This window comes from Stenotrophomonas sp. KH_052, from assembly GCF_057838755.1.
Genome location: NZ_CM174475.1, coordinates 2,389,039 through 2,445,364 on the forward strand (window position 1 = coordinate 2,389,039; position 56,326 = coordinate 2,445,364).

Below are 56,326 nucleotides of genomic sequence, written 5' to 3' on the forward strand. Positions count from 1 at the left end.
CTTCCTGGACCGGTACCTTACGCTCTGGATTTTCCTGGCGATGGCCCTGGGCGTCGGCTTGGGCGCGATGTTCGAAGGCGTGCCCAGCGCGCTCCACAGCCTGTCGATTGGATCAACCAACATCCCCATCGCCATTGGCCTGATCCTGATGATGTATCCGCCGCTGGCCAAGGTGAAGTACGAAGAGCTGCCCAAGGTGTTCGCCGACAAGGGCGTGCTGATGCTCTCGCTGGTGCAGAACTGGATCATCGGTCCGTTCCTGATGTTCGGCTTGGCGGTGCTGTTCCTGCGCGACTACCCCGAATACATGACCGGCCTGATCCTGATTGGCCTGGCACGCTGCATTGCCATGGTGCTGGTCTGGAACCAGCTCGCCCGCGGTGATGGGCAGTATGTGGCCGGCTTGGTGGCCTTCAACTCGATCTTCCAGATCGCGCTGTTCAGTGTGTATGCCTGGTTCTTCCTGTCGTGGCTGCCGCCGGTGTTCGGGCTGCAGGGCAGCGTAATTGACGTCAGCTTCTGGACCATTGCCGAGGCGGTGTTGATCTACCTGGGCATTCCCTTCCTCGCCGGGTTCCTCACCAGCCGCTGGCTCAAGGCGCGCAAGGGCGTGCGTTGGTATGAAGAGAAGTTCCTGCCGGCGATCAGTCCGATCACGCTAGCGGCGCTGTTGTTCACGATCGTTGCCATGTTCAGCCTGAAGGGGGGAGATGTGCTGCGCATCCCGATGGATGCAGTGCGCATCGCGATCCCGCTGACGCTCTATTTCATCATTCAGTTCGTGCTGAGCTTCTTCATGGGCAAGTTCATTGCGAAGGACTACCCGCGCACGACCGCAATCGCCTTCACTGCGGCAGGTAACAATTTCGAGCTGGCCATTGCCGTCGCCATCGCCGCCTTTGGTCTGGCCTCGCCGGTCGCCTTCGCTGCGGTCATCGGTCCGTTGGTGGAGGTGCCGGTGCTGATCCTGTTGGTCCACGTCGCCCTGCGGCTGGGCAAGCGCTACTTTCCTGCCGACGCACGGAGTTATTGAATCATGAGCACGACCCGACACATCCCGTTGTTGATCCTCGGTTCCGGCCCGGCCGGCTGGACCGCAGCCGTCTACGCCGCCCGGGCCAACCTGAACCCGGTGGTGATCACCGGCCTGCAGCAGGGCGGCCAGCTGATGACCACCACCGAGGTGGACAACTGGCCGGGTGACGCCCACGGCCTGATGGGCCCGGACTTGATGGCACGCATGCAGGCCCACGCCGAGCGCTTCGAGACCGAAGTGATCTTCGACCACATCCACACCGCCGATGTGACCCAGCGCCCGTTCAAGTTGATCGGCGACAGCGCCGAATACACCTGCGACGCGCTGATCATCGCCACCGGCGCCACCGCCAAGTACCTGGGCATTCCGACCGAAGAGGCCTTCAAGGGCCGCGGCGTGTCGGCCTGCGCCACCTGCGATGGCTTCTTCTATCGTGACCACGACGTGGTCGTGGTCGGCGGCGGCAACACCGCCGTGGAAGAAGCGCTGTACCTGTCCAACATCGCCCGCAAGGTCTACCTGGTCCACCGCCGCGACAGCCTGAAGGCGGAAAAGATCATGCAGGACAAGCTGTTCGCCAAGGTCGCCGCAGGCAAGATCGAAACCGTTTGGCACCACCAGGTGGATGAAGTGCTGGGCAATGAGGCCGGCGTCACCGGCGTGCGCGTGAAGTCCACCCTGGACGGCAGCACCCGCGACATCGACGCCCACGGCTTCTTCGTGGCCATCGGCCACCACCCCAACACCAGCCTGTTCGAGGGCCAGCTGACCATGAACAACGGCTACCTGGACATCCGATCGGGCCTAGGCGGCAATGCCACCCAGACCTCGGTGGAGGGCGTGTTCGCCGCCGGCGACGTGGCCGACCAGCACTACCGCCAGGCCATCACCTCGGCCGGGTTCGGCTGCATGGCCGCACTGGATGCGGAGCGCTACCTGGATGCACTCAAGATCTCCGATCAACAGCAGCGTAAGAGCGCCGCCTGAGTGCGGCGGCGCGAGGGAGCACCGATGGACAGCGTCGATGTGGTGGTTATTGGAGGTGGCCAGTCGGGTCTTTCGGCCGGCTATTTCCTGCGACGCAGCGGGCTGTCCTATGTGATTCTCGATGCGCAAGCGTCGCCCGGCGGCGCATGGCAGCATGCCTGGCAATCGCTGCATCTGTTTTCCCCGGCGGGCTGGAGCTCCATTCCCGGATGGCCCATGCCCGCCAGCCAAGGCCCCTACCCTGCGCGTGCGGAGGTGCTGGCCTACCTGGCGCAGTACGAAAAGAAATATGCGCTGCCGATCATTCGCCCCATCCGCGTGCAACGAATCACTCGCGTCGGCGAACGGCTGCGGGTGGAGGCCAGCGACGGTCGGCAATGGTTGGCGCGGGCGGTGATCAGCGCCACCGGAACATGGGGAGAACCCTACACCCCTGAGTACGAGGGGCTGGACTCCTTTGCCGGGATCCAGCTGCACTCTGCCCACTACAGTATCGCTGCGCCGTTTGCCGGAATGCGGGTGGCCATCATGGGCGGTGGCAATTCAGGTGCGCAGATTCTGGCCGAAGTATCGATGGTGGCTGAAACCACCTGGATCACCCAGCACGACCCGGCGTTCCTGGCCGATGACGTCGATGGCCGCGTGCTGTTCGAACGCGCCACTGAGCGATGGAAGGCGCAACAGGAAGGCAGGGAGCCCGAGCTGCCGTCAGGCGGTTTCGGCGACATCGTGATGGTGCCGCCGGTGCTCGACGCACGGGCGCGAGGGGTGCTTGCCGCCGTGCCACCGCCGGCCCGCTTCTCCCACACCGGCATGCAATGGGCCGATGGCACCGAGCGGGTGTTCGATGCGGTAATCTGGTGCACTGGCTTCCGCCCGGCGTTGTCGCACCTGAAGGGCTTGGACCTGGTACCCCCGAAGGGCCAGGTGGAGGTCGACGGCAGCGGCCTGCGAGCGGTGGCGGTGCCCTCGGTCTGGTTGTTGGGATACGGGGATTGGAACGGCATGGCCTCTGCCACGCTGATTGGGGTCACGCGGTACGCCCGCGAGGCCGTCAGGCAGATAACGGCCTATTGCACAGCAAGGGACATCTAGCGAGAGAGGCGTCTCAACAGCGCCTTCGCGCCGCTGCTTGCCCACTTCAGCGGTAAGGGTCCAACACCATCCTGAGTACGACCCACCACGTGATGACAATGGGGAAGGTCCCAAGCTGTTGATCGCTTAGTAGTCCGTGAGCGTAGCGGTTGCGGAGATTGCAGCCTGCGCGGTGCGTCATCAGGGCCTTGAGCTCGAAGTTCAGGCCGCGCGGAAGAATGCCGACCTCGTCATCAAGCTCCAATAGCTCTGACAGCGAGCGCTCCTGTTCGCCTTTCACCTTGTTGAGCACCAAGGTGTTGATGCCGTGCGCCTTCAGCTGAGCACGAACCATCGGCTCGACCATGGGAAGTAGGTTGATCCCGGTCGTGTCCCACTCATGCTGCAGGCCTGCCACCAAGCCCCGTGCGATCTGCTTGTGGTGCCCCTCGGGAGCGCCCGGACTTCTACCCACGAAGGACAGAACGTCATTGAAGGAGCTGCTGAATCGCTCAGAGAGCTTTCGCACGCTGGTTAGAATGAATGGTGCCAGCAAGAAGGTGTAGCGGGTCTGGCAGACATTTTCGACCGCAGCCGTTTCGAGGTGTGCGGGATCCGTGGGATCAAACGGTGGGTGCGAGCGTAGCGGTACGCCGTCGGCGTCCAGCTCAGTGCTGCCAAACCAAGCGCTGAAGTAGTCTGCCTTGAGTGCTTTGGCGTGTTCCACTTCGGTAGTGAAGTCCGAATAGTCGGTGAAGCTGAACGCAATTCGCATCAGCGAGGTTGGATAGTCCGTCGCTGCGAGGTGTTCGTCCACCCAGGCGTGGATGGGACGGGTGTCCACTGGAATGGCCACCTCCCCCATTTCGTCGTTGATGCGCAGGCGCACGTCCTCCAGGTCGCGCTGGAGCTCGCGAATACGCTCGCGTGGCGCGTGATTCTGCCGCAGCTCGGCAATGCCCTGGGCCATCCAGTACGACGCGACCATGGCCGAGCTGGCGCGGCCGGCGCGTACCACCAGTGATTCCCCTGCCTTCCGACCGGCCTGGCGACTGCGCTCGACAAGGTTGAGGGACAGCCACAGGCGGCTTGCCAGCTGGAACAGCAGGTGGGTCAGCTCGCTGTCGATGTCCGCAGATGGGTCCATCCCTGCGGCGGTGGACTCCAGCAACGCGGCGGCCGCTTGTGTGTGCTCTGCGTCTGCGCGACGGAGTAGCTCGTCGGCGAAACGGTTGGCCAACCCCTTCATCGGGCCATCCAGTACCGACTGGAACATGACCATGAAGGTCAGCCAGAGTTCGCTTTGGAAGGCATCATCCTTGCGCAGGCCGCGCCAGCCCAGATCCAGGGCTCTACGCAGGTGATCTACCGCCTGCGGGGTGATCTCCTTGGCCGCGGCACGCTGTGCCAGACGGAGGTAGCTGCGCGCCCCAAGCGCTGCCAATTGCTGGATGTCCCGCCCCGTGATCCGGTTCGTCGCCAGCGCGATGTCGGCGCACCGTGCGGTGAGCCAGTCAGTTGGTGCCTGACGCGCAAGCGCCGTCAGCGCCTGCAGGTCATTGGCGCTGATGTGGTCCAGTCCGGCGGAGGATCCCTCGGGGCTGATGATGCGCGGCATGAACAGGGTGGTGCCGCCGACCTGCAGGCTCATTGAGCTGATCCTGGCGACAAACTGCAGAAGCGCTGAGGCGGTGGCCTGGCCGCTCTGCTGGGCCTGGGTGGCGCGTTGGGCAATCCGCTGGGCGAGGTCCCAGTCGTTTTCGGTCCAGTCCAGGTTGGCCAGACCGTCCTCCCAGCCGGGCGCGCTCAGCAGTCCCGGCTCAAACGGGACGCTGAGCAAAGACAACGGCGATTGCGGGCGCGGTTGCCCGTCAGCGGGGTCAGCAGGGTGGAAAGTTGACATGGAATACCCCTGTCAGGGCCTGGGGAGGATGCCGGTCAGGCGTCGGTGACGTACGGTCGCGTGCCGGCCAGGCAGTAATGCCGCCAGGTGGCACCGCGCTGGTTGCAGCGGCCCCCAGTGGTGGATGGTGTCCTGCATTGCACGCAAAGAGCAGATCGCCGCTAGACGTCGTTAAAGGCCCAGCGCTCGCTTGTGAGCCAGCGCCGCCTTGGCGCGCCAGCCCATCACCGCTCCGCCAGCGGAGAAGCCGATCGCGTAGTGCAGGCCGACGTTGGGTGCGGTGCCCACCAGTGCAATTACGCCACTGACCAGCGCGAGCGCGGGGTACACCATTCCCAGCAGCAGCACCCGCAGCGAACGGGAGCGTTCAATGCCCGCCACACCGGCGTAGCGCCAGCGCACGAAGCCATCGTGTAGCAAGGCGTGGCTGAGCGCGGCGATCCCGCCGAGCAGCAGGCCCGCCAGAACGTGATACAGCTCACTCGGTACCCGGGCATGCAGCGTTGACATGATCGGAAACAGCGCGATGAAGAGCGCGAGCATGGTCATGTCGGCTGCGTGCGCGCGTCGGGAGATGGTGGTTGTCATCGGTGTGTCTCCTTTCGTTGTGCAATGAATTGGGCGATGGCATCGGGGTCGTCCCACAGCGGCCGTACGTGTGCCCGGTCGGCGTGTTGCTGTGCAGCCAGGGCGTGGTCAGCCGACCAGTCATGGCACGCCCGCCAGGCCTTGGATGGACGATAGAAATTGGCGTGCTGCAGTTCGATAAACCCTTTGCGTCTGAGGAAGGCGGGCAGCCGGGGATTCTGTACGCGCTCCACGAACAGCGCCGGCCACGGAATCAAGGTATCGCACAGCTCAATGAATTCGGTCAGCCAACCGCGGCCTTTGAGGCGGGGGTTGAGCTGGATATTGCTCAGGGTCAGTACCGGAACCGCATCCCCCAACCCGGCCAACGGCTGTCGTGCGTGCTTGATCCAGATCCGGGTGCCGGCGCGCTTGAGCTCTACACAGTCGGGGATCTCGGCGGCATCGACCAGCGAGATCCACTTGAACAGCTGTAGTTCGATGCTGGGGATCCGGTTCAACTGGGCATTGCTCATCATTGATCGGGTGCCTGGTGGGTCTGTTGGGCCAGTGGAGTGGCGGCGGGAGCGCTGCCCTGCCCCGCCGGCGGGTGATCGCGCGGGAGGGGCTGCTCGCAGCGGTCATCGGCCTACCGCGGGCGCGCCTTGCGGAGCGGTTTGGGTTTGGTTGGCACCGGCGCTGCCGGCGGGGTCAGTGCAGCGCGCACCTGCTCGGGCAGATCGCCCAGGCGCTCAAGCTGGCTGGCATAGGCGCTGGCCAGTGCGCGCTGGATGTCGCGCTCGCGCAGCGCCTGGGCGCTGGCCTGTTCGGCCTGCTGACGGGCCGAGCTCAGCTCGCTGAGCTCACGCTGTTGCTGGCGGGCTTGTGTGGTGACGCTGTGCTGAAGCTGCTGCAGGGCCTGGCGCGCCCGGTCCACCTCGGCCACGGCGCGGTCCTCGGTGGCGCGCAGGTGCGCCAGCAGCTCATCGCGCTCGGCGCTGTGCTGGTCGGCTTTCTGCGCCAGCTCGGTGCGCAGCGCGGCCAGTTGACCTTCCAGGTGTTCGTTACGCCTATACGCGCCGTCGCGTTGCCGGAGCAGGTCGTCGCGCTGGTTGTGCAGCTGTTGCAGCTGCTCGCGCAGGGCGGCTGCGCTGGCCTCGGCTGTGCGGGCCTGGTGCTGGGCCTGGGACAGTTGCTCCAGCGCCTGGCTGCGCTCTTGAGCCAGCACGTCCTGCTGGCTGGCCAGGGCGGCCTGCGCCGCCTGCAGATTGGCGCGTTCGCCGGCCACCACGGCCTGCGCGTGTTCGGCGGCGGCCTCCAGCGCGGCGGCCCAGCAGCGTTGCGCCAACGCGTCCACCGCCGCCGGCACGTCCGGGCGGCCCTGTTCCTGGGCGCGCTGGCGCAGGCGTGCGCCGACGCTGGCCCACCAGGTCTCCAAGTGACGGGTCACGGTATTGGGGGAGCCGGTCCCCAGGTGGGCACGAATGCGCTCCACGGTGGGCCGCTCCCCGCCGGCGACGAGGTCATCGGCGGCGTTATGCACATCCAACTCGGTCAGGCCACGGGCCATGCGGGTCTCCTGGGTTCAAACTTACGGCGGCAGGCGCTGCACTTCCGATAATGTAGAATTATCGGAAGTAGCGAAGCTACTGTGTAGCGAGGAATACATAGTACATATGAAAAACATCACTTCTACGACCGTTGATCGGACGCTCGCCCTGCCCGAGCCGGCCCGGCTGTCGGCGCAGGCCGCCACCGCCGCCGATCAGATCCTGGCGGCGGCGCGCAGCGCCAATACCACCCGTAGCTACCGCACCGCCCTGCGCTACTGGGCCGGCTGGTACCAGGGCCGCTACGGCCAGTCGCTGCGGCTGCCGGTGCCGACGGCAACGGTGGTGCAGTTCATCGTCGACCACGTGGCCCGCGACACCGCCGAGGGCGTGCGCTGGGAGTTGCCGGCCGCGTTGGACCAGGCGCTGGTGGCGGCCAGGTTGAAGAGCCGCCCCGGCCCGTGGCGCTTGGCCACCCTCACCCACCGCGTCTCGGTGCTGAGCAAGGTCCATCAGCTGCAGCAACTGGCCAACCCCATCGACAGCGCCGAGGTGCGCCAGCTGCTGGCCAGCGCCCGCCGGACCGCGCACAAGCGTGGCGAGCGCCCACGCAAGAAGGTTGCGATCACCCGGGTGGAGCTGCACGCGCTGCTGGCCACCTGCGGCCCCGACCTGGCCGGAGTGCGCGATCGTGCCCTGCTCTACTTCGGCTTTGCTACGGGCGGTCGCCGTCGCAGCGAGGTGGCGGCCGCGACCCTGGCCCATCTGCGTGCGCTGCCCGAGGGCGGCTTTGTCTACCACCTGGACCAGGGCAAGACCCTGCAGGACGGGCCCAAGGCCGGCGGCAGTCCGGACAAGCCGCTACTGGGCGCGGCCGCGACCGCGTTGCAGGCATGGCTGGACGCCGCCAAGCTCGCCGAAGGGGCGCTGTTTCGCCGGGTGTGGGGTAACCGGGTCGGCCCGGCGTTGAGTGATCGCGCCATCGCCCTGGTCATCCAGCGCCGTGCCGCGCTGGCCGGCCTGGAGGGAGACTTTGGCGGGCACAGCCTGCGCTCGGGCTTCATCACCGAAGGGGCGCGCCAGGGCGTGGCCCTGCCCGCCCTGATGGCGATGACCGATCACCTCTCGGTAGCCAGTGTGATTGGGTACTTCCAGCAAGGCGGCGCGGTGAACAACCCCGCGGCGCGACTATCGGATGCGCCCTGATCGCGGGCTAGACCTTCCAGGGATTCAGCCGAGATACGTGTAAAAATGCCCCATAGAATCAGATTTCCTCTTATGAATCATGAGGATGTCGGAAAAAAATGGTACCTTGTCGAGGCTATCCACGACCCCGCCCCTTTTCGCCTGACGCGGTGTCGGCAGCGGCCTGATCGGGTTTCAGCTGCACCAGTAGTTGTTCCAGTGTTTCCAGTCGTACGCCGGCACGCAAGGCCTCGATCTCGGCCTGCTCGCGGCGTTCCCGCTCCTTGGCCGCTTCGGCACGAACACTGGCCAACTCGGCCCGCGCCCTCTCCAGAGCCTGTGCGTCTTCGGCCCACCGCCCCTGCAATGCCTGATGCTCTGCGGCCATCAGCCGCAAGGCGTCCAGTTCCTTTTGCTGGACCTCGATGCCGCGGCGGACTTCGGTCAGCTCCCGCTCCAGGCGCCCGTGGCGCTCCAGCCATTGGCTGTTGTCGCGGTTGAGCTGGAGCAATTCGTGGTTCTTGGCCGTCAGGGCCTCGTTAGCCTGGCGCAGCGCGACCTGCAGTTCTTGCACCTGGTGCTCGTGGCGCCGCTGTTCCTGTTCGCGCTGCTCCTTCACCGAGGTTCGGTAGTGCTCCAGTGCGTCGCGGGCGTGGGCATGCTTTTCTTCCAGCGACTTCGCATGGGCCTCGTGCTCGCCCAGGCGGGCGGTCAGGCCGGCGATGCGCTCATTGAGTCGGGCCACCTCGGTCACCCGATCGGCCAAGGTCTGCTGGGTCGACGCATGGGCGGCGCGCTCTTCCTGCAGGATCGTCTCGGTCCGCTGCAACTGATCGCCGAGTGCGGCTGTTTTCTGCTGAGCCTGCTCCAATGCGCCCGTACGCTCCTGTAGCTGGGCCGCGAAGCGCTGCTGTGCTTCGGTGACGACGATCTCAGCCTCCTCGTGCAGGCGCCCGGCGAGCCGGCCTACTAGATCCTGCAGGGCTTCGCTGACCGCAACCTTGGCGCCCAGGCCTTGCCCTTCCTCTTCTTCCAGTTCCTTCAGGTAGCGGTGAATGGTGGTCTTGGAGCCGGTGTTGCCCAGCGCCACCCGCACCGCGTCCACTGACGGGTGCTTGCCCTGCGCCCGCAGCGTATCGCGGGCCTTCTGGATGTCGCTCTTGTACAAGCCGCCGCGTGCCATCGCCCTCTCCGACTATTTCGTAATGTATTACATACCACGTAATTACATAACAATAAAGTACGGAAGTGGTCATAACTTCGGCTATAAATTTACACGGGATAATATTGAATTATCCCGCCTGATAGCCCGCAGGCGCCTTCTGCCAGCCCTTGACCAGTACGAAACCGCTGGATCTCGGGAACTTTCTGAATTCGTCGCGCTTCCAAATGGACTCGTCCGCAGTACACTTCTTAGCGATGTCCTCGTCCTTGGCCCGTTTCGCGCGAATCCCGACCATGGCGCTCGTTCGCCATGGCACAGTGTTGTGCTGCGGGAAACGCCGATGAAATTACGCCAGTTCCGGACTCGGTCACTGCGGCTGCGCTTCGCTTGGCTGGCATTATTGGCATTGTTGTTCCAACAGGTCGCGCTAGCAGCGTATGCGTGCCCGATCAACGAGGCGCCGCCGGAACCCCGGACGATCATGGCGGGCTGCGAAGGAATGGAGATGCCCGATCCGCAGGCGCCGGCGCTATGCGACCAGCATTGTCTGCGTGACCACGTCACTAGCCAAGACATCAAGGCCCTACAGGTACCTTCACTGGCCTTGCCGCCGCTGAACTTCGCTTTGAGCGCGGCCTTGTTGCCGCCCGCCGAAGCCCAGTACTACAAAGACGTTCCTACCTGCCGGTCCGATCCACCGCCGTCGCAGCGCTTCTGTAGCCTGCAGATCTAAACCCCGACCCCAACCCGTCCTCGCGCTGCCGTTCCTGGCGGCATGTTCGTCGTTGCGTGTTCGGAGGTCTCATGTTCGCCCTTTATCCCCTGTACCGTTGGTGCAGGCAACGCCGTTGGGCCGCCTTGGTGCTGGTCCTCGGTCTGATTGCCACCCCTGCTTGGTCCGCTCCCCCCGGACTGTCCCTTGACGATGCTGTGCGACTGGCCACAGAGCGAGCGCCGATACTCGCTGCGCGTCGATCGCAAACCCTCGCCGCCCGCGAAGAAGCGGTGCGCGCGGCCGCCTTGCCCGATCCGAAGCTGACCCTCGGCCTTGCCAACTGGCCCGTCACGGGCGCCGACGCGTTCGACTTTCGCGCCGATGACATGACCATGAAGCAGATCGGTGTGATGCAGGAATTCCCCGCCCGTGCCAAGCGTCAAGCGCGCCAGGCCGTGGCTGATCGCGGCATCGAACAGGCCCAAGCACTATCAACGGCCGAGGCATCGGTCGTACAGCGAGAGGCCGCCACGGCCTGGATCGCCCTGTGGGCGGCGCAACGCGAAGTCGCCGCGCTGCAGACTCTGCGAGAGCCGGCCACTGTCGCCGTCCGCACTGCCAAGGCACGGTTAGCGAGCGGCACCACAACTGTGACCGATACGTTGGCTACGCAAGCGGCGGCGCTCGAACTGGAGAACCGAATCGATGCCGCCGAGGCAGCGCAAGAAGCGGCTCGCGCCAGTCTGGCGCGCTGGCTGGGCATGGACCCGGCGGATATCCAAACCGAGGGCGTACCGCCAGAGCTAGCGACTCTGCCTGTCGCCCCGGCCGCGCTACTGACCTCGATCGACCGTCAAGGACCGTTGCTGCCGTGGCGCTCACGCGAAGCCCTGGCCGAATCGGAAGTCGACGCGGCGATTGCTGAAAAACGCCCGGACTGGAGCCTCGGCGTGAGCTACGGTCAGCGCGATCGCACGCCAGAAGGTATGTCCCGCAGCGACATGCTAATGGTCGAGGTCGCCGTCGACCTGCCGCTGTTTGCACGCAACCGACAAGATCGCGGCGTCGCCGCCCGTCGCGCCGAGTTGGACGCGGTAGCGGCCGAACGCGAAGACGCCCGTCGTGCCCAGACCGAAACCGTGCGGCGGACCTTGGCCGAATGGCAGGGTCTGCAGAGCCAAGTGATGCGCAAGGAAACCGAAACCCTTCCGCTGGCCCGTGACAGGGCGAAGACGGCGCTGGCCCTCTACGCCGGCGGCGGCGACTTGCAGCCTTGGCTGGAGGCACGCCGCGATGAGATCGAACTGCACATCGAACATGCCCGTCACCTGGGCGAACTCGGTCGCGCCTGGGCAGCCTTGGCCTACCTGCTGCCCGAAAAGGAGACCGCACCATGACGCGCACGATGACTCGTATATCGATGGCGATTACCGCCCTCGCACTGCTGGCCGTGGGCCTGGGTGGTGGTTACTGGTGGGCGCAGCGCAGCGCTGATCACGAGATGGCAAAGGCTACTGCACCAACCACGACCGCCGAGCGGCAGGCACTGTACTGGTATGACCCGATGGTGCCGGATCAGCACTTCGACAAACCCGGCAAGTCACCTTTCATGGACATGCAACTGGTGCCGAAGTACGCCGATGAAATCGGCGTCGGCGGCGGTGGCGTACGCATCGATGCGGGGTTGCAACAGAATGTGGGCATCCGCACAGTGGTAGTCGAGATGGGTCGACTGGCCCAGAGCATACGTGTCCCCGGCACATTGGCCTGGGATCTGCGCCAGGAGTCGGTGGTCAGCGCCCGTGTCGAGGGCCTCATCGCCCGGATGCAGGTCAAGGCCCCGTACACGCAAGTGCGCCGCGGCCAGCCGCTCGCCACGCTGCTGGCGCCGAGCTGGAGCAGCGCGCTGGCAGAAGCACAGGCCTTGCGGCAGGCGCAATCATCCTCGGCGCGGGAGTTGCAATGGGCCGCGCAACAACGCCTGCGCGTGCTCGGCGTGCCCGGTGGCATGGGCCGCGACGGTAGCGTGGCGTTAAGTGCGCCCAGCGATGGCATCGTCACCGAAGTGTTGGCGCGCGAAGGCCAGACGGTCATGCCCGGCACGCCACTGTTCCGCCTCAACGGCACCACCACGCTATGGCTGGAAGCGGCGATTCCGCAGGCAAGCACGGCACAATTGCGTCCCGGCACGCCGGTCGAAGCGCTGGTTGGCGCTGTGCCGGGTCAGACCTTCGTCGGCGAAGTCGAAGCGCTGTTACCACAGGTCGATGTCGCCAGCCGCACACAGCAGGCACGCATCGTGTTGCGCAATCCAGACGGCGTGCTCGCCCCCGGCATGTTCGCCGAGGTCACGCTGCAACCGCAGGCCGGCGCGGCGATGCCGCTGGTACCGACCGAAGCACTGATCGCCACCGGCGCCGACAGCCGGATGATCGTACAGGATGCCGACGGCAGCTTCCGCCCCGTGCGCGTGCGCACCGGACGCAGCGGTGAGGGCCGCACCGAGATCCTCGCGGGACTCTCGGGTGGCGAACGTGTCGTCGTGTCCGGCCAGTTCCTGATCGATTCGGAAGCCAGCCTATCGGGCGCGCTGGAGCGCTTGGGCGACGTGCCCGCGGTAATGCCAGCCCCCCACCGGATTGATCAGGCCTCGGCGGCACCCAAGTCACGATCGTGCTCGGTGCAGTACTGGTACGACCCGATGGTCCCGGATAAGCACCTCGACCAGCCCGGCAAGTCGCCTTTCATGGACATGCAGTTGGTGCCGAAGTTCGTGCCGGGCGCGGATCCCGATTGCACCGTCCACGACGTGAAGCCGGTCGATTCGGAGGTGCAACCGTGATCGCCCGCCTGATCCACGCTAGCATCGCCAACCGCGTGCTGGTGCTGATGGCGGCTGCACTGCTCGCCATCGCTGGCGTGTGGTCGGTGCGGCAAACGCCATTGGATGCGCTGCCCGACCTGTCCGACACGCAGGTAATCATCCGCACGCAATGGCCTGGCCAGACGCCGCGCATCGTCGAAGACCAGGTCACCTATCCGTTGGCGACGACCATGTTGTCGGTGCCGGGGGTCAAGGCCGTACGCGGGTTTTCGTTCTTCGGTGATTCTTTCGTCTATATCCTGTTCGACGATGCTACCGATCTGTACTGGGCGCGTTCGCGGGTACTGGAATACCTCAGCCAGGTGCGTGATCGACTGCCGCAAGGCGTGAGCCCGGCGCTGGGGCCGGACGCGACCGGCTTGGGTTGGATCTACCAATACGCGTTGGTCGACCGCACCGGCCAACACGATCTCGGCCAACTGCGGGCATTGCAGGACTGGTTCCTGCGCTACGAGCTCAAGACCATCCCCGATGTGGCCGAGGTTGCCAGTGTCGGCGGCGCCGTGCGCGCCTGGCAGATCGTACCGGACCCGCAGGCGCTGGCCGCTCGTGGTTTGACCGTGGCGCAGCTGATCGAAGCGGTAGGCGCTGCCAACGGCGCCACCGGCGGTTCGGTCATCGAACAAGGCGAAGCCGAGCTGATGGTGCGCAGCGAGGGCTACCTGCGCAGTCAGGCCGCGTTCGAGCAGGTGCCGATCACGAGCGCTGCGGACGGCGTGCCGGTGCTGCTGGGCGATGTGGCGACCATCACCCGTGGGCCGACCTTCCGCCGTGGCATCGCCGAGTTGGACGGCGACGGTGAAGTCGCCGGCGGGGTGGTCGTACTGCGCACCGGCAAGGACGCGCTGACCGCCATTGAGAACGTCAAGGCGCGATTGAAGCAATTGCAGGCCAGCTTGCCGAAGGGCGTAGAGATCGTGCCGGTCTACGACCGCTCCGAGCTGATCCATGAGGCGGTACGCAACCTCACCCATAAGCTCGGCGAGGAGTTCCTGGTCGTCGCGCTGGTGTGCGCACTGTTCCTGTGGCATCTGCGTTCGGCGCTGGTGGCAGTGATTACGTTGCCGCTGGGCGTGTTGGCTGCCTTCATCGTCATGCACCAGCAGGGCATCACCGCCAATCTGCTGTCGTTGGGTGGCATTGCCATCGCTATTGGCGCGATGGTGGATGCGGCCGTGGTGATGATTGAGAACGCGCACAAGCATCTGGAGCACTGGCGGGGAGAGCACGGCCGCGAGCCGGAGGGGGATGCCCGCTGGCAACTGATGGCGCAAGCCGCGTCCGAGGTCGGTCCGGCACTGTTCGCCAGCCTGCTGGTGATCACGCTGTCGTTCGTTCCAGTGTTCGCGTTGCAGGCGCAGGAAGGCCGCTTGTTCGCGCCGCTGGCCTACACCAAGACCTATGCGATGGCAGCCGCGGCCGGCTTGTCGGTGACGCTGATTCCGGTGCTGATGGGTTACCTGATCCGCGGCCGCATTCGCCCTGAAGCCCAGAACCCGATCAACCGCGTGCTGATCGCCGGCTACCGGCCGGTGCTGGATTGGGTGCTGCTACATCCGCGCCTGACTTTGGGCTTGAGCGGTGCCCTTCTGGTGCTGACGCTGATTCCGTACGCCCGCGTCGGCAGCGAGTTCATGCCGCCGCTGGAGGAAGGCACGCTGCTGTACATGCCAACGGCACTGCCAGGACTATCGGCGGACAAGGCGCGCCAGCTGCTGCAGCTCTCCGACCGGATGATCAAGACCGTGCCCGAGGTCGCGCATGTGTTCGGCAAGGCGGGCCGTGCCGACACCGCCACTGACTCAGCGCCGATCGAGATGTTCGAGACCACGGTGACGTTCAAGCCGCGCGATCAGTGGCGGCCGGGCATGACGCCAGAAAGACTGCGCGCCGAACTTGACGCGGCGGTGAAAGTGCCGGGCCTGACCAATCTGTGGGTGCCACCGATCCGCAACCGCATCGACATGCTCGCCACTGGCATCAAGAGCCCGATCGGCGTCAAGGTATCGGGGCCAGATATCGACGTCATCGAGCGGCTCAGTGCCCAGGTGGAACGCGTGGCCAAGACCGTCCCCGGCGTGAGCTCGGCGTTGGCCGAGCGCGTCACCGGTGGGCGCTATGTTGATGTTCGCATCCGGCCGGACGCGGCAGCGCGCTATGGCTTGAGTCAGGCCGAACTACAACGGCTGATCGCTACCATCGTTGGCGGCGACCCCATTGGCGAGACCATCGAAGGCCGCGAGCGCTATCCGATCGTCCTGCGTTACCCACGCGTTGAGCGCGACTCGTTGGATGCGCTGGTGCAACTGCCATTGGTTGCACCGGGTGGCGTGCAATTGACGTTGGGACAGGTGGCCGACGTGTCGCTCAGCCCCGGTCCGCCCATGCTCAAAAGCGATAACGGCCGCCTGGTCGGCTACGTCTATGTCGATGTCGCCGGCCGCGATCTGGGCTCTGTAGTCGCCGACCTGCAGCAGGCCGTCGGTAAGCAAGTGCAACTTCCGCCGGGCTACGGCCTCGCCTGGTCTGGCCAATACGAATACCTGCAACGCGCCGTGGCGCGATTGCAGTGGGTCGTGCCGGCGGCGCTGGCGATCATTTTCCTGGTGCTCTGGTTGGTGTTCCGCCGCTTCGGCGAGGTCGCCATCATCCTGCTCAGCCTGCCGCTGGCATTGGTCGGCGGGCTGTGGCTGATCTGGATTCTTGGGCATGCCGTGTCGATCGCAACGATGATCGGCTTCATCGCGCTGGGCGGCGTCGCCGCCGAGTTCGGCGTGATCATGCTGCTGTACCTGCGGCAGGCTTGGGAGCATCGGCTGGCCGCAGGCGAGCCGGCCACGGTCGCCACACTGGAAGCGGCAATCCGCGAAGGCGCGGTGCTGCGCGTGCGGCCCAAGGCAATGACGGTCGCCGTGATTCTAGCGGGCTTGTTTCCGTTGTTCATTGGCAGCGGTGCCGGTTCGGAAGTGATGCAGCGCATCGCCGCGCCGATGATCGGCGGCATGGTCACCGCGCCGCTGCTGTCCATGCTGGTGATTCCGGCCGCGTTCCGCCTGCTGCAGGGTCGCGCCTTGTCCCGAACTTCACGCGCGGCACCGCCGCCGGACGTCGCGACGTGAGGCGCGTTCAATCCGCTCATTTTGAAGTTGCGGCGGCAGACCGACTGCACTGCTGCCGTACTGATCCGCAGTCCAATCAACCTTCAACCCGAGGAGATCCCTATGAAACTGACACTTATCGTTCCCACCCTGACCGCGCTGCTGCTGGCGGCCTGCTCGCAAGCGCCCAGTAGCGACACGGCTACCGCCAAGGACGCGGCCGCCGCCGATATGGCGATGCCCGCTAGTGAACACGCGCAGATGGCCGATGCGGTGAAATCTACATCGGGCGATATGGCGCAGCCGGCCAAGATCGCTTCCGCGACGGGGACGGTTGAATCCATTGCCGCTGACACAGGCAAGATCACCATCGCCCATGGCCCCGTAGAAGCACTAGCTTGGCCGGCTATGACGATGGGATTTAAAGCAACGCCAGAACAGATCGCCTCGGTGCAGGTGGGACAAAAGGTCCAATTCGAATTTCAAGCCAAGGCCATGGACGCGACCATTACCAAGATCGTGCAGCAGCAGTGATGCACGCTTCGAGAGGCGGCTTAGGCCGCCTCTCGAATGTCTTTGTGGCCTATCAGGTGTTTTAGGGCTGCACTTTGGTATCCGCGTCCCGGTGCCACCATCGGTACAACGCCGGCAACACCAGCAGCGTCAGCAGGGTCGAGGAAACGATGCCGCCGATCACCACAGTGGCCAGCGGGCGCTGAACTTCCGAGCCCGCACCGACGTTCAGGGCCATGGGCAAGAACCCAAGTGAAGCTACCAGTGCGGTCATCAGGACGGGGCGCAAGCGTCCCAGCGCACCGTCGATGATTGCTTCGATCAAGGGATCACCTTGTTCGCGCAGCTTACGAATGAAGGCGATCATGACCAGGCCGTTGAGCACGGCCACGCCCGAGAGCGCGATGAAGCCCACGCCGGCGGAAATCGACAGCGGAATCCCCCGTAACGCCAGCGCGATCACCCCGCCAGTCAGTGCCAACGGTACGCCACTGAACACGATCGCCGCATCTTTGGCCGACCCGAAGGCCAGGAACAGCAAGGCAAAGATCAGTGCCAGCGTCACCGGGACGACGACGGCCAAACGTTGGCTGGCCGAGATCAGCTGCTCGAAGGTGCCACCGTAGTCGATCCAGTAGCCCTCCGGAAGCGTCACATCTTGGCCGATGCGCGTGCGCAGCTCGCCGACGAACCCACCCAGATCGCGCTCGCGCACGTTGGCGGTGATCACCACGCGCCGCTTGCCGTTCTCGCGATTGATTTGATTGGGCCCACGCTCCACCTGGATCTTCGCCACTTCCCGCAGCGGCACCGTACGAGGCCCGCCATTGGCGCCGGCGGCCAGACGGCTGGACTCATCGACACTGGTGCTTGCCGGCAGCGGAATGGGCAGATCTGCCAGCACAGCGGGGTCTTGGCGCTGCGCTTCGGGCAGGCGCACGACCAGGTCGAAGCGGCGGTCGCCCTCGATCAACTGGCCGGCAACACTGCCCCCAATGGCGGTGGCCACCGTTTCCTGCACATCGCCCGGGTTCAGGCCATACCGTGCCAATGCCGCCGGATCTGGCGTGATGGTCAGCAGCGGCAGGCCGGAGACCTGCTCGGCCTTGACGTCTTCGGCGCCGGGGACGCTGCGCATGACCCGCTCGACCCGACTGGCCAGGCGCGTCAGCTGGTCCAGGTTGTCGCCATAGACCTTGACGGCCACGTCCGAGCGGACGCCGGAGATCAACTCGTTGGTGCGCATCTGGATGGGCTGGGTGAACTCGTAGTTGCTACCGGGGATTTCCTTGGCCGCCGCCTCCAGCTCTTCCACCAGCTCGGCCTTGGGCTTGCGCGGGTCGGGCCACTGGTCGCGGGGCTTGAGCATCAGGAAGGTGTCGGCCATCGACGGCGGCATAGGGTCGGTGGCCACCTCGGCGGTGCCGATCTTGGAAAAGATATTGGCCACCTCCGGGAACTGGGCCAGGCGCTTCTCCAGCGTCTCCTGCATGGCCACCGACTGCTCCAGGCTGGTGCCGGGAATACGCATGGGTTGCAAGGTGATGTCGCCTTCATCCAGGCTCGGCACGAATTCCGAACCCAGGCGGGTGGCCAGCACGCCACAGCCCACCACCAGCACGGCCGCGCCTGTCAGCACCACGACCCGGCTCCGCAGTGCCCAATCCAGCAGCGGCGTATAGCGGGCGCGCGACCAGCGCATCAGCCAGTTGTCGTGTTCGGCGACGCGGCCGCGCAGGAAGGTGGCAATCGCCGCCGGCACGAAGGTCAGCGACAACACCATGGCACCGGTCAGGGCCAGCACCACCGTGATCGCCATCGGGTGGAACATTTTCCCTTCCACCCCTGAGAGCGCGAAGATCGGCAGGTAGACCGCGGCGATGATGCCCAGGCCAAACAGGCTGGGACGGATCACCTCGGCGGTGGCCGAGGCGGTCAGGTCAAAGCGCTCTTCATCGTTGAGCTGGCGGCCCAGCGCGTGCTGCGCCTCCCCGAACCGGCGCAGGCAGTTCTCGATGATGATCACCGCCCCGTCCACGATCAGGCCGAAGTCCAGCGCACCCAGGCTCATCAAGTTGCCCGATACGCCGCCACGCACCATGCCGATGATGGTGAACAGCATCGCCAGCGGAATCACCGCCGCAGTGATCAACGAGGCGCGCACATTGCCCAGCAGCAGGAACAGCACCACCACCACCAGCAGCGCGCCCTCGATCAGGTTCTTGGATACCGTGGCGATGGTGCGGTCCACCAGCGCGGTGCGGTCATAGACGGCCTTGGCATGCACGCCCGGGGGCAAGCTGGCGTTGGCGGCGTCCAGCTTGGCCGCGGCCGCCTGGGAGACTTCCCGGCTGTTGGCGCCGAACAACATGAAGGCGGTACCGACCACGACCTCGTGGCCATTCTGGGTGGCCGCGCCGGTACGCAGCTCCTTGCCTTCGCCGACGCTGGCCACATCGCGCACCCGGATGGGCACGCCATCGCGGCGGTCCAGCACGATGTTGCCGATCGCCTCCAGATTGGCCAGCTGGCCGGGCACGCGCACCAGGAACTGCTGTCCATTGCGCTCGATGTAGCCGGCGCCAATGTTCTGGTTGTTGCGCATGACAGCAGCGACCACGTCATTCAACGTAAACCCCAAGGCCACCAACTGGGCTGGATCCGGGGTGATGTGGATCTGCCGCTCAAAGCCGCCGATGGTGTTGACCTCGGTAACGCCAGGCGTGGTGCGCAGCTGCGGCCGGATCACCCAGTCCTGCAGGGTGCGCAGGTCCGTGGCGGTGTACGGGGTGCCGTCGGGCTTGCGAGCGTTGGGCTCGGCCTCCACGGTGTACATGAAGATCTCGCCCAGCCCGGTGGAGATCGGCCCCATTTCCGGGTCCAATCCGTCGGGCAGCTGGGAGGCGATCTGCTGCAGGCGCTCGGCGACCTGTTGGCGGGCAAAGTACAGGTCGGTGCCGTCCTTGAACACCACGGTGACCTGTGAGAGCCCGTAACGCGACAGCGAGCGGCTGTAGTCCAGCTTGGGCAAGCCGGCCATGGCCGTTTCAATGGCAAAGGTGACCCGTTGTTCGGCCTCCAGCGGCGAATACCCCGGGGCCTGGGTGTTGATCTGGACCTGGACGTTGGTGATGTCGGGTGTGGCGTCAATGGAAAGGTGACGGTAGCTCCACACGCCCAGCGCAACCAGCGCAGCGGTGAGCACCAGCGTCAGCCAGCGATGGCGGATGGACAGCCCAATGAGGCGTTCGAGCATGGCGGGCCTCATTCCTCTTCCACGGTGGACTTTTCGATGTCGGCCTTGATCAGGAAGCTTTGGGCCACCACCACCTGTTCACCGGCCTTGAGGCCTTCCAGCACTTCGGCGCGTTCGGCATCGCGGCGCCCCAGCTTTACCGGCCGGGTGTGGTAGGTTTCGCCCTGCTGCACGTAGACCACGTCCTGGTCCTCTGCGGTCTGCAGCGCCGTGATCGGCACCACCAACGCGGCCGATTGGCGATCCACGGTGACCCGCGCCTTGACCGCCGACCCCGGCCGCCACAGGCCATCGGTGTTGGCCACCGTAGCGCGCGCAATGGTGCTTTGGCTGGCGGTGGCGGTGCCGGGCAGGACGCGCTCCAAGGTGGTCTGTGCGGTGACGCCATCGCTCAAGCGGGTAACCGTCACCGGCACGCCAGCACCGATGTGCTGGGCGTCGGCGCCGAAGATGTGCAGGTCCACCCACAGCGTGGACAGGTCGGCGACCTCGAACAGCGGCGCGCCCTCAACGGCTGCCATGCCCACAGCGGCCGTACGCGCCATGACCACGCCACTGATCGGCGCGGTGACGGTATAGGTCGTCAGGCTCAGGTTGCTCTCCACGGTGGCCAGTGCCTGGCCGGCCCGGACCTGATCACCCACGCCCGCTCGCACGGAGCGGACCGGTCCGGGGAAGCGTGCCGTGACCTGCGCGATGCGCCCGTCGATCGGTGTCAGCAGCCCTTGCACCTCATGCTCATCGGCAATCTCACCGGGGCCTGCCGGTGCGACCTGGATACCCGCCGCCTGCGCCGCCTTGGCGGCAATCTTGGTTTCCAGCGGCGCCTCCTCGTGCTCGCCGTGTTCTTCGCCCTCAGCGGCGGCGCCGCTCTCGGAGGCTTCGTTGGGGGCCGACGCGTTGCAGGCGGCCAGCATCAGGGCCATGCCCAGTGCGGTCCAGGAAAAGCGATTCATGGGGTTTCTCCAATGGATGCGGCCGACGGCGGCGTTACAAACGCCTGGCCGGTCAGTCGTTGAATTTCGATCAGGGCGCGCTGCGCATCGAGCGCCACGTCCAGCTGCTGCTGGGCCATGGCCGTGCGTTCGGACTGCAACTGTGCCCATTCCAGGTAGCTGATCGCGCCGGCGCGATAGGCGCGCTCGGCGGCTTGCTCAGCCCGGGTCAGCTTCGGCAGCACCTCGCCTTGCAGCCGTGCCACCTCGGCCTGCGCCACCGTATAGCGGCCATGGGCCTCAACCAGCGTGGAATACAGCGACAGGCCCTTGGCCTCGCGTTCGATCGTCAGAACCTCCAGCTCGGCTTCGCCCGCGCGGATCCCCGGCTGTGCGCGGCTGCGGCTGCCCAGCGGCATGGACAGGCTGGCCACCAGCGCGGTGTCGTCGGTCTCCTGCAGGCGGCGCACGCCGAGCTGCCAGGACAGGTCCGGTGAGGCCGCCGAACGCACCAGCTGCAGTCGTGCCTGCGCGATCCGGCCGGCGTCGGCAAACTGCGCCAACTCGGGAGTGCGCTCCAATTCCTCGGCCAGCGTCTGCATAGACGCGATCGCCGGCAAGGCCATGGGATCGGCCGCCGCCACCTCGAAGCCGGGAGCCCGTTCGCCCCACAGTGCGGCCAGGTGCTGACGGGCGGCGATTCGCTGCTGCTCGGCGCGATCACGGGTCAACTCTGCGCGCGCCAGCGCCGCCTGCGCGGTCAGCAGCACCGACTCGGGCGACGCGCCAGCCTGCAGGCGCTGCCGGGCAGCGGCCACGGTTCGCTGGCGCTGGCCAACATCCATGTCCGCCAAGCTGCGTTGCCGGTCGGCACCGACAACGGCCAAATAGCGCTGCGCCGTCTCGGCGAGCAGGTCCAGCCGCCCGGTCTCGCGCTGCACGGCCAGTGCATCAATCCGGCTTTGGGCCAAGGTGCGGCGGGCGTCGAGCTTGCCGCCGCGCTCCAGGACCGAGCTCAGGCTCAAGGTCAACTCCGCGCTGTCCAGGCCACGGGCCGCGCCCGTGCCTAAGGCATTTTCGACCTCGGCACCGACCGTCCACGGTGGGCGCTGCACCGCCTGATCGCGCTCGGCAGCGAGCACGGTGGCCCGCGCATCGACCAGGCGCAGCTCGGGGTGGGTTTGGGCCACGCGCGCGAACGCGTCTTCCAAGGTCATCAACTCGGCGGCCGCCGCCGGCGTCGTCACCGCGCCGCCCAACAGCAGCCATGCGGCTATAGCCGCCAATCGCACATGCATGGAAGTACTCCGAAGGTTCTCGATATCGACAGGGGCCCGGCGCATGCCGGCCGACCTCACCCTGCGATCGGCGGTCGGAATGGCGCAATCGGGTGTGCGTGCGGATACGTCGGCGTATCGGCGTTCAGTACGGGCAAATACCGGCCGATGTCCGCCACGGCCAGCAGGATCTCAGGGGCCGGCACGGCTTGGCCGCAACACAGCACCAGCTGCTGAAGCCGGTGCAGGGCAACGTCTATGCCACGCTCGGCAGCTGGCGGCGACACTGCCGGGCCGCGGTCGGCAGTGGCCAGATGGGTTTGAACATGTAGCTCGCCGACCATTGCCAGCACCGGCTGCGCCACCAGACCCACGGCCAAGTGCGCCAGCAGGAGCCAGCGCAGGCCAGAACCCAGCCAGCCAAGCCTGGTCATGCAGCCGTCTTGCGCGCGTCGGCACGTGCCCGGCGGGCATCACCCAAGATCTCGAAGGCCTCCTTGATCACGTACAGGCCGATCAGGGCGCCGATCACGAAATCCGGGAACGGACTGGCCAGCCACCAGACCAGCAGGCCGGCCAGGACCACGCCAACATTGGCGACCACATCAGCCCGGGTGAACAGCCAGGTGGCTCGCAGATGCACTTCGCCGGACTTCAGCGGCGCCAGCATGCGCAGCACGGTCATATTGACCACCAGCGACAGCAGGGCGGTCCCGATCATCCAGCCACTGACCGGCTCGGCGCCGAACATTACGCGACGGCCGACCTCGACCAACACGCCCACCCCCAGTACCAGCAGTACGCTGCCGCTGACCCACGCGGCATTGGCCTTGAAGCGGGCTGTGCGCCCGATGGCGACCAGGCCAATGGCATAGGCAGTGGCGTCGGACAGCATGTCCAGGGCGTCGGCCAGCAGGCCGGTGGAATGGGCAATCCAGCCGGCAATGCCGCCGATCACGGCCATCGCTGCATTCAGCACCAAGGCGATCCAGAGGATGCGCCGCTCCTCCTTGTTCTTGGCTTCGTGGTGGCACCCGCAATCACTCATGTCATGGTCCTCTGCTGTGTTGTTTCATTGCTTGTTTGCGCCTGGTCGCCTGCGTACACCGGAACGGGCATTGGCGAGGAACCCCACGATGGCGGCGGTGCCTACCAATACCTGCGCCAGCAGCGACTGCCAGGTGGGATACAGGCCGATCCATTCGATGCGCGGCAACGCGAGCGGTGTTTGAGATATCCAGCCCGCTTCCTGCAACGCGGCCACGCCTTTACCGATCAGGATGACCGCCATCACCGCGATGAGAATCGAGCTGATCGAAAAGAACCGGCCAATCGGCAGCCGCCTGCTCATGCGCAGCATCCAATACGCCACCGCAGCCAACACCGCGATTCCCGCCACCAAGCCTGCGAGGATGGCGGTGGACGCCTGATCGCTCCACATCGCGATGTAGAACAAGATCGACTCAAACACCTCGCGGTACACCGCGACAAAGGCCAGCATGAACAGCAAAACAGCCGAGCGCCGTGTCAGCGCAGTCGTCAGCTTGGCGTGCAGGTACTCCTGCCACCGTCCTGCAAGGCTCTTTTGGTGCATCCAGATGCCTACGCTGAGCAGGACAGCGGCAGCGAACAAGGCCGAGACGCCCTCAGTGACCTCCCGGTTCGCACCGCTGATATCGACGAAGTAAGTGGCCACTGCCCAGGTCGCTGCGCCTGCCAACAACGCGCAGATCCAACCCGCATGCACATACGGCAACACATCCGACCGCTCGGCTTTACGCAAGAATGCCACGATGCCAATCACGATCAGCAGCGCTTCCAGTCCTTCGCGTACCAGGATGGTAAAGCTGCCCAGAAACGCGGTACTGGCCTCTATTCGGGTGTCCTGCAGCGCCACGTCCGCCCGATCAAACAGCTGGGCAATTTGCGCCGCCTGCACGGCCACGTCAGCCGCCGGGGCGTGCTGATCCAGCTGCGCGCGGTAGCCTGCCATGGCCGTTTCGATCTCTCGCAGCAATGACGGATTGCGCGTGGCCAGCGTCGGCTCAAGTGGCTCTACACCATCAAGATAGGACGAGAGCGCAAGCTTTTTGGCTTGGGCCAGGTCCTCAGCAGCGTAAGCGCGCTGGCTGGCGGCCAGTCGCTGCCGCGCCACCGCAAAGCGATCGGCTCCTGGTGCCGCTTCGTTAACAGCCTGTGGCTGCGAACGCAGGTAGGCGATGATCGCGTTTGCCTGATCGGCGGGCATCGTGGTGGCAAGATCGGCCTCTCGCGTGCGTGTCAGCGCTTCGAGCGAGGGAATGTGCGTATGGGCCTCGGCACTGGTGCGCCATAACGCCTCACCTTGAGCCTTGGCTTGCGAGGAGTACCCCAAGCTGCCCACATAGAATGCCAACGCCCAGCGATCACTTTCTGATAGCCCAGAGAAGCTGACCATGCCGGTACCCGGCACACCCTGGGAAATGACCTCGTACAACGAAAGCGGGGTGCGCTGCGCGGCGCGAGTGGCATCGGTGAACGCGATCGGCGGCGGCCTTAACGCTTGCGCGGTGGGGCCATCACCGTGACCTGTGGGGCCGTGGCAGGCCGCGCAATGCTGGCTGTAGATGGACGCGGCCTGGGAGGTCCTCGGCGGGCTCGCCGGAACAGCGCCGATCGGGTAGCGAGCCAACAGCGCCGTGCCGAGCCCGCGCGCCAACGTTGCCACTTGCGTAGGGTCGGCCTTCTCTGCGACTGCCTGGACCAGGAGTTCGGCCTGGGCCGTCAACTCGTGCTGGTTCTGGCCACCGGGCAATGCTGCCAGCTGACTGCGCACCGCGCCCGCAAACTCGCGCATTTCGGCGTATTCACTGGGGGCAATAACGCGGCCGGCCTGGACCGCGCCGGGGTAGTCGACCGCGATGTAATCGAGCATCTGCCACGTTTGGCGCAGGTCTGCTGCGGCGGGCTCCGCCTGAGCGGAAGCGGGCAAAACCCAGCCGATCAGCAAGGCAATCAGGCAGTAGCGAATCAAGGCGATGGGCAGTGGCATTGTCGTCACACGCGGCGGCGCTGCCGGAGTGGCGGCGGGTACGGGTACAGCGTAAAGTCCGTAGCCGCTACGGAGTCAAGCGTACTACGAATGAAACTAGTGAGGCTGCCGACACCAGCAAGGGACATCTGTCGATCATCCGCTACTACGAGCAGATCGTCCCACTGCAGCGTCTGCACGCTCGGGCAGGCGCTACCGCCGTATGCGCCTGCCTACATCGGCGGCTGCGCTTGGGCGTCGGGGAGCTGAGGTTCCACCTAGCGAACTCACGGCACATAGCGGGTTTTGGGCGAGATATGCAGCCGGTCCATGTTCAAGCGTTGCCCTGAATAACCGGCTAGATCTCTTCCCCAAGTAGCGCCTTCATCTGCGCGATTTCAGCACGTTGAGAGTCGACGATTTCGTTGCATAGCGCCTGGAGTTCAGGATCACTTAGGTTTGTTTGCTCGCACATCAAGATTGCGCCGGCATGATGGGGGATCATTGACCGTATGAATTGACGGTCGCTGACGGCTGCCTGCTCGCGGATGCCAATCCAACATGCGGCCATGAAGAACAATGCGCCGAGGCAAAGCAGGACGTTCCACCTACGATTCGGATACATGGTGGACATCAGCACAATTTCGATGAGCAACATCGGAGAAGCCATCAATCCTGCCATGTAGAACTGGTTGACGTTTCCGTAGACATTCTCCCAACGATCCACCATTGCGTACATGAATGCGTACATCACCAAGAACGAAAGCACCATCATGACGATCAGGCGGGCGTAGTGGCTTCGATGGTTCATGGAAGGAGGGTGATTCGACATCGAATTGCTCCTGATTGAGGGCGGCGCAGGGGCGATTTTTCTCCCCTGCGCGCGTCAATAACTACATGGTCTTGCCAGCTGCAAATTCTGCCGAACTCAAGGAGCCGTTCTTGTCGAGGTCAAGCATGCCGAAATGCGGCGCGAGTTTGTGCTTGGCCATCTCCGCCTTCGAGAGTTTGCCATCCCTGTTCGCGTCCAGCGCAGTGAATTCGCCGGGTGCCGCATCCTGTTGGCCATGACCGCTATGTTGTTCTTTATCGTTGTGGTCCATCATCTTGCTGTGGTCCATCTGGTCGTGCTGCATCTGGCTGTGTTCGGTTTTGGGTTGGGTCGTTGGGGGAGGAGTGGATTGATCCGCGGCCATGGTGGGACCGGCAATCAAGGAGAGTGTCAGCAGGGAAAGTGGGGCAACGCGTTTCATGGGAAATCCTAGGAGAAAAGAGCCGTCAGTGATGAGAGGATGTACCGCGCACCGGCTCAGCGTGGCGGTCATCGGGTGAAGGGAGCTCAGGGGTGCTGGTTCTCGCCAACCGCAACGCGTTGGTCACCACTGAAACCGAGCTGAGGCTCATCGCCAGGGCGGCGATCATTGGGCTGAGCAGTAGCCCAAAAGTCGGGTACAGCGCTCCGGCTGCGATTGGCACCCCGATAGCGTTGTAGATGAAGGCGAAACCCAGGTTCTGCTTCATGTTGGCGACAGCTGCAGTGGAGATGGCTCGCGCCTGCACGATCCTGCGCAGGTCTCCCTTGACCAACGTTACCTGTGCACTGGACATTGCCACGTCAGTCCCAGTGCCCATCGCAATACCGACATCGGCTGCAGCCAGCGCGGGCGCATCGTTTATTCCGTCGCCGGCCATTGCTACGCGGCGGCCTTGCGCCCGCATTTGCTTCACCAGCGCGACCTTGTCCTGCGGACGCACTCCGCCTCGCACATCCTCGATGCCGAGCGTGCGCCCCACCGCTGCGGCTGTTGCCAGTGCATCACCCGAGGCCATGACCAACATCAGGCCCTCGGCACGCAGCGCGTCCAGCGCCGCCGATGTGGTGGGCTTGATTGGATCTGCGACAGCGATCGCGCCAGCCAGTCGCCCGTCAACAGCGAGGTACATCACGCTTGCCCCCTCCTTGCGCAGGTTCTCGGCGGGTTCAAGCACGGGCGCAATGTCTGCACCAGTCGCTTCCATCAGCGCCTGATTGCCCAGTGCAATCATGTGGCCATCAACACGGCCACGCACACCTTGACCGGTGATGGATGCGAAATCGTCCGTTGCGGACAAGGCCAGACCGCGCCGCCGGGCTTCGGTCAAAATCGCCTCGGCCAACGGGTGCTCGCTGCCCTGCTCAAGGCTGCCAGCAAAGCGCAGCAGCGTGTCGCCATCGTATCCGGCGGCAGAAATAGAATCCCTGAATGCGGGGCGCCCTTCGGTCAGGGTGCCTGTTTTGTCAACGATCAGGGTGTCGATAGTGCGCAGTTGTTCTATGGCCTGTGCGTCGCGGAACAGCACACCTGCCTGGGCCGCACGCCCCGTGGCAACCATGATCGACATGGGCGTGGCCAGGCCCAGTGCACAGGGACAGGCAATGATCAGTACCGACACGGCATTGAGCACCGCATAGGTCCATGATGGCTCCGGTCCGAACAGGCCCCAGACAAGCAAAGTCAGCACGGCTGCACCCAGCACGGCCAATACGAACCAGTACGCAACTTTGTCCGCCATGCGCTGCATGGGCGCACGCGAGCGCTGCGCCTGGGCAACGAGTTGCACGATCTGCGCCAGCACGGTGCTGGAGCCTACTTGGTCGGCACGGACGATCAGGCTGCCGGTGCCATTGAGAGTGGCGCCAATGACACGCTCCCCCGGCATCTTCTCAACCGGAATAGGCTCACCAGTCAGCATTGACTCGTCGATGCTTGAGCGACCTTCATCCACAGTGCCGTCCACCGGCACCTTCTCTCCGGGGCGAACGCGCAAGCGGTCGCCCACGTGGACGTGTTCGAGCGGAATGTCTTCTTCGCTGCCGTCCGCCTTCACCCGCCGAGCGGTCTTGGGGGCCAACCCCAACAGCGCTTTGATCGCCGCCGACGTCTTGGAGCGTGCTCGCAGTTCGAGGATTTGGCCGACCAGAGTCAGGGATACGATGACCGCAGCCGCCTCAAAATAGACCCCCACTCGACCGTGCTCGCGGAACGACACCGGGAACAGGCCTGGAGCTATGGTCGCTACCACGCTATAGAGGAAGGAGGCCCCGACGCCAATGCCGATCAGGGTCCACATATTCGGGCTGCGGTTGCGGATCGACTGCACGCATCGTTCGAAGAAGGGCCACGCTGCCCACAGGACTACCGGGGTACTCAGAGCAAATTCCAGCCAGGTCCGTGATCTGACAGTGAGGATGCCCAGACCTGGCCCGAACATGGCCAAGACAAGTACCACCAGCGTCAGTGGCAATGTCCACCAGAAACGTCGGGAGAAATTACGCAGCTCAGGATTCTCTTCGTCGTCCAGGCCCGGCATCTCCGGTTCCAATGCCATGCCGCAGATCGGGCACGTCCCCGGGTGGTCCTGGCGAATCTGCGGGTGCATGGGGCAGGTGTAGATCGCGCCCGCCGGCACGAGCTCCTCATCGATGCTGGCCTTGGAAACTTCGGGTGACAAGTATGTGCCTGGATCGGCCGTGAAGCGCTGTCGGCAGCGGGCCGAACAGAAGTGATAGTCCATGCCGTTGTGGGTGGCATGATGTACCGCGGTCTGCGGATCGATCTGCATCTCGCAGACCGGGTCAACAACCATTGCCGGAGCGCCGGGCGCGCGGCCGGTTGCAGACTTGGATTGGGTGTCGCCCCGCGATGCCACACCCGTATGGTGGTGATGAGGGTCGTGCGGATTCATGACTGCATTTCTCCGACGGATTTCAGAATTGGACCGCAGGTTGCCGCAGTCTCAACCAGACCACGTTCAACGAGGCGCTTGGGTCCGCTGCAAGCGCCAGCCTCCTTGGTCAGTAAACTCCGCACTTTGTGACAGGTCCGTTAGCGCTTGGGCCTGGAGGACCAGTGGATATGGGCGATTCGCCAGCCCTGCGAAGTACGCTCAAGCACCATGGTTTCGGTGCTCAGCAACGCCATCGGCTTCCCATCTTTCGTCGCGTGCAGTTCACTTTCGCTACCGACCCAGGCTAGATCGCCTCGCGCGTGGGCGGTGCGCCGGAGAACTTCCACATGGGCGGTCTTCAGAAACGCTGCATCGTGTGTAGCGTGACCATCCAGGTATTCCTTGCGAGAGCGCTCGGCGCCACCGTTCTCGAGGATCAAAACATCATCGACCAGGAAGGCCCCGGCCCGGTCAAGGTCACCGGTCTGCAGGGCTGTAGAGAATTGCTCGACGATAGCTACTGCTGGCTGTGCTTCGGGCGCAATGGCAGTGGTCGCTGTTGTCGAATTCTTCCCCTCATGCGCATGCAAAAGGCCTGGGATCGCCACTAGCAGAAGCAGGCTCAAGCTCCTCATCAATCGCATAGTCATGCGTAGCTCCAGTTCAGTGGGTCAATGTTTATGGTTATGGCCGTCATCAGCCGATTGGGACGATTCCGTACCCTGCATGGACATGCCATCGTGCGGATTCTTAGAGGGGTCAGATGCTGTCGGCGTTGTCGGTGCCTGCGGAGAATGGGTGTGGGACTTGCCATCGGCATGGACGTGGGTTGGTGCTGCAGGAGCGTCAGCCTTGCCTGCACTTTCCTGGGCGGTCATGCCGTGGCCTTCCGCGTGCGCCCCTTCCGGATGTGCTTCACCTTCACCATGGTGATCGGCCTCGGCTTCATCGTGGTGGTCCTTGCCTCCGTCCGCATGGGCGTGCCCGCCGGTTTCACCGCCCCCGTGAGAATGACCTCCGCTACTACCTACAAGCGCGTCGTACTGCGTCTTGTCGAGCTTCGGCAGTTCCTGCAGGAATGCGGCCATGTTCCAGATGTAGTCATCGCCCATGCTTTTGCCCCAAGCAGGCATGCCACTGGCCTTGACACCATGCTTGATGACCCAGAACGCCTCGGCTGCATCAATGGTCTCCTTGGTCAGGTTCGGCGGGGACGGGTACAGGCCTTTGCTCAGCTCGGTCTCTGCGGCGCCAGGTGACAAATGACAGCCGGTACACATCGCGTTGTAGTTTCCCGCGCCCTGCCGGATTCGCTCTGGATCATTCAGATCTGCAGGCACCTCCAGCTTGGTGGCCCGTGCTGAAATCGACTGCTTCCGCGCCGCCTCCAGCAGGGCATAGACGGGGCGCGTGTGTGGATCGTCGGCAGCCACATTATAGATTCCGGAGTACACAACACCGGCGGCGCCGATAGCCAGAACGGCGAGCGCGATACCGGTAATAAGCAGAGTCTTTTTGTTAGCGGTGGTTGTCATGAATTATCTCTTCAGAACCAAGTGCGTAGACCGACGACAATGCGAGTATCGTCAGCGCTTTCCAATTCGTTACGACGCAAGTCGGCTGTGTTGCCCAAGGCGCGCTCGTGAACCAGGCCAATGTACGGCGCAAATTTGCGGGTGAACTCGTACCGAAGACGCAATCCAAACTCGGCGGTACTGAGTCCTGCGCCGATGCCGCGCGCCGGGTCGTTCTTCCCGTACGCCTCGATTCCGACCATGGGTTGAAGAATCAGGCGATTGGTGAGAAGTAGTTCGTACTCGGCCTCGAAGCGTGCCCCAAACTGGCCGCGCTCCCCAAAATAGGCTGTTGCCTCGACCTCGAACTTCTGCGGAGCAAGACCCTGCACGCCTATGGCTGCGAATGTTTGTGCCCGTCCTGGCTTGAAGTCCTGGCGCACACCAGCCACCAAGTCCCACCAGGTGGCTATGCTTCGCCCGTAGAGCAGCTCAAGGTCTGCTGCCTCAGTGCGCCCATCGCTGCGTTCACCCTCGCTGCGCAACCAGAGACGGTTGAGGTCGGTACCGATCCAGCCCTGACCTTCCCACGCAAGTCCGGTCCCTGGATCTGCATCCCAGGCCTCCAAGCGGTCCAGCAACATATAGCTGTGGATCGCGTTGTCACCCGTGGCGTGCCCCTCCGAAGGCGCCACCGCTGCAGCACGATCGACGTCGGTGACAACAGGGATTGGTGTGCGTGGCATGGTCGAGGACGGAGCATCGTGGACCATCTTTGAATGGTCCATGGCGTCAGTGGCCATGTCGCCTTCTTGCATGGACGACATATCATGATCCATGCCTTTTGGCTCAGGCGTCTCGTGCTGCATGCCCGAGTGATCAGTGCCGCGCTTGGATGCATTTGGGCCAGACGTCTTGGACGCGTCAGCTTGGGGCTCGGGTTTAGGCGCCTCGGGCATTGTCATGGAAATTTTCGAGTGATCCATGGTCTGTCCGAACGCGGGTGATGCCAATGCAACCGCGATGAGCAGGGTGAATGCCGACCTCGTCGGCTTCATCTGGTTTTTCATCAGGTTATTCCTCCACCCGCACGGCGCGCATCATGCCGGCTTCCATGTGAAACAGCAGATGGCAGTGGTAGGCCCAACTGCCCAGCGCATCAGCTCGCACTCGATAACTGCGTCTGCTACCGGGGGGCATATCTACGGTGTGCTTGCGAACCATGAAGTTGCCCTGATCGTCCTCCACGTCGCTCCACATGCCGTGCAAGTGGATTGGATGGGCCATCATCGTGTCATTGACCAACACGATGCGCAGGCGTTCACCGTAGTTCAATCGCAGTGGTTCGGCGGCCGAGAATTTGACCCCATTGAACGACCAGGCGAATTTCTCCATATGCCCGGTGAGGTGCAGCTCGATGTCGCGGCCCGGATCTCGGCCGTCAGGATCCTCAAAAGCACTTCGGAGCATCGAATAAGACAGCACCTTGCGACCATTTCCACGCAGGCCGTTGCCTGGATCGTCTAAGCGAGAGGTCGGCTTCATTGCCTGGTTATCAACCAATGGGTTGCCGGCCTCTCCAACGGGGTGCGACTGCATATCGCCGCCCATATCCATGCTTCCCGTGGACATGTCCATGCCGGCCATTGCATGGCTCTGCATCCCCCCCATGTCGTGCCCGGCATGGGGATCGTCCGTAGTGTCAGACATCTTCTTGTCGCCGCTACCGCTGTTCATTTCGGCCATGGCTCCGTGCGCCATGCCCATGTCCGCCATGGTCAGGATCGGGCGCGGATCGAGCTCTGGCACCGGTGCTCGCAGGCCTTCGCGGACGGCAAGGGTGCCGCTGACATGACCGGTTCGCCCTGAGTCCTGAGCGAATATGGTGAAGGCATCCTGGCCGCTAGGCTCTACGATCACATCGAAGGTTTCGGCTACCGCGATGCGGAACTCGTCGACCGTCACCGGGTGCACATACTGGCCGTCAGCGGCGACCACCGTCATCTTCAGGCCAGGAATGCGGACGTCGAAATACGTCATTGCAGAGCCATTGATGAAGCGCAACCGTACCTTCTCGCCGGAACGGAACAGGCCGGTCCAATTGCCCAGCGCGGTTGTGCCGTTCATCAAGTACGTGTAGGTGTTGGCATTCACATCTGAAAGATCAGTGGGCGTCATCCTCATCGAGCCCCACATGCGACGGTCGGCCAACGTTGCCTTAAGACCGTCTTGTTGGGCATCGCGGAGGAAGTCGCCTACGGTGCGCTTGTAGTAATTGTCGTGGTCGGCCATTTTTTTCAATCGCGCAAACAGCGCGTCGCCGCTCAGGTCGGTCCAATCACTGAGCATCACCACGTAGTCGCGGTCGAAGGCAAAGGGTTCCGGTTCGATCGGATCTATCACCAGCGGGCCGTATAGACCTGCCTGTTCCTGAGTGCCTGAATGACTGTGGTACCAATAAGTTCCGCCTTGCTGAACCGTAAAGCGGTAGTGATAGGCATCACCACGGTTGATGCCGTGGAAGCTCAGGCCTGGGACGCCGTCCATGTTGGCTGGCAACAAAATCCCATGCCAGTGGATAGAGGTCTCACTACCGTGAATGGACCCGACAGGCAATGCGTTGGCCACCCGCAGATTGACCGTAGTACCTTCACGCCAGCGCAGAAGCGGTGCAGGCAGCGACCCGTTCACCGTGATTGCCGAACGGGCGCGTCCGGTGAAGTTCACCGGAGTTTCGCCGATCGTCAGGTCAAACTCGGTCCCACTAAGGACATTGAGCTGGCCGGCCCCCTTCAGGGCCCAGCTTGATTTTGGCCAGAGGCCGAGCCCAGCAAATGCGCCACCGGCAGCAAGACCCTGAACAAAACGGCGACGCGATACGCTTCGCCGGTCATCGACGGGATCGAAAGACATGGGACACTCCAAGCATCGAGGATGCCCGCGCGGCGGGCACAGAAACGCTCTTCCCCAATAAGGGGACGACATGCTCTATCAAGGCGCCTTAGGCACCTGAAGCAATTAGCCGATGGGAGGTCGGATCAGATGAGGCAGCGCCGGCGATGGACGACCGACGGCCAGAAAGCGCTGGACTGGGTCACGCACCACATCCATTGGCACTAGTGCGAATACAACAGGAATAGACGCACAGGCCTGTACGCATGCGCAGCGGCAGGCACTCAACTTGCAGCAGTCTGACGCGGTGTGGTCGCCACGATGGCGTGGCGCCTGGGGCGATTTCACTTCCTGGCTGTGCCCCTTTGCCGCGGCAATATGGTGCTGTGCGCAAGCTGGATCTTCATTAGCCAGTGCCACTGATATCGCTTCGCTGGCGCCTTGCGTATGGAAGGCCGAACCCATCATGTGCACGGAAGACGCAGCCGAACTCGTCCCATTCAGGATGAGGGCTAGAGCCAGCACAACACGAAAGAGGATGGGATGCCACATTCGGCAAAGGATACCCGATTGTTGTGATGGCGGGATGCAAGCCCTAATTGGAACCTCAGTGCAGGTTGAGGCGCGGACCAAGCCACGTGCTTGACGGCCCATCACCCAAGATCTCGCCTGCTGCCTTGATCACAAGCAGGCCGAAACATTTCCACGGCAATGGCCAGCAGGGCACCGGAATGGACCATCCAGCCGACAAATGCTGCCGATCACTGCCATAGCCACGCCGCTGGTATGGCAGCGCCAGTGAGGGTAAAGTCCGTAGTTACTACGGAGTCAAGCGTACGAATGAAGATCAGTGAGGCCGCCGACGCCAGCGGGTGCCACCTGGAGACGATCCGCTATTACGAGCGGATCGGCCTGCTGCCGCGCCCGGGGCGCTCGGGCAATGGCTACCGGGTCTATGGCCCGGCAGACATCGAGCGGCTGCGCTTCATTGCGCGCGGCCGGGACCTAGGCTTCAGCCTGGAGGAGGTCCGTAGCCTGCTGCAGCTGGCCGGCGATGAGGAGCTTTCGTGCGGGGACGTGGATCGGCTGGCCCGCAGCCATCTGGTCGACGTTCGCGCACGCATGGCCGATCTGCAGCGCATGGCCAGCGAGCTGGAACGGGTGATTGCCAGTTGCAATGGCGGCCAGCGGGCCGAATGCACCATCCTGTCGACCCTGCGCCAGCCGACCTCCGTGGAGGCCACGCGCCAGTGACCGAACTGGACCGCTACCTCGATGCGGCCACGCGCCAGAACACGGGGCGCACCTATGCGTCGGCGCTGCGGCACTTTGAAGTCGAGTGGCAGGGCCACCTCCCAGCGACACCTGACAGCGTGGCCCGGTACCTGGCCGCTTATGCGCAGACCTTGGCGACCAGCAGGGATGCCCGAAGGGCGGTCTGTTCCGCCCTTCGATGGCTAAGCTCGCCAGGGATCTCGAACGATTCCTTTGGACCGCGCGCCAGGCTGGCATTCCGCTTGTTTGGCCAAGCTGCGATGTGAGCATGGCACTATCAATCCACGTCTTCGGCCAGTCTGGAAATCGTGTAGGCGTTCATCTCAATCGGTGTCGGCAACTAGCCTGCGCAGCACGACAGCTGTTTCACGTCCTTGACGAAGGTTTGCGCGGCGAGCTTCAGTCCCTCGACCATCGTCAGGTAGGGGAACAACTGGTCGGCCAAATCCTGCACCGTCATTCGTGCCCGGATCGCGAGCGCCGCGGTCTGGATGATCTCGCCCGCTTCTGGCGCGACCGCCTGCACGCCTATAAGGCGGCCGGTGCTGGTCTCGGCGACCAGCTTGATGAAGCCGCGCGTGTCGAAGTTGACGAGCGCTCGCGGCACGTTGTCGAGCGTGAGGGTGCGGCTGTCGGTCTCGATCCCGTCGTGATGCGCTTCCGCCTCGCTATAGCCGACGGTGGCCACCTGCGGATCGGTGAACACCACCGCTGGCATGGTGTCGAGGTCCAATGCCGCCGTACCACCGGTCATGTTGATCGCCGCACGGGTGCCGGCGGCGGCGGCCACGTAGACGAACTGCGGCTGGCTGGTGCAGTCGCCGGCGGCGTAGATGTCTGTGGCGCTGGTGCGCATGGTCCGATCGACCACGATGGCATCGCGCTCATCCAGCGTTACACCGGTGTTCTCCAGCGCCATACTGCGCGTGTTGGGCGAGCGCCCGGTGGCAATGAGCAGTCGCTCGGCGCGCAGCTCGCCGTGGTTGGTGGCAAGGACGAACGCGCCGTCCCGGTAGGACACCTGACTGGCCTGGGTCTGCTCCAGCACCTCGATGCCCTCGGCACGGAAGGCCTCCGTCACGGCTTCGCCGACCGCCGGATCTTCGTGGAAGAACAGCGCGCTGCGTGCCAGGATCGTGACCTGGCTGCCCAGTCGGGCGAAGGCCTGCGCCAGCTCCACCGCCACCACCGACGAGCCGATGACGGCCAGCCTCGCGGGAATCGTGTCGCTGGCCAGCGCTTCGGTCGAAGTCCAATACGGCGTGTCCTTGAGACCCGGGATCGGTGGCACCGCCGCGCTGGCGCCGGTCGCGACCAGGCAACGGTCGAATGCGACTTCGCGTTCGCCGCCGTCAGTCAGGTTCACGGTCAGATGGTGGCCGTCCTTGAAACGCGCTTCGCCCCGTACCAGTTCGATATTCGGGTTCACTTCCAGGATGGTTTCGTACTTCGCCTGACGCAGCTCGTCGACGCGGGCCTGCTGTTGGGCGAACAAGCGGGTCCGGTCGATGGCGGGCGCGCAGGCCGCGATGCCAGTGTCGAAGGAGCTGGTCCGCCGCACGTGCGCGACGTGCGCGGCGCGGATCATGATCTTCGAGGGCACACAGCCGACGTTGACGCAGGTGCCACCAATGGTGCCGCGTTCGATGAGCGTGACCTGGGCCCCGGATTCCGCCGCCTTGATCGCCGCAGCCATGGCGGCACCGCCGCTGCCGATGACGGCGATCCGAAGGGGCGCCGGTGACTCTCCCGAAGCGTCGTTGGACGTGTTGCGCGGCTGCTTGAGCAGACCGCCCAAGGCGCCCAGGACTTTGCCCACGGTCGAGGGCCTCGTGGCGGCGGTGGTCGTGGCCTCAGCCACTGCAGGCTCCACCAGTCGGTAGTTGCGGGGCAAGGCCTCGTTCAACCGCACCAGCGTCAGCGGTTGCGTGCTGCGAATGCGGACTTCCCGCTTGGGATAACTGACCGTGACCTCCGCGAGTTCCGACACGGCTTGCAGCGCCTTCTCGATGTGATGGGCGCAATCCGCGCAGGTCATGCCGGTCACGTTCAAGATGCGTTCGTTCATGGTGTTCCTAACTTCCAGTGGGGATGAGGCAGCGGCGTCTGTGCTCGGTGCAACGGGAGGGCCGCCTGCCATGGCGCGGAGGCGCCCTTGCTTCAGCAGCAATACGGCGCAGCCACGATCAGCAGGAGCGCGATGCCGACGATGATCCCGATCGCATAGAGATCGTCTTTCTTCGAACGCAGCCACGCCTTCATGTACCGCAACGCCTCATGGTCGGGTTAACAGCACTCTGTCTTGTCATCGGTCGTGGCGCCGGCCTTGCGTGGCCGGGAAATCAGATCCCAGATCGCAACCGCAACCATCAGCACCAAGCCGGGATACAGCAGATAGCCGCTGCGCTGATCCAATATCCGCATCACGAACACCGCGGCCAACACGAGGAGTGGGCCTGTCACGCTCAGCGCGCCCCGGAACCATTGCCCGTGACGACGCCAACTGATCACGTTGGCCAGGAGCGCAATGCCGGCAAATAGTGGCAGCAGGTAGCGGATGAACAGCCCTTCGTATTGGCTCAGGAAGCCCAAGCCGATAGCGGCGCCCAAGCTGCCGAGGGCGGGAAAGCATCCTGCGCAGCCAATCGCCGTCACGATGGAACCAACGACGCCTGCCTTGTCGGCCGCACGAGTGACGGAACCGGGACGGGTGGCGCGCATCAGGGCGACTTCCGCTTGACGGTGGACGGATAGCCCACGTTGGTCGTCGCGTCGGTGAGCGCCTTGAGGGAGGTCTTGGCGTCATCGAAGGTCACAACGGCTTCCTTCGATTCGTAGCTGACCTCGATCTTGGTCACGCCTTCGACTTTGCTCAGTCCCCGCTTGACGGTGATCGGGCAGGTCGCGCAGGTCATGCCCGGCACGGCAAGCGTCACGGTCTTGAGGGCGGCCCAGGCTGGTGCGGTGAACGCGAGGCCCAGGACGAGAACGGCGGCGAGTTTCTTCATGTGCGGATCCTCCGGATGTCAGTAGAACAACGGTGCGAGGTAGGGGAACGTCAGTGCCAGCAGAATCAAGGCCGCGACGATCCAGAACAACACTTTGTAGGCCGTCCTGACCCGGGGCACCGCGCAGACTTCGCCCGGCGCGCAGGTCCCGGCCGGCCGGTAGATACGGCGCCAGGCAAAGACCATTGCGACCAGGGCCGCACCGATGAAGAGCGGACGGTAGGGTTCGAGCGCCGCGAGGCTGCCCAGCCACGCCCCGCTAAATCCCAAGGTCACCAGTACCAATGGGCCGAGGCAGCACGCCGAGGCCAGAATCGCGGTGACGCCACCGGCGAGCAGGGCCGCGGCACCCGTTTTAGTGTTTTTCATCGAAATGTCGTTGATTCATCTGTGTTGAGCTTGCACTTTACTGCCGTACTTCAGTACGGGGTCAAGCGCCCCCTGCTCGGGGGCTGGGCCGAGTCTGCATGCAGCAGCGTGGCGAGGGTCACGTCACCACGACGATGCAGCCAGGTGCGCTCGATGGTGGGTTGTCTAGCCGGGCAGTACGGGCGAGGCAACCACAGCCGACCTGCAGGATGGCCCGGCACACACCAGCACAGCAGAGTAGAAACCAACGGAGGCGGGCATGGGCTTCTCCGATCGGGCCGAACGGCCGTAAACTACTTCCGTAGTCAAGTACGGGATCGAGCGGCATGGACAACAACCCGGAAAACCTGACCATCGGCGCCTTCGCCAAGGCAGCCGGCGTCAATGTCGAGACGATCCGGTTCTATCAGCGCAAAGGGTTGCTGCTCGAACCGAAGAAGCCCTACGGCGGCATCCGCCGCTACGGTCCAACGGAAGTGGCGCGAGTGAAGTTCGTGAAATCGGCCCAGCGGTTGGGCTTCAGCCTCGACGAGGTCGCGCAGTTGCTCAAGCTGGACGACGGCACCCATTGCCACGAAGCGGCCGAACTCGCGGCGTTGCGACTGGCCGATGTGCGCATTCGCCTGGCGGACCTGCGGCGCATGGAAAAGGCGCTGTCCCAACTGGTGGTCGCGTGCAATACGCATCACGGCCAGGTGTCGTGCCCGCTGATTGCCGCAATGCACTAAGGGGCGAACCGGCATGGCGAACCTGGACCGCTATCTCGACGCCGCGACCCGCGCGAACACGCAGCGCAGCTATGCCTCCGCGCTGCGGCATTTCGAGGTCGAATGGGGGGGCCACCTGCCGGCAACGCCGGACAGTGTGGCCCGCTACCTGGCCGATCACGCGGGCCAGCTCTCCACCAATACCCTTCGACACCGGCTCGCGGCCTTGGCAGGCTGGCATCGCGAGCATGGCTTCGTCGATCCGACCCGGGCACCGTTGGTGCGCAAGGTGCTCAGGGGCATCCAGACGCTGCATCCGTCGGTGGAAAAGCAGGCCGAACCACTGCAGCTTTCCCGGCTGGCGCAAGTGGACAGTTGGCTCACAGGCGCGATCATGACGGCACGGGACCGCGGCGCCAGGGCGGACGAATTACGCCACCAGCGCGATCGTGCTTTCGTGTTGCTCGGCTTCTGGCGCGGGTTTCGCGGTGACGAGCTGATCCGCGTGCAGGTCGAGCACCTGCATCTCGTGCCCGGCGAAGGCATGACCTGTTTCCTGCCACGCAGTAAGGGCGATCGGCAGGCGCAGGGCGCCACGTACAAGGTGCCGGCGCTGTCACGGCTGTGTCCCGTCAAGGCGACCTGGGAGTGGGCCGAAGCAGCCGCACTGACCGAAGGCTCGCTGTTCCGTGGCATCGACCGTTGGGGCCACGTCGCGGAGGACGCGCTGCACCCAAACAGCTTGATCCCCATGCTCCGCCGCCTGCTGACAAGCGCCGGACTGCCGAATGCCGAAGAATACAGCAGCCACTCCCTGCGCCGCGGTTTCGCCGGCTGGGCCAACGCGAACGGCTGGGACGTGAAGGCACTAATGGAGTACGTCGGCTGGCGCGACGTGCACTCGGCCATGCGCTACCTCGATGGCGGCGATCCGTTTGCGCGCCAGCGCATCGAGGCGAGCCTGCCACTGCCGGCGTTACCCACTCCCTGACCGAAATGAGGCTTCAATGGCGTCGATCGAACGGACTGCGTACCCGCAATTCAAGCGCAACCCCGTCGTCCGGGAACTGGTCGCCGCCTACACGCCGACCGACGCCGAACTGACCTTCATCGCCGACAACGCTCGGCAACCGGGCCACCGATTGACCTTGGCCCTTCTGCTGAAATCCTTCCAGCGGCTGGGCTATTTTCCCGCAATCGATGAAGTGCCCACCGCGGTCGTTCGGCACCTCCGTAACGCGCTGCGGTACCGGGTCCAGATCAAGCCCGCCGACATCGCGCCGAACAAGCGCTACCGCTATTTCCAGCGCATCCGGGATTATCTGCAGGTGCGTGCTTATGCCGACGGCGGCCTCGACGTGGCGGCCCGTGCCATCCATGAGGCCGCCGCCGTCATGGACAATCCGGCCGACCTGATCAACGTGGCGATCGAACAGCTTGTCCGCGACCGCATCGAACTGCCTGCGTTTTCCGCGCTGGATCGCCTAGGGCGCCGGATTCGCACCCTGGTCAATGGCCGTTACTTCACCCTCATCGGCGCGCGGCTGACGGCGGACGAGAAACAACGGCTGGACGATCTGCTGGTCGTCACCGATGCCCGCATCAAGAGCCCGTTGCAAGCAATCAAGCGCTTGCCCAAACGCTCGTCGCTACAGCACTTCCAGGAATTGATCGACCATATCGCGGCGTTGGACGAACTGGTCGGCAGCGAGTTGCATCTGGCGGACGTACCCGAGCTCAAGCGCAAGCACTTCGCCGCCGAGGCCCGGGTGCTGGACGCCGCCGAGTTGCGCGACTTCGGTCCGGCCAAGCGACACGCACTCCTGTTGTGTCTGATCCATCGCGCCCGGGTGCAAACCCGTGACGACCTGGCCGAGATGTTCATCAAACGCATGGGCAACCTCCACAACCGCGGCAAGGAGGAGCTAGAGCGGCTGCGTGCGCGCTATCGTGAGAAGACCGAGGCCATCGTCGCCACGATGTCGGATGTGATCCAGGTGCTCGACCGTCACCCTGGCGACACCGATGCCGGGCGGGAAATTCGCCGCCTGGTCAGCACGCGCGGGGGCGTTCAGACCCTGCAGGCCGATTGCGATGCCATCGCCGCCCACAGCGGCGACAATCATCTGCCGCTGCTGTGGCCGTTCTACAAGAGCCACCGCGCCACCATCCTGCGCATGGTGCGCATGCTGGACCTGGAGTCCACCACCGAAGACCGCTCGTTGATCGATGCGATCGAGCTAATCCTGTCGCAGGAGCGCGCCCGCGGCGACTGGCTCGACGAACCGGTCGACCTGGCATTCACGACCCAGCTTTGGCGGAAGACGATCACCCATCGTACCGAGCAGGGCGAGGAGCGCATTCGCCGCCGTCTGTTCGAGGTGTGCGTGTTCTCTTCACTGGCCAACGAACTGAAGTCTGGTGACGTGGCCGTGCGCGGGTCGGAAACCTACGCCGATTACCGCGAGCAGCTGCTGCCCTGGGAGCAATGCGAACCGCTGCTGGACGACTACTGTCGCCAGGTGGGCTTGCCGCCCTCTGCGGTGGGATTCGTCAATGCCTTGCAGTCCAAGCTGATGCAAGTCGCGGACCTGACCGATCAGGGGTACTTGGAGAACGGCCAGGTGATCATCGGCGACGACGGGTTACCGGTGCTCAAGCGCCACAAGGCCAAGGACATGAGCAGCGGCGCCCGCGCCCTGGAGACCGCGATCCTCGGCCGCCTGCGTGAGCGCAGCGTCATCGAGATCCTGTGCGACGTGGCCCATTGGACCCGCTGGCCGCGACATTTCGGACCGCTGTCCGGGTCCGACACCAAGATCGACCAGCCCACCGAGCGCTACGTGCTGACGGCGTTCACCTATGGGTGCAACCTCGGCCCGGCCCAGGCGGCACGGCATCTGCGTGGCGCCGCATCCGCGCACATGTTGTCGTTCGTCAATCGCCGTCACGTGGATGCGAACAAGCTGGCAGCGGCCTGCCGCGACATCATCAACAGTTACGCCGGCCTGCAGCTTCCCAAATTCTGGGGCGATGGCAAGCGTGCCGCGGCCGACGGTACCAAGTACGACTCGTACGACCAGAACCTGCTGGCGTCGTATCACATCCGCTACGGAGGCTATGGCGGCATCGCCTATCACCACGTCTCGGACACCTATGTGGCGCTGTTCAGTCACTTCATTCCGTGCGGCGTCTGGGAAGCGGTGTACATCATCGACGGGCTGCTGAAGAACACCTCCGACATCCAACCCGACACCGTTCACGCCGATACCCAGGGTCAGTCGCTGCCGGTCTTCGGCCTATCGCACCTGCTGGGCATCCAGCTGATGCCGCGCATCCGCAACTGGCGCGATTACCGGTTCTTCCGTCCGGACGAGGACAGCCGCTACGAGCACATCGATGCGCTGTTCCGGGAGGACATGGACTGGGACCTAATCGAGACCCACTGGAAGGATCTGATGCAGGTGGTGTTGTCGATCAAGTCCGGCAAGATCGCCGCCTCGACGCTGCTGCGCAAACTGGGCAACTACAGCCGCAAGAATCGGCTGTACCAGGCTTTCCGGGCACTCGGTGCCGCAGTGCGCACGTTGTTCCTGCTGCAATACATTTCCGACCGGGAGTTGCGCGAGCAGATCACAGCCTCCACCAATAAGGTCGAAGCCTATAACGGGTTCTCCAAGTATTTCTTCTTCGGCGGAGAGGGCGTGATCGCCGACAACGATCCGCTCGAACAGGAGAAGGCAGTCAAGTACAACGACCTGGTCGCCAATGCCGTTATCTTCCACAACGTGGTCGAGCAGACCCGCATCATCAAGACGCTGATGCGAGCAGGTTGGAAGATCACTCAGGAAGACGTGGCTGCACTCAGTCCCTACGTGACCAGCCACGTGAAGCGCTTCGGTGATTACCTGATCGATGTGGATGCTCTGCCGGAACCGTACGAAATCGAGCTGGCCCTGGCGGCGTAGCGCGGATCAACCTGTATTGCCGCAGCAGGGACTATGTTGCTGGATGGGCGGGCACGGCACCGTGCCGTAGGAACAGAATACGCAGCAATCGCCGGCCTTGGGGCGCAGCAGGGTGTGGCAAGCCGGGCACTCGTAGAAGAATTGGCATGCCGTGGTGGGCATGGTTTCGGTCGCCTGGTGCTCGCATGCAGGACACGTGAGCGTGCTTTGCAATTGCACCTCAGCCACCGTTCGCGCCCGCCTTGGCCGTGGCTGGAAAACCGGCGTCGGTGATGGCCTTCGCGATGGCCGCCGCGTTGGTGCGCTCGGCATCAAATGCCACCGTCACGGTGCCGGCTTGGGTATCAATATGCTTCGCCGTCACCCCTGGCACTGTGTCCAACGCTTTTTCGATCGTGATGCGACACGCTGGGCAGGTCATGTTTTCCACCTGCAGGACAACCTGCTTTGGAGTCGCCGCCCAAGCCAGGCCCATCCATGCCGTGAATACCAAACTGAGAAGGATCTTGCGCATGGGGACTCCTACAGGAACCAGCCGATGTAGTAAGGAAAGAGCAGCAGCAGCGCGATCAGGGCGGTGGCGAACCACAGCCAGCGCCGCCGGCGTCGCAATTGCGTGGGATCGACGCAGATGCCGTCGATGCGGCAGCGCGAGGTTGGGCCATAGAGCATCCAGAACGCCCAGGCCAGGCACACCAACGTGGCCGCGCTGAACCAAGGACGCCACGCGTCCAGGGCGGTGAGATTGACGATCCAGGCACCGCTGATGCCCATCAGGACCAGCACCAGAGGCACGACACAACACACGGACGCGCCAATCGCCGCGATCGCGGCGCCCAAAAGGGCAGGTAAGGAGGACTGTGGGGGACGTTGGGCCATATCCGCATGTTAATCTCCGTACCTAAGTACGGAGTCAAGCCGATGGTCACCCACGTAATGACGATCAGCCGGCTGGCCGCAGCCGCTGGTGTGCACGTCGAGACGGTCCGTTATTACCAGCGGCGAGGCCTGCTGCCGGAGCCTGAGCGCCCAATGGGCAGCGTGCGCCGGTACGGCCTCAACGAAGTCGGCCGACTTCAGTTCATCCGTCGAGCACAGGCGATGGGATTCAGTCTCGACGAGATAGCGGGGCTGCTGGAGGTCAAAGGCCAGCGCGCCTGCGAGCAGACGCGGCAGCTGACCGAACTGAAATTGGCCGAGGTGCGCCGGCGTCTGGACGAGCTACCGGCGCGCCGTGCCCGACGCTCGATCTGCTGGCGCAACCGGCCGAGAAGAAAAATATCGGCTAAGTTGTTGTGCCAAAGGAATTATTTGAATTCCGTGGGGCATTTTTACACGTATCTCGGCTGAACCCCTTCCACGTCCAGTTGGAACCATGAATGCGGCGATTGCCCTGCTGGTTCCAGGTGTAGGGCTTCCACATCAACGCCGGCGGCGCGCCACCGTACTTTGACTCATCCGCCAGCCGGGTGAACACCTCGTCGGTAATCCACGTGGACGGTTCCAGGTCCAGCTCGGTCAGCTTAGCAGCGTGATTGGCAGCGCGCCCCACCCATACGATGTCATTACCGCCGCGCACCCCGGTGCGCGCAGCGCGGATTGTACTGCTGTCGATTCCGACCACCTGCTTCACGGTGCCGGCCCAGTGCGGATACTGGCACCGCAGTGCCGGCACGACGATATTCTTGACCGCGTAGTTGATTTTCAACCCTGCCTTGGCTGCTGGCGTGGCTTGCCGGTCACCGACCCAGATACCCATGACGCGGTCACCGTCGTAGGAGGTAATCTTGCCGCCCTCCTTCTTGATGATGGTGGCGGCGCAATGCAGGAACGCTTTGTAGATCTCCGCGCTCAGCCACCAATGTTCGGCATCGACCATCTTGGTAGAACCCTTGAGGTCTGCGTACAGCACGGTGGCGCGATCGAACTCGACCGCCTCATTGCCCAGCCGCAGATCCTCAGGATCGGGCACAACCTGCCCTTGCCGAGTTGACCACCTACTTTGCGCAATCGCTTCCACTGCCGCCGTCATCTCTTCCAGCAAGGCCATGGTCAGTCCCTCGGTCCAGCGGCGAGAATCCGGGCGCGGATCTGCTCGCAAGCCGGTGCCAGCAAGGCACGGGCATCGGCACCTGGTTTGTAACGATAGGGAACGGTCGTCAGCCCGGCCAGGTCACTCGGCAGCTTCAACTTGTCCTCGCGCGGCTCCATTAGGAAGGCGCGCCGACGTCCCAAGAAGCCAATGAACATGCCCAGCTCGAAGACGACGTTGTCGCGCATGACCGGCCACTCGTCGCCACGGCTAATCACCATGTCATCGGCATGCGCCACGGCAATCGCAAAGTCGGCCTGTTCCAACTGACTTTCCAGCTCATCCAGCGTGTAGTTGGCCGCGCGGAAGACACCGTGGTCCCAGACCACCGTCAGGAAGGGGTCATGCTCGAAATGCTGAACCAGCAGGCGGGTGACCGGCAGCGCCTCCACTGAGGACATCACGAAGACCCGGACCTGTTCGCGGGGCGTGGTGATCATCCGGTTGCGCTCCTTCAGCCGGCGCGACAGGTTAGCCGCCAGCCGTCGCCAGATCACCGGGTGCGCATCGGCGATGCGACTGAAATCGCTTTCAGGCACCTTCAACACCACAGTAGGTTCGGTGGCGGTTATGGTCGCCGCACGCAACTGGGTGGGTTCGATGGCTGCCATCTCTCCAACGTGGTCGCCGACGCGGCGGGTGTTGACCACCTTGCCATTGACGACCACGTTGACCGCGCCCGCCACAATAAAAAACACATCGGTCTCAGCGTCGTCCTGGGTAATAAACGAGCCGCCAGCCGGCACTTCCAAGATTTCTCCGGCTTCGGCCAGCTGAACCGCCGCCCCCTCCAGCCCAGCCAGCGTCCGGAACTCGGCCAAGGCCGCCACCAGTCGCCTGCCGCCGTCCGCAGAAAGTCGCTCCACAATGCTTGCCGCCATACTCCCCCCTTGAAAGTGTGAACTGTCTCCCAATATACGGCAAATGAACCAGTCGAAACCCGGCTGGCACCCGGCCCGAGAGCGATGCGACCCGCTCTGGCCCGGTCTCCAATTGGCCGCAGGGAGCTGGACGATGGGACATAGCTGGAAGGAAGACCGCACCAAGAAGCGCCTCGCCACCCGGTACGAGGAAGTCCGTAAGGTCGACATTCGTGACTACACTCGCGAAACCTCGCTGGACAACATAGCGGTCAACCGCGCCTATCGGGTTAACGGCGCGCATGTCTATATCGACATTGTCAATCTCCAGGACATGCTCAACTGCACCAATGTCGAAGGCGAAACGTGCCACAAGCGCACTCTCCGCTTCCTGAATCAGCACTATCGCGCCGTCCACCGCATCTTGGTCGAGAGCGAGGCAGTCCGCGTTGACTTCCACAACCAACGGTTGCATGCGGTGGTCACCAAGCCCTATGGCGATGCTGACGAACGTGCACGGGTTGAGCGCGCGGTGGCCATTGCCCAGCTGACGATCGACGTGCTGGCCGAAACGGGCGATACCGATGAGCACATCCCCAATGCCCAAGTCCGGGTGGGCATCGACAGCGGCATGGCGCTGGCCGTCAACAACGGTCGCCGCGCCAGCCGCGAGCCGCTCTTCCTGGGCTCCCCGGCCAATCAGGCTGCCAAGTGCGCAGGCCATGGCGTGGCGGAGGGCATTTACCTCACCCATGGTGCACGGGCGCTGCTCGAGCTGCCGGCGCTGAGCGGCGACAAAGACCGCACCACGCCACTGACCCAGGACCAGGTCGCGGCCTGCGTCGAGGCTGCAGATCTGGGCGTGTCCAAAACGCGGATCATCGAGCTCTGGAAGGAGGAGCAGGAGGACCTGCCCATCGGCGACTTCGAGTTCAGCCGACCTGCCCCGCCGATCTCCGATCTGAACTTTAGTCTGCTTAGCGCTGCTAACTCCAAGCGCTTCGAAGGTGTGTCGCTGTATGCAGACATCGACGGCTTCACCAACTTCGTCGACAAGCATCTGGAAGAGGATCCGGAGCATCTGGTACGTGCTCTCCATGTGCTGCGCTCAGAGCTGGATGCGGTTGTGCACCTGGACTTCGCCGGGCGGCGTATTCGCTTCATCGGCGACTGCCTGCAGGGCGTGCTGCTGGAGGGGACCTCGTATGAGACCGATACCGAAGCGACGGTGAGTACAGCTGTGCAGTGCGCGGGTGCACTGCGCAGCAGTTTCGCTGCGGCCATTGATCACCTCAACTCCGAGGGTTCGACCACTGAGCAGTTGGGGCTGGCGATCGGCTTTGAGCTGGGCCCGCTGGCACTGTCCAGGCTGGGCATGAAGGGAAGTTTGCTGCGGTGCGCAACCGGGAGGGCCGTACTGGCCTCGGAGGCAGAACAGCGACAGTGCAATGGCGTGCAGACCGCGATCGGCGAAAAGGCCTTCAATGCCGGTACCGACGCAGTTCGCCGCGTCTTCACATCTGACCGAAAGGTGGACAACCTCGACTACGCAGCGGCGGTTGAAGAGCTTGCCGCGTCGGGTGACCGGGTAGCCAAGGCGGTGTTGGCGGCCCATTACGCAGAAGCAGCACCCGCAGTGGTTCCCGCCCTTGAACAGCCAATCCGTCCGCACGCAGATATCCGCTGATGGCGCTGGCCTTCGATCTGCTGCAAAGCGTGGCATCGGACTACGGTGCCACGCTGCACCGCGCTGCAGGCGGTGGACGGGCTGAGATCTCGATCACTCCTCCAGGCGGAGCTGTGCGCGTGTTCACCCTGGCGATCACCATCATCGGGGTGAACGTGGCTGCCCGGGAAGTCCCAGGATATGACCAACTTCCGCATTTCTGCCCTGATCGACACATCAACGCTGACGCAACCTTCTGCTTGGGGTGGGGTGAAGACAAGCCGGGGCACATCATCGACGATGCCGCAGCTAGACAGTGGTGGTCGACCGTGTATCGCTTCTTGGCCCAGCAAATCATCGCAAATGTACGCAGGGTCTTCCCCGGCGCTGAAAACGGCCGCGCCCATGGCGACGCAGCCAGGCACCAGGCTATCGCAGAGCAAGCGGCCGAATGCTTGGGCCCAGAATTCAAGGCGGCGGCGCAAGCCGGACTTTTCGAAGTCCGGAAAGATGAGCGGCCGGGCAAGCATCGTCTTGAACTCTGGCGTAGCGGTCGACTGCTCGCTCGCGTTTCGCTCCGCAGCAAAGCCCTGCTTTCGGAGAAGCTGCCCTGCCCTTGCGGCTGCCAGCCGGAGCGCACGATAGCGGAATGCGGGGACCACGCCCAAGCTTTGGCGACCTTCGTCTTGGAGCGGCACCGCTGTGCGGTCGCCGACAGGGCCTTCCTTGATCAATTCGCCGCAGCGGGAGCGACGTGCTGCGGAACCCTGGAAACATGCGGTATTCGCAAGGCCATCCGGCGTAAGCAACTCGCATCCATGAAGAATGAGGGCTCTCAACATGCAAGAAGTTCCAAGTACTGGCGACCACCTGCCAAGTCAAAGCGACCGCGTTAGTGCTGCATGGCAGCAGCTGCAACTTGTCCTTGGCTTCTTTTCGCGAGTAGACACGAAGCTATCGGTCGGCCTTGGCATTAACCTGGGCATGCTGGCTATGCTGGCCACCCGACTCCCTAAGCCGGAAGAGCTTACGTTACTTGTCTCTGTCGTCAGCGTACTGTTCCTGACGCCACTCACATTGAGCTTCTGGAACTTGTGGTGGGGTTACTTCCCCGACCTTCGTGGCGGATCCGATTCGCTGATCTTCTTTCGTCGAATCGACAGATTGACAGAATCCGACTTCCTGCGCGCCTGTGAGACCAGAACACTGGATGGGCTGGAGCGCGATCTGCTGAGTCAATGCTGGAGAAATTCTAAGATATTGTCTTCAAAGTTCAGGTCTTTGAAGCGAACATATCTTGCCACTAGCCTGGCCATTGCACCTTGGATGGCGCTCATTACCGTATTGCCGCCCCCTCCAAAGTAAGAGCGGCCGCTTGAGCCAGTCCCCACTCTCGCCTCATCCTTTTGATGGAGTGCTGTCATAGATACTAGATTGGTGGGTGAACAACCGCGATTCCGCGGCCTTCTCTAGGTCCACGAAACGACCTGATCTCCCTCAGTCTGGATACCACTCGCTCATGTTCCCGTCGCCGCACGCTACCTTGATCGCAGCGACCAAGAGTTCTCAGGCTTGGATGCCGAAAGTGGATTGGGCAACTATAGGATGCCTCCCGTTGAAGCAGCGCCCAGTGCGGTCTATCGGTTACTCCATCCAGAATCGCGCGTTGATCAGATCCACAGAACGCCTCCTGGATCTCCGCGAGCGCGCGAACCCAATGTTGGAATGAACTGATCAGGCAGAGCTGCGCCGCGTGCAAGCTTGCAAGCCCAAAGTCAGAACCAGTGCTGGCCTCAGACGCTCGAGCCAGCCATCGCTCCATTCGCTCGAACTCGCGGCTCCACTGAAGTCGCCAAAGTGTATAGGCCTGTCCCAAGCAGCACATGTCTGGCTGAATGTAGATCTGCTTGCTCCTCCCATGCCCAAGCCCTCCCATAGCAGCTGTTGCGTATTTCCAACACGCGCCATGACCTCGCAGATAGCTTCGGCGGAGGTGGCGCGCAACGCATCTAAAGAGAAGCTCGTACGGCTGGAGCGTGTTGTCGGCTGACCGCTGAAATTCAGCTTCCAGCAGACGTGTCACCCTAGCGACATTCGGGACCAACTGGAAGCCTACAGGTGCCGGCTCCATGGCGGCAGCGATTCGTGAATTTGGGTTCAGATCCAACGCTCGCCAGTTCCATGCGGCCCTGTCGTTCGGCGATCGGGAGCCCCATAGAGGGAAAGCGCGCCCAGTTCCTGGCTGCTGATAGCCAGCACTGAGTTGCTCAGTGTGTGACTGCCAACCCTCCAGCTCATCGAGCGCGATAACCACAGAGTCAATCTGGCGACTGTCTCTTAGTACCGGGGCGGGCAGAGGCAGAAGAGATTTCCCGCAGCGCAGACAAACGAATCCATTGCAGCTCACGCCTTTGGTTTCCAGTGCATTGCCGCAAATCGGACAACGCTCTTGAAGCGGCCGGCCATGAATGAAGCAGTTTCGAAAGATGCGATCTTGCTGATGCCCATAGTGCATGCCGAAACCAATGCACACTGGGCAGTACCGCAATTCATCCTCAGGGAGCCATCGTCGCGGGTCGGCAAGCATGCGAGCCACCTCGCGCAGCTCTTCCTGCTTGGCCAAGCACGTGGCTGTACCCGTGTCAGGCAAGAGCACCGACTGATCAGTCAAATGGAATCGCCATGCTCGTTTCGTCTTTAGCCAAGCTACGCGGGAGTGATTCAGCCAACCCAGAATCTGAACGATCGACCACGATGAGCAGTAGTCATCGATCAGGAGTCGACTCCAGGCAATCATGCGCGTTCCTGGCGACCGACTCGACTACGGCGGCCGGCGGTGATTAACGCAGGTGGACTGCGTGCACCATAGTCCGAATCTGCGATTGCTCGTTCCCAGTCACCGCGGGAAAGTACGAGGTCATCGGCATCGCTGGCCTCCGCGTCGAGTCCCACCAACATCAGCGCTTCGGCTATCCATTGCATGCTCACACCCTCTCGCTCTATTGAGCCTCCAGAGCGTGCACGGAACGCCTCAAACATATCGTTGGCACACTTCTCAAGTCGAAATCCATGGTTGTAGGCACGCGGCCATAGGTACTGGGTGTAGGACCACCCAGATCCCGCCGGATACTCCGTTTCCTCATCGCAACAGCGCAGGCACACCCGAATATCCGTCGCATCCTGCAGGCTTCTGAATTCATTGAGTCGGGACATGAACCTCTCGCTAAGATCAGGCATCTGAACTTTGAGTCTGTCATGCAGTGCGCACAACTGGCTTTGACCAAAGAGGACCACTGTCACCTTGATATCGCGCACGGAGAGCCAATTGACCAATCGCTTCAGCCATCCGAGCTCTTTCGCATGGAGGTTCTGGGCTTCGTCGATCACGAAGAAGAGACGTCTCCCGACTATCGCTAGGGAATAGAGCGCTCGTTCAATCTGATTTCGCTTTCCAGTCAGCGTGCGATCGATGCGCCCCTCATAGCCGATCTCGGACAGTAGGTCCTCAATCAGTGCACCTTCTGCTGGCACCTCCTTGGATGAGGGTTCGTAGACTATGAAGCCACAGCCCGGAAACTGAGTGGCCGCAAGCTTTCGCAGAGCAGCTATGCAGGATGACTTGCCAGAAAGTGGGTGGGCCCAGAAGGCAACTGAGGATCGCGCACGCCTAGCTTTGTCGAAGGTAAGTGTGGCCGCCTCCCTTACGACAGGTGTAGCAAGTACCGCATTCGCTCTCAGAAGCGGATGATCGGCGAGTAGATCTGGATAGGTTGCGCGGATAGCCGCCACATTGTCATGAGCGCACATAAGAACCTCAAGTTTTCCCAATGACGCTGAAGTCAATTGTTGTTGGCTTGCGAATTCGGCGCACAAGCTGCCGCGTGGATTCGCGTGTCGAGCGCGTAATTTGCGACTGCTCAGAGCTATAGCCTTTGCGAGCCTCCTCGGCCACGATGGAGGCCGCCCGAGTCACCCGGACGGACTTCTCGTTAGCTTCTAGTGCAGATTGCTCCTGGCCTATCAGAAATACTTGGGCTGGATGTTGGTCCAACATGTCGTGCGCGCTCTTTATTTTTGCCTTGAGCAAGCGCCGGATTTCGCGCGAATGAGGGTGTTGCCATCGGGAGGAGATCGGCATCAGTTCATCCAAGCTCTCTCCCTCTGCGGTGTAGGCTTGGACAACTGAAATGTCATTGGGATCGGCGTGAATGCGGATCTTCTTGCCAACCAGCTCCCACCGCGCCGCTAGCTTCTGGGATGAATACTCAACCGACGCGTAGGTGATATACGGAAGCCTGCCTTTCGCTTGACTGCCACGCACAGTAGGCCTGCAGATCTCGAGCCTCAGTGGCAGGGACATGGAGTCACGGGACGGGCAAAGCGGCGGCAGCGCCCCCTTGGTGCTGGAAAAATAGTCCAGCAGCTGCTGTGCGGGGCTGCACCCGTAATTGGCCTCCGTGGGCTTGTTGTTCCACAGTCCGACGGCCTTGTCTATTCCGCGCATGATGTCCTCCATGGAAATTTTCAAGCGCACAGCTGCACTCTCTGGGTGGAACCGGCGAGTGTCTACAGGATTGTTACCCGTTGTTGCGCGTGAACGATGAAATACCTCTCGCGCCATCCAGCTGAACACACGTTCAACCAATGAGCGGCGTTTGGGGCGTCTGAGGGCGCCAAAGCTAACGGAAGCACCAGCGGCCTCACGAATCCTGGCACATACGGAGTCGGACAAGTGGGAGAGTGCGTTGTCAACGAAGAGCGTATCAAAGCCGACTCGAATTCCATCGCGCCTATGATCTCCACCGTGTGGAAGCAGCGCTTCCCTTGCTTCTGCCGACAAGCACTGGCCTCCAATTGCCCCATCTATGCATTCCAGGAAATCGGCGCTGGATGGCTGGCGACGCACGACGAGATTCCATGCCAAGATGTGGCTCGTATAACGATCCACCACCACAATGAGACTCAATCTGCGACACGGCACATATCTCATGCCTTTGGGCGTTTGAATCCCGACGGAGAAGATGATGTGCGCTTCATGCTCATCTGCCTCTACCGCTTCGAAAGGGGCCTTCACCCTCATCTTCGCCAATGGCGACGTGCCTCGCTTGGAGCGGTCTCGGCTGATCTCCCCGAACTGGAGCAGCGCAACCCTCTGATGGTTGTCTGCAAAGAACCGATGTACGTATCGATCGAGACTAACCCTTCCTTGGCGCTCAACGCAGAACGGCCAATCTGATGGCGCGAACCCCGCTTCCGTGCAGAGTTTCAGAAATACCTGGTGAGCTGTGCGAGGCGTGACCCGCCCCTGATCCTTTCCCGCTGGGGAGATGCCGGTTGCCAGGTACTTTTCTAAGGCAACTCGTATGCTCGGACAAACAGAAAAGGTTTGCTCAAGTGCACCGGCGTAGCCGCCGTGCGACAGATGCGGCATTGAGCGGACAGGGCGCGCGCGAACATTTGGCTTTGTCCGAATGCCTTTTACCAAACCCATGCAACCCACTAGTCGGCCATCTTGCATCGTTTGGAGACATCGATTCAGGAACAGCACAATCTGATGGCACTGATAACCGTAACGCCCCTTGATTTGTGCGACCGAATCGCCGGCCAGGTAGCAAGCAAGTGCAGCCCTGCGGCGGTTCCATACGACTAGATCCTCCGGATCAAGCGCGCTGAAATCAAATGGCGGCCATGCCTCCATGTCTGCAAGCTCTGCAGGCAAGGTTCTTCTTGTGTACCTAAATGCGGCGGCCATGATTGAGCCTCATCAGCCGCGTGTGCATACACCACGGGGTGGTGTCTAGGTTCGATAGAACCGCGCGTGAGCGCAACGCTAGTACAGCTGCGCCGAGCACAAGCGAAGGATCATGGGCATCGAGATCGTTGACAAGATTTCCTAAGGTAGTGAACCGACGAAGCCGGACGTAGGATTCCACCTCTTCTGCAAGCGGACCTAGATCCATTCCTTGGCAGCGGTGAAACGCTGCGATCGCAGCCCTCCAGTTTCGGACGCGCAGGGACGCGCCAAGTAGATCGCCAACGGCAATTAAGGTAATTGGGCGACCGCAGACTTCCTGAAGCACGGCAATGTTGCCCAGGGTTTTGGGGGAGCCGTCATCCACTACCCGACATTGGGAGGATCCGTCCTCCAAGACAACAACGGCATCAGCAATCGCTTCCTGGCTGCCTATCGAAAGGTCTACTTCTGCTCCCGCGTACTCGGCTCTGTAGACCACTGGATCACCCTCGCAGTAGTAGAACAGGAGCATGCTCAGGTCTCCACTGAGCGTGACAGCGTGGCTGGCGATTGGCGACTTAAGATGCCAGAGGTTCGCAGAGTTACTGGTGCGCGCCGCCCTCACGCCCAAGAACTGTTTTCGCGCTCGCGTCGCCAAACTCATCTGAAGAGATCCCGTCCAAGCCTCACCAAGTAAAGCTTCTTCGGCTGTCGATGAGGGCGAGACTGATGTCACGGTCAGGATCTGACGTGACGCAGGTCGCCTGCTTGATCGCCAGGCCCTGAGAGTCGGCTGCAACCGTACTCCTAGAGTGTCCGCCTGACAATTATCCCGGTGAAATCGGTAGGTCTAGGTATGGAATTAGTTGCAAATTCCGGACTAGATTCACTTTTAGTGGAAAGAGCCACCTGTTCATACTCCCTCCTTACAGACTCAATGTCCGGCAAGCAGATGTTTCGCGGTGCCCGGCTGGCTACGGAAACAGTTGTCCCGTCACTTGCCTGCCTGCTCGTTCCCCCGACAAGGATGAGCTTGCAGCATGATCGAGATTGATCCGCACCACCGTATCGACTTGACCGGCCCTTGGGCCGGTTTTTCTTTCCTCGGTGATCGCCTGATCACCCCCGAGGGCCGCGAGCTGCTGCCTGAGGATCTGGCCTGGCTGTCGCTCACCGCCTGCCAAGCGCAGGAATGGCGCCGGATGATGGAAGCTGCACGTTCGGTGCAGTCGATCGACAGTTCCAGAAATGTGCGTAATCGTGACGCCGGCATCCGCCATCATCCTGCCACTGTGGTCAATCTGCGGGACGTGGTGAGCCAGCGCAAACTGCGTTCTGCGATGGGGATGGCCGGCCCAGACGCCGAACCACCATCAGTAGTCCTGCCGATACCGGGGCCGAGGCCTCGCCAGCGCGTGTGAGGCGCTTCCGTAGGGGCCCTGCCCCTACACCCCGGGTCATTGTTCCCGGCAGCGCTGCCAACCACCGGCTGGTGACGAAATCTGGGCCCAGCCGTTGGGAACCTTGCGGAAAGCTTGGCCGCCAATGCAGGAAGATCCGGAACGTTTGGAATCCTCAGAACCAAGCGATGGAAGGCTGATCACGCTGTCGGAAGGCCCGGGGCGACCGGCGCGACGCGCCTCATCTGAAAGCGTACGGGCCTCAAGACGCTCGCAGTAGGCCTTCATGCCTGGATGGGGATGATTCGGCCACGCCAATTCTTGGCAATTGAAGGGCGTGGTGGTCTTTGCCATCGAGTTGTGGGCCGCCTTTGGCGCAGCAGGAATTGACTTTGGTGCAGGCCCAGTAGCAGCTCGGATTTGCTGTGAAGACCCGAGCGAAGGAAAGATCAAAAGAACGCATACGCATATAGCAGAGATTCGAACGTGCATATCGCCCCCACCGTCAATGGCGCGATAGTACCTCGAAAAGGCCCGATACCTCATTGGCTGATAGCGATAGAATTCTTCCAATTCTGGCGATACACAGCATACGGAGCCTGCCGGTGAGCAATACGGATCTGACGGAGTACCTCCGAGTTTCCAAGGCGTGGTTGATGGACACTGTGCGAGCTCACGATCTCGCCGTTGCAGGGGCACGAACTCTGGCTGCCGCAAGGTTGAGTTCGCGGGATGCATTTCCCAACTATGACGAAGGTCCGCTGTTCTCACATGTCCAAGAAGGGCTCAACTATTCCGTGCCCGTGACGCTTTACCCCAGCTCGCAGTTTATGCGGGCAATGTGGCTGGTCCACGGGGGCGACTTGGATGGCGATAGCATTCCAATACCAAACCTGTCCACGGAACCAGAGCGAAGTGGCGCGATTGTATGTCGCGGAGGTATCGTCGCTCAGTTCGAGCTGTGGAAGCAGTTCGCGCTCCCGCGCGCCTACCCGTCGAATCTTAAGGCAGCGGCGGTTCATGGGGAAAAAGGCAGATTCTCCTGCGCTAACGAACAACTCATGCTAAGCGAAGTAATTGAACTACGTAATGCTCTGACGCATGAGCCTGACCTGGCAACCGATCCTGACGCAAAGGCATTGGTTGACTATACGAACAAGTTGCATCACTTGGCGGACTGGATACACCGAATCCATGAGGGTGGCATCACCAACCGATGGTTAGCCAAGAGTCTTAAGAAGACTGCTTAGGACCACGTTATTAGAAGCTGGGCGGATAAGGCGGCGTCTCTGGGAACGTGCCCAAGGGACGCTTCCCAACTGCAATTAGGGTGCTCCCGTTCGCCGCGGCGGTGGTCGGCTGTGTCTCGCTCGCGCTCGTCACAGGCGACCCCGCCGCAGCCTTTATGCGCGCGGTCGTAGCATCGGACTGCTCGCCAAACGGGTCTACGGGCCAAGTCGTGGCAATGATCTCGTGCCCCTTAGCGCTCAGCAGCACGCCAAATTCGGTGCGTTTAACCGACCACCCCAGCGCCCACAACTGCTCAGTGGTGAATCGATCAAGCACCTGACCGCCGCCCGTACCCCGAAACTCCACAATGTCGCGCTCCCCATACCAGCCGGCATGCCGCGCCCTGGCATTGGCCGTCATGTCCAGCACGTACTGCACGCCCACTGGAAGGCGCTCCTTCTCCTTCGCAGGCTCAGCCACCTTTGTCACCACTGTTGCAGGCTGAGAGCCGGGGGCGTGGGCAATGGCCGGAATCGCGGCCTTCTGCGAAGCAACAACGCCTTTGATCTTGTCTGTACCGCCCGTGGTGCCATCTGCGATAAAGAACCGTCCCAGCATCACGACGCCGACAATCAGCGCGAGCGCCATAAGGATTGCCGGACCGCGCAGGGTCTTCCAAAGGGTGCGCGTGTTCCCCTTGTAGACCTCATTGGATTCAATGCCCGGCTGCACGCCGTGGTAGAGCTCC

At 63.1% G+C, this 56,326-nt stretch carries 50 protein-coding genes and 2 pseudogenes (2 of these 52 running past the window's edge); 20 read left to right on the plus strand and 32 right to left on the minus strand.

Annotation, left to right across the window (positions count from 1 at the left end):
• The 3 genes in view from arsB to AC3ITW_RS11065 are tightly spaced (at most 24 nt apart) and all read left to right on the plus strand, a layout consistent with a single transcriptional unit that may run on beyond the window.
• Window positions 1-1,033, plus strand: the 3' portion of a protein-coding gene (gene arsB, locus AC3ITW_RS11055) for an ACR3 family arsenite efflux transporter (RefSeq protein ID WP_087922543.1). The gene continues 26 nt to the left of window position 1, outside the view; only the last 1,033 of its 1,059 coding nucleotides appear in the window; the start codon falls outside the window, past its left edge; it ends in the stop codon at window positions 1,031-1,033.
• Window positions 1,034-1,036: 3 nt separating this feature from the next.
• Entirely contained in the window at window positions 1,037-2,023 is a 987-nt protein-coding gene (gene trxB, locus AC3ITW_RS11060) for a thioredoxin-disulfide reductase (RefSeq protein WP_087922544.1), read from the plus strand.
• 24 nt (window positions 2,024-2,047) lie between these two features.
• The gene (locus AC3ITW_RS11065) at window positions 2,048-3,118 is read left to right on the plus strand and encodes an ArsO family NAD(P)H-dependent flavin-containing monooxygenase (RefSeq protein ID WP_100434629.1); all 1,071 of its coding nucleotides are present in this window, start codon (window positions 2,048-2,050) and stop codon (window positions 3,116-3,118) included.
• 46 nt (window positions 3,119-3,164) lie between these two features.
• Here AC3ITW_RS11065 and AC3ITW_RS11070 read toward each other — a convergent pair whose 3' ends face one another.
• The 4 genes from AC3ITW_RS11070 to AC3ITW_RS11085 form a co-directional block, all read right to left on the minus strand.
• The gene (locus AC3ITW_RS11070; RefSeq protein ID WP_100434630.1) at window positions 3,165-5,000 is read right to left on the minus strand and encodes a DUF7380 domain-containing protein; all 1,836 of its coding nucleotides are present in this window, start codon (window positions 4,998-5,000) and stop codon (window positions 3,165-3,167) included.
• Between the two features lie 171 nt (window positions 5,001-5,171).
• The gene (locus AC3ITW_RS11075; protein WP_087922572.1) at window positions 5,172-5,588 is read right to left on the minus strand and encodes a hypothetical protein; all 417 of its coding nucleotides are present in this window, start codon (window positions 5,586-5,588) and stop codon (window positions 5,172-5,174) included.
• Window positions 5,585-6,103 carry a hypothetical protein gene (locus AC3ITW_RS11080; RefSeq protein WP_232462996.1) on the minus strand — a complete coding sequence of 173 codons (519 nt, stop codon included), beginning with the start codon at window positions 6,101-6,103 and terminating at the stop codon, window positions 5,585-5,587. The genes AC3ITW_RS11075 and AC3ITW_RS11080 overlap by 4 nt, the downstream gene beginning before the upstream one ends.
• Window positions 6,104-6,216: 113 nt before the next feature.
• Entirely contained in the window at window positions 6,217-7,137 is a 921-nt protein-coding gene (locus AC3ITW_RS11085; RefSeq protein ID WP_087922574.1) for a DNA-binding protein, read from the minus strand.
• Window positions 7,138-7,243: 106 nt separating this feature from the next.
• Between AC3ITW_RS11085 and AC3ITW_RS11090 the strand changes: the two genes are divergently transcribed.
• Window positions 7,244-8,323, plus strand: coding sequence for a site-specific integrase (locus AC3ITW_RS11090; RefSeq protein ID WP_232462997.1), 1,080 nt, complete (start codon window positions 7,244-7,246; stop codon window positions 8,321-8,323).
• 115 nt (window positions 8,324-8,438) lie between these two features.
• On the opposite strand, the gene AC3ITW_RS11095 is transcribed toward AC3ITW_RS11090, so the two are convergent.
• Window positions 8,439-9,485, minus strand: a complete 1,047-nt coding sequence (locus AC3ITW_RS11095; protein ID WP_100434631.1) for a DNA-binding protein — start codon at window positions 9,483-9,485, stop codon at window positions 8,439-8,441.
• Between AC3ITW_RS11095 and AC3ITW_RS11100 the strand changes: the two genes are divergently transcribed.
• The 5 genes from AC3ITW_RS11100 to AC3ITW_RS11120 all read left to right on the plus strand — a co-directional run bounded on the left by AC3ITW_RS11100 (window position 9,463) and on the right by AC3ITW_RS11120 (window position 16,698).
• Complete coding sequence (locus tag AC3ITW_RS11100) at window positions 9,463-10,200, plus strand: hypothetical protein (RefSeq protein ID WP_232462995.1); 738 nt, start codon at window positions 9,463-9,465, stop codon at window positions 10,198-10,200. The genes AC3ITW_RS11095 and AC3ITW_RS11100 overlap by 23 nt on opposite strands.
• Before the next feature lie 71 nt (window positions 10,201-10,271).
• A complete protein-coding gene (locus AC3ITW_RS11105) occupies window positions 10,272-11,579 on the plus strand; it encodes a TolC family protein (RefSeq protein WP_087922567.1) in 1,308 nt (435 codons plus the stop codon).
• The gene (locus AC3ITW_RS11110) at window positions 11,576-13,024 is read left to right on the plus strand and encodes an efflux RND transporter periplasmic adaptor subunit (RefSeq protein ID WP_087922566.1); all 1,449 of its coding nucleotides are present in this window, start codon (window positions 11,576-11,578) and stop codon (window positions 13,022-13,024) included. Before AC3ITW_RS11105 ends, AC3ITW_RS11110 begins: the two co-directional genes overlap by 4 nt.
• The gene (locus AC3ITW_RS11115) at window positions 13,021-16,185 is read left to right on the plus strand and encodes an efflux RND transporter permease subunit (protein ID WP_087922565.1); all 3,165 of its coding nucleotides are present in this window, start codon (window positions 13,021-13,023) and stop codon (window positions 16,183-16,185) included. Before AC3ITW_RS11110 ends, AC3ITW_RS11115 begins: the two co-directional genes overlap by 4 nt.
• A gap of 102 nt (window positions 16,186-16,287) precedes the next feature.
• On the plus strand, window positions 16,288-16,698 hold the full coding sequence (locus AC3ITW_RS11120; protein WP_232462994.1) for a copper-binding protein: 411 nt from the start codon (window positions 16,288-16,290) through the stop codon (window positions 16,696-16,698).
• 61 nt (window positions 16,699-16,759) lie between these two features.
• Here AC3ITW_RS11120 and AC3ITW_RS11125 read toward each other — a convergent pair whose 3' ends face one another.
• The 14 genes from AC3ITW_RS11125 to AC3ITW_RS11190 all read right to left on the minus strand — a co-directional run bounded on the left by AC3ITW_RS11125 (window position 16,760) and on the right by AC3ITW_RS11190 (window position 33,923).
• Complete coding sequence (locus AC3ITW_RS11125) at window positions 16,760-19,933, minus strand: efflux RND transporter permease subunit (RefSeq protein ID WP_087922564.1); 3,174 nt, start codon at window positions 19,931-19,933, stop codon at window positions 16,760-16,762.
• A gap of 8 nt (window positions 19,934-19,941) precedes the next feature.
• The gene (locus AC3ITW_RS11130; protein WP_087922563.1) at window positions 19,942-20,889 is read right to left on the minus strand and encodes an efflux RND transporter periplasmic adaptor subunit; all 948 of its coding nucleotides are present in this window, start codon (window positions 20,887-20,889) and stop codon (window positions 19,942-19,944) included.
• Window positions 20,886-22,166: a TolC family protein gene (locus tag AC3ITW_RS11135; RefSeq protein WP_087922562.1), complete on the minus strand. Its 1,281-nt coding sequence runs from the start codon at window positions 22,164-22,166 to the stop codon at window positions 20,886-20,888. The genes AC3ITW_RS11130 and AC3ITW_RS11135 overlap by 4 nt, the downstream gene beginning before the upstream one ends.
• Window positions 22,167-22,222: 56 nt before the next feature.
• Window positions 22,223-22,579: a hypothetical protein gene (locus AC3ITW_RS11140; RefSeq protein ID WP_087922561.1), complete on the minus strand. Its 357-nt coding sequence runs from the start codon at window positions 22,577-22,579 to the stop codon at window positions 22,223-22,225.
• Complete coding sequence (locus tag AC3ITW_RS11145; protein ID WP_087922560.1) at window positions 22,576-23,193, minus strand: cation efflux transmembrane domain-containing protein; 618 nt, start codon at window positions 23,191-23,193, stop codon at window positions 22,576-22,578. The genes AC3ITW_RS11140 and AC3ITW_RS11145 overlap by 4 nt, the downstream gene beginning before the upstream one ends.
• Window positions 23,194-23,217: 24 nt before the next feature.
• Window positions 23,218-25,176 carry a cytochrome c/FTR1 family iron permease gene (locus AC3ITW_RS11150; protein ID WP_087922559.1) on the minus strand — a complete coding sequence of 653 codons (1,959 nt, stop codon included), beginning with the start codon at window positions 25,174-25,176 and terminating at the stop codon, window positions 23,218-23,220.
• 337 nt (window positions 25,177-25,513) lie between these two features.
• Entirely contained in the window at window positions 25,514-25,987 is a 474-nt protein-coding gene (locus AC3ITW_RS11155; RefSeq protein ID WP_198361076.1) for a DUF305 domain-containing protein, read from the minus strand.
• A gap of 61 nt (window positions 25,988-26,048) precedes the next feature.
• A complete protein-coding gene (locus tag AC3ITW_RS11160) occupies window positions 26,049-26,408 on the minus strand; it encodes a hypothetical protein (protein WP_087922558.1) in 360 nt (119 codons plus the stop codon).
• 25 nt (window positions 26,409-26,433) lie between these two features.
• Window positions 26,434-28,758, minus strand: coding sequence for a heavy metal translocating P-type ATPase (locus tag AC3ITW_RS11165; protein ID WP_198361089.1), 2,325 nt, complete (start codon window positions 28,756-28,758; stop codon window positions 26,434-26,436).
• Window positions 28,759-29,021: 263 nt separating this feature from the next.
• Window positions 29,022-29,513 carry a YybH family protein gene (locus AC3ITW_RS11170; protein WP_087922556.1) on the minus strand — a complete coding sequence of 164 codons (492 nt, stop codon included), beginning with the start codon at window positions 29,511-29,513 and terminating at the stop codon, window positions 29,022-29,024.
• Window positions 29,514-29,534: 21 nt separating this feature from the next.
• Entirely contained in the window at window positions 29,535-30,398 is an 864-nt protein-coding gene (locus AC3ITW_RS11175; protein WP_087922555.1) for a c-type cytochrome, read from the minus strand.
• A gap of 11 nt (window positions 30,399-30,409) precedes the next feature.
• The gene (locus AC3ITW_RS11180; protein ID WP_046982962.1) at window positions 30,410-31,447 is read right to left on the minus strand and encodes a copper resistance protein B; all 1,038 of its coding nucleotides are present in this window, start codon (window positions 31,445-31,447) and stop codon (window positions 30,410-30,412) included.
• A gap of 4 nt (window positions 31,448-31,451) precedes the next feature.
• Complete coding sequence (locus AC3ITW_RS11185; RefSeq protein ID WP_046982963.1) at window positions 31,452-33,290, minus strand: copper resistance system multicopper oxidase; 1,839 nt, start codon at window positions 33,288-33,290, stop codon at window positions 31,452-31,454.
• Between the two features lie 105 nt (window positions 33,291-33,395).
• Window positions 33,396-33,923, minus strand: coding sequence for a CopL family metal-binding regulatory protein (locus tag AC3ITW_RS11190; protein ID WP_406753195.1), 528 nt, complete (start codon window positions 33,921-33,923; stop codon window positions 33,396-33,398).
• Between the two features lie 186 nt (window positions 33,924-34,109).
• Between AC3ITW_RS11190 and AC3ITW_RS11195 the strand changes: the two genes are divergently transcribed.
• Window positions 34,110-34,523 carry a MerR family transcriptional regulator gene (locus AC3ITW_RS11195; protein WP_046982964.1) on the plus strand — a complete coding sequence of 138 codons (414 nt, stop codon included), beginning with the start codon at window positions 34,110-34,112 and terminating at the stop codon, window positions 34,521-34,523.
• Window positions 34,520-34,694 (plus strand): annotated as a pseudogene (locus tag AC3ITW_RS11200) (Tn3 family resolvase); the annotation flags it as partial. The gene AC3ITW_RS11195 and the pseudogene AC3ITW_RS11200, both read left to right, overlap by 4 nt.
• A 190-nt stretch (window positions 34,695-34,884) precedes the next feature.
• Here the strand turns inward: AC3ITW_RS11200 and merA are convergent.
• The 4 genes from merA to merT all read right to left on the minus strand — a co-directional run bounded on the left by merA (window position 34,885) and on the right by merT (window position 37,921).
• Window positions 34,885-36,612, minus strand: coding sequence for a mercury(II) reductase (gene merA, locus AC3ITW_RS11205; protein WP_087922554.1), 1,728 nt, complete (start codon window positions 36,610-36,612; stop codon window positions 34,885-34,887).
• 218 nt (window positions 36,613-36,830) lie between these two features.
• Entirely contained in the window at window positions 36,831-37,265 is a 435-nt protein-coding gene (merC, locus tag AC3ITW_RS11210; RefSeq protein WP_087922553.1) for an organomercurial transporter MerC, read from the minus strand.
• Window positions 37,265-37,552 (minus strand): mercury resistance system periplasmic binding protein MerP, encoded by a 288-nt coding sequence (merP, locus tag AC3ITW_RS11215; protein WP_087922552.1) that lies wholly within the window; start codon window positions 37,550-37,552, stop codon window positions 37,265-37,267. Before merP ends, merC begins: the two co-directional genes overlap by 1 nt.
• Window positions 37,553-37,570: 18 nt before the next feature.
• Window positions 37,571-37,921 (minus strand): mercuric ion transporter MerT, encoded by a 351-nt coding sequence (gene merT, locus AC3ITW_RS11220; protein ID WP_087922551.1) that lies wholly within the window; start codon window positions 37,919-37,921, stop codon window positions 37,571-37,573.
• Between the two features lie 326 nt (window positions 37,922-38,247).
• Between merT and merR the strand changes: the two genes are divergently transcribed.
• From merR to AC3ITW_RS11235, 3 genes and pseudogenes are all read left to right on the plus strand, one after another.
• On the plus strand, window positions 38,248-38,649 hold the full coding sequence (gene merR / locus AC3ITW_RS11225; protein WP_087922550.1) for a mercury resistance transcriptional regulator MerR: 402 nt from the start codon (window positions 38,248-38,250) through the stop codon (window positions 38,647-38,649).
• Between the two features lie 13 nt (window positions 38,650-38,662).
• Window positions 38,663-39,616 (plus strand): annotated as a pseudogene (locus tag AC3ITW_RS11230) (tyrosine-type recombinase/integrase); the annotation flags it as partial.
• 19 nt (window positions 39,617-39,635) lie between these two features.
• Window positions 39,636-42,596, plus strand: coding sequence for a Tn3 family transposase (locus AC3ITW_RS11235; protein WP_087922549.1), 2,961 nt, complete (start codon window positions 39,636-39,638; stop codon window positions 42,594-42,596).
• 6 nt (window positions 42,597-42,602) lie between these two features.
• Here AC3ITW_RS11235 and AC3ITW_RS11240 read toward each other — a convergent pair whose 3' ends face one another.
• From AC3ITW_RS11240 to AC3ITW_RS11250, 3 genes are read right to left on the minus strand one after another with little or no spacing between them, the layout of a single operon-like run.
• Entirely contained in the window at window positions 42,603-42,908 is a 306-nt protein-coding gene (locus AC3ITW_RS11240) for a GDCCVxC domain-containing (seleno)protein (protein WP_428993282.1), read from the minus strand.
• Window positions 42,817-43,110, minus strand: a complete 294-nt coding sequence (locus tag AC3ITW_RS11245) for a heavy-metal-associated domain-containing protein (protein ID WP_087922547.1) — start codon at window positions 43,108-43,110, stop codon at window positions 42,817-42,819. The genes AC3ITW_RS11240 and AC3ITW_RS11245 overlap by 92 nt, the downstream gene beginning before the upstream one ends.
• An 8-nt stretch (window positions 43,111-43,118) precedes the next feature.
• Window positions 43,119-43,475: a mercuric transporter MerT family protein gene (locus tag AC3ITW_RS11250; protein ID WP_087922546.1), complete on the minus strand. Its 357-nt coding sequence runs from the start codon at window positions 43,473-43,475 to the stop codon at window positions 43,119-43,121.
• Between the two features lie 42 nt (window positions 43,476-43,517).
• Here AC3ITW_RS11250 and AC3ITW_RS11255 point away from each other — a divergent pair, with 42 nt between their 5' ends.
• A complete protein-coding gene (locus AC3ITW_RS11255; protein ID WP_489390341.1) occupies window positions 43,518-43,946 on the plus strand; it encodes a MerR family transcriptional regulator in 429 nt (142 codons plus the stop codon).
• On the opposite strand, the gene AC3ITW_RS11260 is transcribed toward AC3ITW_RS11255, so the two are convergent.
• Both AC3ITW_RS11260 and AC3ITW_RS11265 read right to left on the minus strand, forming a co-directional pair.
• Window positions 43,882-44,646 carry an adenylate/guanylate cyclase domain-containing protein gene (locus AC3ITW_RS11260; RefSeq protein ID WP_202908178.1) on the minus strand — a complete coding sequence of 255 codons (765 nt, stop codon included), beginning with the start codon at window positions 44,644-44,646 and terminating at the stop codon, window positions 43,882-43,884. The two genes, AC3ITW_RS11255 and AC3ITW_RS11260, sit on opposite strands and share 65 nt — an antisense overlap.
• A gap of 2 nt (window positions 44,647-44,648) precedes the next feature.
• Window positions 44,649-45,518 carry a TIR domain-containing protein gene (locus AC3ITW_RS11265; protein ID WP_238378257.1) on the minus strand — a complete coding sequence of 290 codons (870 nt, stop codon included), beginning with the start codon at window positions 45,516-45,518 and terminating at the stop codon, window positions 44,649-44,651.
• A gap of 184 nt (window positions 45,519-45,702) precedes the next feature.
• Between AC3ITW_RS11265 and AC3ITW_RS11270 the strand changes: the two genes are divergently transcribed.
• Genes AC3ITW_RS11270 through AC3ITW_RS11280 form a run of 3 tightly spaced genes read left to right on the plus strand, consistent with a single transcriptional unit; the run spans window position 45,703 to window position 48,579 of the window.
• Complete coding sequence (locus tag AC3ITW_RS11270) at window positions 45,703-47,235, plus strand: adenylate/guanylate cyclase domain-containing protein (protein WP_087922578.1); 1,533 nt, start codon at window positions 45,703-45,705, stop codon at window positions 47,233-47,235.
• The gene (locus AC3ITW_RS11275; protein ID WP_087922579.1) at window positions 47,235-48,110 is read left to right on the plus strand and encodes an E2 domain-associated cysteine-rich protein; all 876 of its coding nucleotides are present in this window, start codon (window positions 47,235-47,237) and stop codon (window positions 48,108-48,110) included. Before AC3ITW_RS11270 ends, AC3ITW_RS11275 begins: the two co-directional genes overlap by 1 nt.
• Window positions 48,055-48,579, plus strand: a complete 525-nt coding sequence (locus AC3ITW_RS11280) for a Pycsar system effector family protein (RefSeq protein WP_157721529.1) — start codon at window positions 48,055-48,057, stop codon at window positions 48,577-48,579. Before AC3ITW_RS11275 ends, AC3ITW_RS11280 begins: the two co-directional genes overlap by 56 nt.
• Window positions 48,580-50,007: 1,428 nt before the next feature.
• Here the strand turns inward: AC3ITW_RS11280 and AC3ITW_RS11285 are convergent.
• The 3 genes from AC3ITW_RS11285 to AC3ITW_RS11295 are packed head-to-tail and all read right to left on the minus strand — an operon-like array spanning window position 50,008 to window position 53,480.
• Window positions 50,008-51,021, minus strand: a complete 1,014-nt coding sequence (locus tag AC3ITW_RS11285) for an ATP-binding protein (protein WP_087922580.1) — start codon at window positions 51,019-51,021, stop codon at window positions 50,008-50,010.
• 7 nt (window positions 51,022-51,028) lie between these two features.
• Entirely contained in the window at window positions 51,029-52,966 is a 1,938-nt protein-coding gene (locus AC3ITW_RS11290; RefSeq protein ID WP_157721530.1) for a hypothetical protein, read from the minus strand.
• Window positions 52,950-53,480 carry a hypothetical protein gene (locus AC3ITW_RS11295; RefSeq protein ID WP_157721531.1) on the minus strand — a complete coding sequence of 177 codons (531 nt, stop codon included), beginning with the start codon at window positions 53,478-53,480 and terminating at the stop codon, window positions 52,950-52,952. Before AC3ITW_RS11295 ends, AC3ITW_RS11290 begins: the two co-directional genes overlap by 17 nt.
• Window positions 53,481-53,988: 508 nt before the next feature.
• Here AC3ITW_RS11295 and AC3ITW_RS11300 point away from each other — a divergent pair.
• Entirely contained in the window at window positions 53,989-54,369 is a 381-nt protein-coding gene (locus tag AC3ITW_RS11300) for a DUF3653 domain-containing protein (protein WP_489390342.1), read from the plus strand.
• A gap of 584 nt (window positions 54,370-54,953) precedes the next feature.
• On the plus strand, window positions 54,954-55,598 hold the full coding sequence (locus AC3ITW_RS11305; RefSeq protein ID WP_489390343.1) for a hypothetical protein: 645 nt from the start codon (window positions 54,954-54,956) through the stop codon (window positions 55,596-55,598).
• Between the two features lie 10 nt (window positions 55,599-55,608).
• On the opposite strand, the gene AC3ITW_RS11310 is transcribed toward AC3ITW_RS11305, so the two are convergent.
• Window positions 55,609-56,326 carry the 3' portion of a zonular occludens toxin domain-containing protein gene (locus tag AC3ITW_RS11310; RefSeq protein WP_489390344.1) on the minus strand. Its footprint extends 140 nt past the window's final position, so the window shows 718 of its 858 coding nt (coding positions 141-858); its start codon lies off the right edge, out of view; it ends in the stop codon at window positions 55,609-55,611.

What these genes read in the sequence shown, in the direction of transcription:
- AC3ITW_RS11090 (WP_232462997.1), top strand. Translation starts at nt 7,244, where the DNA reads ATGAAAAACATCACTTCTACGACCGTTGATCGGACGCTCGCCCTGCCC.
- AC3ITW_RS11105 (WP_087922567.1), top strand. Translation starts at nt 10,272, where the DNA reads ATGTTCGCCCTTTATCCCCTGTACCGTTGGTGCAGGCAACGCCGTTGG.
- AC3ITW_RS11285 (WP_087922580.1), bottom strand. Translation starts at nt 51,021, where the DNA reads ATGTGCGCTCATGACAATGTGGCGGCTATCCGCGCAACCTATCCAGAT.
- merP (WP_087922552.1), bottom strand. Translation starts at nt 37,552, where the DNA reads ATGAAGAAACTCGCCGCCGTTCTCGTCCTGGGCCTCGCGTTCACCGCA.
- trxB (WP_087922544.1), top strand. Translation starts at nt 1,037, where the DNA reads ATGAGCACGACCCGACACATCCCGTTGTTGATCCTCGGTTCCGGCCCG.
- AC3ITW_RS11085 (WP_087922574.1), bottom strand. Translation starts at nt 7,137, where the DNA reads ATGGCCCGTGGCCTGACCGAGTTGGATGTGCATAACGCCGCCGATGAC.
- AC3ITW_RS11260 (WP_202908178.1), bottom strand. Translation starts at nt 44,646, where the DNA reads ATGGCCTTGCTGGAAGAGATGACGGCGGCAGTGGAAGCGATTGCGCAA.
- AC3ITW_RS11275 (WP_087922579.1), top strand. Translation starts at nt 47,235, where the DNA reads ATGGCGCTGGCCTTCGATCTGCTGCAAAGCGTGGCATCGGACTACGGT.
- AC3ITW_RS11080 (WP_232462996.1), bottom strand. Translation starts at nt 6,103, where the DNA reads ATGAGCAATGCCCAGTTGAACCGGATCCCCAGCATCGAACTACAGCTG.
- AC3ITW_RS11125 (WP_087922564.1), bottom strand. Translation starts at nt 19,933, where the DNA reads ATGCTCGAACGCCTCATTGGGCTGTCCATCCGCCATCGCTGGCTGACG.
- AC3ITW_RS11140 (WP_087922561.1), bottom strand. Translation starts at nt 22,579, where the DNA reads ATGACCAGGCTTGGCTGGCTGGGTTCTGGCCTGCGCTGGCTCCTGCTG.
- AC3ITW_RS11300 (WP_489390342.1), top strand. Translation starts at nt 53,989, where the DNA reads ATGATCGAGATTGATCCGCACCACCGTATCGACTTGACCGGCCCTTGG.
- AC3ITW_RS11145 (WP_087922560.1), bottom strand. Translation starts at nt 23,193, where the DNA reads ATGAGTGATTGCGGGTGCCACCACGAAGCCAAGAACAAGGAGGAGCGG.
- merR (WP_087922550.1), top strand. Translation starts at nt 38,248, where the DNA reads ATGGACAACAACCCGGAAAACCTGACCATCGGCGCCTTCGCCAAGGCA.
- AC3ITW_RS11185 (WP_046982963.1), bottom strand. Translation starts at nt 33,290, where the DNA reads ATGTCTTTCGATCCCGTCGATGACCGGCGAAGCGTATCGCGTCGCCGT.
- AC3ITW_RS11250 (WP_087922546.1), bottom strand. Translation starts at nt 43,475, where the DNA reads ATGGCCCAACGTCCCCCACAGTCCTCCTTACCTGCCCTTTTGGGCGCC.
- AC3ITW_RS11290 (WP_157721530.1), bottom strand. Translation starts at nt 52,966, where the DNA reads ATGGCCGCCGCATTTAGGTACACAAGAAGAACCTTGCCTGCAGAGCTT.
- AC3ITW_RS11195 (WP_046982964.1), top strand. Translation starts at nt 34,110, where the DNA reads ATGAAGATCAGTGAGGCCGCCGACGCCAGCGGGTGCCACCTGGAGACG.
- AC3ITW_RS11175 (WP_087922555.1), bottom strand. Translation starts at nt 30,398, where the DNA reads ATGACAACCACCGCTAACAAAAAGACTCTGCTTATTACCGGTATCGCG.
- AC3ITW_RS11155 (WP_198361076.1), bottom strand. Translation starts at nt 25,987, where the DNA reads ATGTCGAATCACCCTCCTTCCATGAACCATCGAAGCCACTACGCCCGC.
- AC3ITW_RS11130 (WP_087922563.1), bottom strand. Translation starts at nt 20,889, where the DNA reads ATGAATCGCTTTTCCTGGACCGCACTGGGCATGGCCCTGATGCTGGCC.
- AC3ITW_RS11165 (WP_198361089.1), bottom strand. Translation starts at nt 28,758, where the DNA reads ATGCAGATCGATCCGCAGACCGCGGTACATCATGCCACCCACAACGGC.
- AC3ITW_RS11110 (WP_087922566.1), top strand. Translation starts at nt 11,576, where the DNA reads ATGACGCGCACGATGACTCGTATATCGATGGCGATTACCGCCCTCGCA.
- AC3ITW_RS11095 (WP_100434631.1), bottom strand. Translation starts at nt 9,485, where the DNA reads ATGGCACGCGGCGGCTTGTACAAGAGCGACATCCAGAAGGCCCGCGAT.
- AC3ITW_RS11160 (WP_087922558.1), bottom strand. Translation starts at nt 26,408, where the DNA reads ATGAAACGCGTTGCCCCACTTTCCCTGCTGACACTCTCCTTGATTGCC.
- AC3ITW_RS11150 (WP_087922559.1), bottom strand. Translation starts at nt 25,176, where the DNA reads ATGCCACTGCCCATCGCCTTGATTCGCTACTGCCTGATTGCCTTGCTG.
- merC (WP_087922553.1), bottom strand. Translation starts at nt 37,265, where the DNA reads ATGCGCGCCACCCGTCCCGGTTCCGTCACTCGTGCGGCCGACAAGGCA.
- merA (WP_087922554.1), bottom strand. Translation starts at nt 36,612, where the DNA reads ATGAACGAACGCATCTTGAACGTGACCGGCATGACCTGCGCGGATTGC.
- merT (WP_087922551.1), bottom strand. Translation starts at nt 37,921, where the DNA reads ATGAAAAACACTAAAACGGGTGCCGCGGCCCTGCTCGCCGGTGGCGTC.
- AC3ITW_RS11065 (WP_100434629.1), top strand. Translation starts at nt 2,048, where the DNA reads ATGGACAGCGTCGATGTGGTGGTTATTGGAGGTGGCCAGTCGGGTCTT.
- AC3ITW_RS11295 (WP_157721531.1), bottom strand. Translation starts at nt 53,480, where the DNA reads ATGCTCCTGTTCTACTACTGCGAGGGTGATCCAGTGGTCTACAGAGCC.
- AC3ITW_RS11240 (WP_428993282.1), bottom strand. Translation starts at nt 42,908, where the DNA reads ATGCCGAGCGCACCAACGCGGCGGCCATCGCGAAGGCCATCACCGACG.
- AC3ITW_RS11120 (WP_232462994.1), top strand. Translation starts at nt 16,288, where the DNA reads ATGAAACTGACACTTATCGTTCCCACCCTGACCGCGCTGCTGCTGGCG.
- AC3ITW_RS11070 (WP_100434630.1), bottom strand. Translation starts at nt 5,000, where the DNA reads ATGTCAACTTTCCACCCTGCTGACCCCGCTGACGGGCAACCGCGCCCG.
- AC3ITW_RS11280 (WP_157721529.1), top strand. Translation starts at nt 48,055, where the DNA reads ATGCAAGAAGTTCCAAGTACTGGCGACCACCTGCCAAGTCAAAGCGAC.
- AC3ITW_RS11180 (WP_046982962.1), bottom strand. Translation starts at nt 31,447, where the DNA reads ATGAAAAACCAGATGAAGCCGACGAGGTCGGCATTCACCCTGCTCATC.
- AC3ITW_RS11190 (WP_406753195.1), bottom strand. Translation starts at nt 33,923, where the DNA reads ATGGGCCGTCAAGCACGTGGCTTGGTCCGCGCCTCAACCTGCACTGAG.
- AC3ITW_RS11270 (WP_087922578.1), top strand. Translation starts at nt 45,703, where the DNA reads ATGGGACATAGCTGGAAGGAAGACCGCACCAAGAAGCGCCTCGCCACC.
- AC3ITW_RS11075 (WP_087922572.1), bottom strand. Translation starts at nt 5,588, where the DNA reads ATGACAACCACCATCTCCCGACGCGCGCACGCAGCCGACATGACCATG.
- AC3ITW_RS11255 (WP_489390341.1), top strand. Translation starts at nt 43,518, where the DNA reads ATGGTCACCCACGTAATGACGATCAGCCGGCTGGCCGCAGCCGCTGGT.
- AC3ITW_RS11235 (WP_087922549.1), top strand. Translation starts at nt 39,636, where the DNA reads ATGGCGTCGATCGAACGGACTGCGTACCCGCAATTCAAGCGCAACCCC.
- AC3ITW_RS11135 (WP_087922562.1), bottom strand. Translation starts at nt 22,166, where the DNA reads ATGCATGTGCGATTGGCGGCTATAGCCGCATGGCTGCTGTTGGGCGGC.
- AC3ITW_RS11245 (WP_087922547.1), bottom strand. Translation starts at nt 43,110, where the DNA reads ATGCGCAAGATCCTTCTCAGTTTGGTATTCACGGCATGGATGGGCCTG.
- AC3ITW_RS11170 (WP_087922556.1), bottom strand. Translation starts at nt 29,513, where the DNA reads ATGACTATGCGATTGATGAGGAGCTTGAGCCTGCTTCTGCTAGTGGCG.